The sequence below is a fragment of the Streptomyces sp. NPDC033966 genome, from assembly GCF_055575955.1.
Window position 1 is genome coordinate 1 of the sequence record NZ_JBVIRQ010000004.1, and the last position, 54561, is coordinate 54561.

At 72.0% G+C, this 54561-nt stretch carries 57 protein-coding genes (1 of these 57 only partly in view); 22 read left to right on the forward strand and 35 right to left on the reverse strand.

The window, feature by feature from the left end:
- Nucleotides 1-352: 352 nt before the first annotated feature.
- Nucleotides 353-994 (reverse strand): DNA-3-methyladenine glycosylase, encoded by a 642-nt coding sequence (locus ACZ518_RS12190; protein ID WP_469112965.1) that lies wholly within the window; start codon nucleotides 992-994, stop codon nucleotides 353-355.
- A 101-nt stretch (nucleotides 995-1095) separates the two neighbouring features.
- On the opposite strand from ACZ518_RS12190, the gene ACZ518_RS12195 reads away from it, so the two are divergent.
- From ACZ518_RS12195 to ACZ518_RS12205, 3 genes are all read left to right on the forward strand, one after another.
- The gene (locus ACZ518_RS12195) at nucleotides 1096-1878 is read left to right on the forward strand and encodes a sporulation protein (RefSeq protein WP_385769253.1); all 783 of its coding nucleotides are present in this window, start codon (nucleotides 1096-1098) and stop codon (nucleotides 1876-1878) included.
- Between the two features lie 40 nt (nucleotides 1879-1918).
- Nucleotides 1919-2455 (forward strand): YbhB/YbcL family Raf kinase inhibitor-like protein, encoded by a 537-nt coding sequence (locus ACZ518_RS12200; RefSeq protein WP_469112966.1) that lies wholly within the window; start codon nucleotides 1919-1921, stop codon nucleotides 2453-2455.
- Between the two features lie 149 nt (nucleotides 2456-2604).
- Nucleotides 2605-3108, forward strand: coding sequence for an HNH endonuclease (locus ACZ518_RS12205; RefSeq protein WP_042800736.1), 504 nt, complete (start codon nucleotides 2605-2607; stop codon nucleotides 3106-3108).
- A gap of 48 nt (nucleotides 3109-3156) precedes the next feature.
- Here the strand turns inward: ACZ518_RS12205 and ACZ518_RS12210 are convergent, their stop codons facing one another.
- The 4 genes from ACZ518_RS12210 to ACZ518_RS12225 all read right to left on the reverse strand — a co-directional run bounded on the left by ACZ518_RS12210 (nucleotide 3157) and on the right by ACZ518_RS12225 (nucleotide 6366).
- On the reverse strand, nucleotides 3157-3927 hold the full coding sequence (locus ACZ518_RS12210) for a sulfite exporter TauE/SafE family protein (protein ID WP_469113461.1): 771 nt from the start codon (nucleotides 3925-3927) through the stop codon (nucleotides 3157-3159).
- 97 nt (nucleotides 3928-4024) lie between these two features.
- Nucleotides 4025-4999, reverse strand: a complete 975-nt coding sequence (locus ACZ518_RS12215; protein WP_469112967.1) for an SPFH domain-containing protein — start codon at nucleotides 4997-4999, stop codon at nucleotides 4025-4027.
- An 84-nt stretch (nucleotides 5000-5083) separates the two neighbouring features.
- On the reverse strand, nucleotides 5084-5512 hold the full coding sequence (locus ACZ518_RS12220) for an NfeD family protein (protein ID WP_469112968.1): 429 nt from the start codon (nucleotides 5510-5512) through the stop codon (nucleotides 5084-5086).
- A gap of 53 nt (nucleotides 5513-5565) precedes the next feature.
- Nucleotides 5566-6366, reverse strand: coding sequence for an ABC transporter ATP-binding protein (locus ACZ518_RS12225; RefSeq protein WP_469112969.1), 801 nt, complete (start codon nucleotides 6364-6366; stop codon nucleotides 5566-5568).
- A gap of 135 nt (nucleotides 6367-6501) precedes the next feature.
- On the opposite strand from ACZ518_RS12225, the gene ACZ518_RS12230 reads away from it, so the two are divergent.
- On the forward strand, nucleotides 6502-7275 hold the full coding sequence (locus ACZ518_RS12230; protein WP_469112970.1) for a hypothetical protein: 774 nt from the start codon (nucleotides 6502-6504) through the stop codon (nucleotides 7273-7275).
- Nucleotides 7276-7361: 86 nt separating this feature from the next.
- Here the strand turns inward: ACZ518_RS12230 and ACZ518_RS12235 are convergent, their stop codons facing one another.
- The 3 genes from ACZ518_RS12235 to ACZ518_RS12245 form a co-directional block, all read right to left on the reverse strand.
- Nucleotides 7362-7607: a chaplin gene (locus tag ACZ518_RS12235; RefSeq protein ID WP_042803098.1), complete on the reverse strand. Its 246-nt coding sequence runs from the start codon at nucleotides 7605-7607 to the stop codon at nucleotides 7362-7364.
- A 127-nt stretch (nucleotides 7608-7734) separates the two neighbouring features.
- A complete protein-coding gene (locus ACZ518_RS12240; RefSeq protein WP_469112971.1) occupies nucleotides 7735-8394 on the reverse strand; it encodes a response regulator in 660 nt (219 codons plus the stop codon).
- A complete protein-coding gene (locus tag ACZ518_RS12245) occupies nucleotides 8387-9523 on the reverse strand; it encodes a GAF domain-containing sensor histidine kinase (protein ID WP_469112972.1) in 1137 nt (378 codons plus the stop codon). The genes ACZ518_RS12240 and ACZ518_RS12245 overlap by 8 nt, the downstream gene beginning before the upstream one ends.
- Before the next feature lie 473 nt (nucleotides 9524-9996).
- Between ACZ518_RS12245 and ACZ518_RS12250 the strand changes: the two genes are divergently transcribed.
- Nucleotides 9997-10635, forward strand: coding sequence for a transglycosylase SLT domain-containing protein (locus ACZ518_RS12250; protein WP_469112973.1), 639 nt, complete (start codon nucleotides 9997-9999; stop codon nucleotides 10633-10635).
- A gap of 96 nt (nucleotides 10636-10731) precedes the next feature.
- On the opposite strand, the gene ACZ518_RS12255 is transcribed toward ACZ518_RS12250, so the two are convergent.
- Nucleotides 10732-13227: an ABC transporter ATP-binding protein/permease gene (locus ACZ518_RS12255; protein ID WP_469112974.1), complete on the reverse strand. Its 2496-nt coding sequence runs from the start codon at nucleotides 13225-13227 to the stop codon at nucleotides 10732-10734.
- Nucleotides 13228-13578: 351 nt separating this feature from the next.
- Between ACZ518_RS12255 and serB the strand changes: the two genes are divergently transcribed.
- Complete coding sequence (gene serB, locus ACZ518_RS12260) at nucleotides 13579-14778, forward strand: phosphoserine phosphatase SerB (RefSeq protein ID WP_469112975.1); 1200 nt, start codon at nucleotides 13579-13581, stop codon at nucleotides 14776-14778.
- 60 nt (nucleotides 14779-14838) lie between these two features.
- Here serB and ACZ518_RS12265 read toward each other — a convergent pair whose 3' ends face one another.
- The 4 genes from ACZ518_RS12265 to ACZ518_RS12280 form a co-directional block, all read right to left on the reverse strand.
- Nucleotides 14839-15360 (reverse strand): SixA phosphatase family protein, encoded by a 522-nt coding sequence (locus tag ACZ518_RS12265; protein ID WP_469112976.1) that lies wholly within the window; start codon nucleotides 15358-15360, stop codon nucleotides 14839-14841.
- Between the two features lie 88 nt (nucleotides 15361-15448).
- Nucleotides 15449-15646, reverse strand: a complete 198-nt coding sequence (locus ACZ518_RS12270; protein WP_469112977.1) for a hypothetical protein — start codon at nucleotides 15644-15646, stop codon at nucleotides 15449-15451.
- A gap of 159 nt (nucleotides 15647-15805) precedes the next feature.
- Nucleotides 15806-15925, reverse strand: a complete 120-nt coding sequence (locus ACZ518_RS12275; RefSeq protein WP_260618654.1) for an SGM_5486 family transporter-associated protein — start codon at nucleotides 15923-15925, stop codon at nucleotides 15806-15808.
- Between the two features lie 5 nt (nucleotides 15926-15930).
- Entirely contained in the window at nucleotides 15931-17214 is a 1284-nt protein-coding gene (locus ACZ518_RS12280) for a CynX/NimT family MFS transporter (RefSeq protein ID WP_469112978.1), read from the reverse strand.
- 105 nt (nucleotides 17215-17319) lie between these two features.
- Here ACZ518_RS12280 and ACZ518_RS12285 point away from each other — a divergent pair, with 105 nt between their 5' ends.
- A complete protein-coding gene (locus tag ACZ518_RS12285; RefSeq protein ID WP_469112979.1) occupies nucleotides 17320-17997 on the forward strand; it encodes a FadR/GntR family transcriptional regulator in 678 nt (225 codons plus the stop codon).
- Between the two features lie 15 nt (nucleotides 17998-18012).
- On the opposite strand, the gene ACZ518_RS12290 is transcribed toward ACZ518_RS12285, so the two are convergent.
- The 3 genes from ACZ518_RS12290 to fabG all read right to left on the reverse strand — a co-directional run bounded on the left by ACZ518_RS12290 (nucleotide 18013) and on the right by fabG (nucleotide 20189).
- Nucleotides 18013-18456 (reverse strand): hypothetical protein, encoded by a 444-nt coding sequence (locus tag ACZ518_RS12290; protein ID WP_469112980.1) that lies wholly within the window; start codon nucleotides 18454-18456, stop codon nucleotides 18013-18015.
- Between the two features lie 237 nt (nucleotides 18457-18693).
- Nucleotides 18694-19464: an enoyl-ACP reductase FabI gene (gene fabI / locus ACZ518_RS12295; protein WP_469112981.1), complete on the reverse strand. Its 771-nt coding sequence runs from the start codon at nucleotides 19462-19464 to the stop codon at nucleotides 18694-18696.
- Nucleotides 19465-19469: 5 nt separating this feature from the next.
- On the reverse strand, nucleotides 19470-20189 hold the full coding sequence (gene fabG / locus ACZ518_RS12300; protein ID WP_469112982.1) for a 3-oxoacyl-[acyl-carrier-protein] reductase: 720 nt from the start codon (nucleotides 20187-20189) through the stop codon (nucleotides 19470-19472).
- 145 nt (nucleotides 20190-20334) lie between these two features.
- On the opposite strand from fabG, the gene ACZ518_RS12305 reads away from it, so the two are divergent.
- The 3 genes from ACZ518_RS12305 to tyrS are packed head-to-tail and all read left to right on the forward strand — an operon-like array spanning nucleotide 20335 to nucleotide 24612.
- Nucleotides 20335-21897 carry a TldD/PmbA family protein gene (locus ACZ518_RS12305; RefSeq protein WP_469112983.1) on the forward strand — a complete coding sequence of 521 codons (1563 nt, stop codon included), beginning with the start codon at nucleotides 20335-20337 and terminating at the stop codon, nucleotides 21895-21897.
- Entirely contained in the window at nucleotides 21897-23291 is a 1395-nt protein-coding gene (locus ACZ518_RS12310) for a metallopeptidase TldD-related protein (protein ID WP_469112984.1), read from the forward strand. Before ACZ518_RS12305 ends, ACZ518_RS12310 begins: the two co-directional genes overlap by 1 nt.
- A gap of 52 nt (nucleotides 23292-23343) precedes the next feature.
- Complete coding sequence (tyrS, locus tag ACZ518_RS12315; protein WP_469112985.1) at nucleotides 23344-24612, forward strand: tyrosine--tRNA ligase; 1269 nt, start codon at nucleotides 23344-23346, stop codon at nucleotides 24610-24612.
- Nucleotides 24613-24680: 68 nt separating this feature from the next.
- Here tyrS and ACZ518_RS12320 read toward each other — a convergent pair whose 3' ends face one another.
- Complete coding sequence (locus tag ACZ518_RS12320) at nucleotides 24681-24959, reverse strand: GlsB/YeaQ/YmgE family stress response membrane protein (protein ID WP_469112986.1); 279 nt, start codon at nucleotides 24957-24959, stop codon at nucleotides 24681-24683.
- Between the two features lie 179 nt (nucleotides 24960-25138).
- Between ACZ518_RS12320 and ACZ518_RS12325 the strand changes: the two genes are divergently transcribed.
- Together ACZ518_RS12325 and ACZ518_RS12330 are read left to right on the forward strand one after the other, a co-directional pair.
- A complete protein-coding gene (locus tag ACZ518_RS12325) occupies nucleotides 25139-25471 on the forward strand; it encodes a DUF3099 domain-containing protein (RefSeq protein ID WP_469112987.1) in 333 nt (110 codons plus the stop codon).
- A gap of 138 nt (nucleotides 25472-25609) precedes the next feature.
- Nucleotides 25610-25846: a hypothetical protein gene (locus tag ACZ518_RS12330; protein WP_469112988.1), complete on the forward strand. Its 237-nt coding sequence runs from the start codon at nucleotides 25610-25612 to the stop codon at nucleotides 25844-25846.
- Between the two features lie 46 nt (nucleotides 25847-25892).
- Here ACZ518_RS12330 and moaA read toward each other — a convergent pair whose 3' ends face one another.
- The 3 genes from moaA to ACZ518_RS12345 all read right to left on the reverse strand — a co-directional run bounded on the left by moaA (nucleotide 25893) and on the right by ACZ518_RS12345 (nucleotide 29058).
- The gene (gene moaA, locus ACZ518_RS12335) at nucleotides 25893-26882 is read right to left on the reverse strand and encodes a GTP 3',8-cyclase MoaA (protein WP_469112989.1); all 990 of its coding nucleotides are present in this window, start codon (nucleotides 26880-26882) and stop codon (nucleotides 25893-25895) included.
- Between the two features lie 164 nt (nucleotides 26883-27046).
- Nucleotides 27047-28690: a solute symporter family protein gene (locus ACZ518_RS12340; protein ID WP_469113462.1), complete on the reverse strand. Its 1644-nt coding sequence runs from the start codon at nucleotides 28688-28690 to the stop codon at nucleotides 27047-27049.
- 2 nt (nucleotides 28691-28692) lie between these two features.
- Entirely contained in the window at nucleotides 28693-29058 is a 366-nt protein-coding gene (locus ACZ518_RS12345; RefSeq protein ID WP_469112990.1) for a DUF485 domain-containing protein, read from the reverse strand.
- A gap of 257 nt (nucleotides 29059-29315) precedes the next feature.
- On the opposite strand from ACZ518_RS12345, the gene ACZ518_RS12350 reads away from it, so the two are divergent.
- Nucleotides 29316-30860, forward strand: coding sequence for a S8 family peptidase (locus ACZ518_RS12350; RefSeq protein ID WP_469112991.1), 1545 nt, complete (start codon nucleotides 29316-29318; stop codon nucleotides 30858-30860).
- 78 nt (nucleotides 30861-30938) lie between these two features.
- Here ACZ518_RS12350 and ACZ518_RS12355 read toward each other — a convergent pair whose 3' ends face one another.
- Genes ACZ518_RS12355 through ACZ518_RS12365 form a run of 3 tightly spaced genes read right to left on the reverse strand, consistent with a single transcriptional unit; the run spans nucleotide 30939 to nucleotide 33605 of the window.
- Nucleotides 30939-31982 (reverse strand): zinc-dependent alcohol dehydrogenase family protein, encoded by a 1044-nt coding sequence (locus ACZ518_RS12355; RefSeq protein ID WP_469112992.1) that lies wholly within the window; start codon nucleotides 31980-31982, stop codon nucleotides 30939-30941.
- A 28-nt stretch (nucleotides 31983-32010) separates the two neighbouring features.
- Entirely contained in the window at nucleotides 32011-32718 is a 708-nt protein-coding gene (locus ACZ518_RS12360) for a lysoplasmalogenase (protein WP_469112993.1), read from the reverse strand.
- Entirely contained in the window at nucleotides 32715-33605 is an 891-nt protein-coding gene (locus ACZ518_RS12365) for a sterol desaturase family protein (protein ID WP_469112994.1), read from the reverse strand. Before ACZ518_RS12365 ends, ACZ518_RS12360 begins: the two co-directional genes overlap by 4 nt.
- A 93-nt stretch (nucleotides 33606-33698) precedes the next feature.
- Between ACZ518_RS12365 and ACZ518_RS12370 the strand changes: the two genes are divergently transcribed.
- Nucleotides 33699-36779, forward strand: a complete 3081-nt coding sequence (locus ACZ518_RS12370) for an NACHT domain-containing protein (RefSeq protein ID WP_469112995.1) — start codon at nucleotides 33699-33701, stop codon at nucleotides 36777-36779.
- A 27-nt stretch (nucleotides 36780-36806) separates the two neighbouring features.
- Here ACZ518_RS12370 and ACZ518_RS12375 read toward each other — a convergent pair whose 3' ends face one another.
- Genes ACZ518_RS12375 through ACZ518_RS12390 form a run of 4 tightly spaced genes read right to left on the reverse strand, consistent with a single transcriptional unit; the run spans nucleotide 36807 to nucleotide 41010 of the window.
- Nucleotides 36807-38027 carry an amidohydrolase family protein gene (locus ACZ518_RS12375; protein ID WP_469112996.1) on the reverse strand — a complete coding sequence of 407 codons (1221 nt, stop codon included), beginning with the start codon at nucleotides 38025-38027 and terminating at the stop codon, nucleotides 36807-36809.
- Entirely contained in the window at nucleotides 38024-39316 is a 1293-nt protein-coding gene (locus ACZ518_RS12380; RefSeq protein WP_469112997.1) for an amidohydrolase family protein, read from the reverse strand. The genes ACZ518_RS12375 and ACZ518_RS12380 overlap by 4 nt, the downstream gene beginning before the upstream one ends.
- A 10-nt stretch (nucleotides 39317-39326) precedes the next feature.
- Entirely contained in the window at nucleotides 39327-40211 is an 885-nt protein-coding gene (locus tag ACZ518_RS12385; protein ID WP_469112998.1) for an SDR family NAD(P)-dependent oxidoreductase, read from the reverse strand.
- A 1-nt stretch (nucleotide 40212) separates the two neighbouring features.
- The gene (locus tag ACZ518_RS12390; protein WP_469112999.1) at nucleotides 40213-41010 is read right to left on the reverse strand and encodes an acetoacetate decarboxylase family protein; all 798 of its coding nucleotides are present in this window, start codon (nucleotides 41008-41010) and stop codon (nucleotides 40213-40215) included.
- A 139-nt stretch (nucleotides 41011-41149) separates the two neighbouring features.
- Here ACZ518_RS12390 and ACZ518_RS12395 point away from each other — a divergent pair, with 139 nt between their 5' ends.
- The 6 genes from ACZ518_RS12395 (at nucleotide 41150) to ACZ518_RS12420 (ending at nucleotide 47540) form a co-directional block, all read left to right on the forward strand.
- Complete coding sequence (locus tag ACZ518_RS12395; RefSeq protein WP_469113000.1) at nucleotides 41150-41776, forward strand: TetR/AcrR family transcriptional regulator; 627 nt, start codon at nucleotides 41150-41152, stop codon at nucleotides 41774-41776.
- Nucleotides 41777-41924: 148 nt separating this feature from the next.
- Nucleotides 41925-44537 (forward strand): MXAN_6230/SCO0854 family RING domain-containing protein, encoded by a 2613-nt coding sequence (locus tag ACZ518_RS12400; RefSeq protein ID WP_469113001.1) that lies wholly within the window; start codon nucleotides 41925-41927, stop codon nucleotides 44535-44537.
- A 76-nt stretch (nucleotides 44538-44613) separates the two neighbouring features.
- On the forward strand, nucleotides 44614-45591 hold the full coding sequence (locus tag ACZ518_RS12405) for a DEDDh family exonuclease (protein ID WP_469113002.1): 978 nt from the start codon (nucleotides 44614-44616) through the stop codon (nucleotides 45589-45591).
- Nucleotides 45592-45677: 86 nt separating this feature from the next.
- Complete coding sequence (locus ACZ518_RS12410) at nucleotides 45678-45911, forward strand: hypothetical protein (RefSeq protein ID WP_007263378.1); 234 nt, start codon at nucleotides 45678-45680, stop codon at nucleotides 45909-45911.
- Nucleotides 45912-45988: 77 nt separating this feature from the next.
- Entirely contained in the window at nucleotides 45989-46774 is a 786-nt protein-coding gene (locus ACZ518_RS12415; protein WP_469113003.1) for an SURF1 family cytochrome oxidase biogenesis protein, read from the forward strand.
- A gap of 10 nt (nucleotides 46775-46784) precedes the next feature.
- Nucleotides 46785-47540 carry an SDR family oxidoreductase gene (locus tag ACZ518_RS12420; RefSeq protein ID WP_469113004.1) on the forward strand — a complete coding sequence of 252 codons (756 nt, stop codon included), beginning with the start codon at nucleotides 46785-46787 and terminating at the stop codon, nucleotides 47538-47540.
- Between the two features lie 267 nt (nucleotides 47541-47807).
- Here the strand turns inward: ACZ518_RS12420 and amaP are convergent, their stop codons facing one another.
- The 8 genes from amaP to ACZ518_RS12460 form a co-directional block, all read right to left on the reverse strand.
- Nucleotides 47808-48359, reverse strand: coding sequence for an alkaline shock response membrane anchor protein AmaP (gene amaP, locus ACZ518_RS12425; RefSeq protein WP_469113005.1), 552 nt, complete (start codon nucleotides 48357-48359; stop codon nucleotides 47808-47810).
- Nucleotides 48356-48991: a DUF6286 domain-containing protein gene (locus ACZ518_RS12430; RefSeq protein WP_469113006.1), complete on the reverse strand. Its 636-nt coding sequence runs from the start codon at nucleotides 48989-48991 to the stop codon at nucleotides 48356-48358. Before ACZ518_RS12430 ends, amaP begins: the two co-directional genes overlap by 4 nt.
- Entirely contained in the window at nucleotides 48889-49254 is a 366-nt protein-coding gene (locus tag ACZ518_RS12435; RefSeq protein ID WP_469113007.1) for an Asp23/Gls24 family envelope stress response protein, read from the reverse strand. Before ACZ518_RS12435 ends, ACZ518_RS12430 begins: the two co-directional genes overlap by 103 nt.
- An 8-nt stretch (nucleotides 49255-49262) precedes the next feature.
- Nucleotides 49263-49454, reverse strand: coding sequence for a hypothetical protein (locus ACZ518_RS12440; RefSeq protein WP_469113008.1), 192 nt, complete (start codon nucleotides 49452-49454; stop codon nucleotides 49263-49265).
- A 31-nt stretch (nucleotides 49455-49485) separates the two neighbouring features.
- Nucleotides 49486-49917: an Asp23/Gls24 family envelope stress response protein gene (locus ACZ518_RS12445; protein WP_469113009.1), complete on the reverse strand. Its 432-nt coding sequence runs from the start codon at nucleotides 49915-49917 to the stop codon at nucleotides 49486-49488.
- A 176-nt stretch (nucleotides 49918-50093) separates the two neighbouring features.
- Entirely contained in the window at nucleotides 50094-50873 is a 780-nt protein-coding gene (locus ACZ518_RS12450; protein ID WP_469113010.1) for an enoyl-CoA hydratase/isomerase family protein, read from the reverse strand.
- Between the two features lie 204 nt (nucleotides 50874-51077).
- Nucleotides 51078-51299 carry a helix-turn-helix domain-containing protein gene (locus tag ACZ518_RS12455; RefSeq protein WP_007263382.1) on the reverse strand — a complete coding sequence of 74 codons (222 nt, stop codon included), beginning with the start codon at nucleotides 51297-51299 and terminating at the stop codon, nucleotides 51078-51080.
- Between the two features lie 375 nt (nucleotides 51300-51674).
- Complete coding sequence (locus ACZ518_RS12460) at nucleotides 51675-53273, reverse strand: ABC-F family ATP-binding cassette domain-containing protein (RefSeq protein ID WP_469113011.1); 1599 nt, start codon at nucleotides 53271-53273, stop codon at nucleotides 51675-51677.
- A gap of 256 nt (nucleotides 53274-53529) precedes the next feature.
- Here ACZ518_RS12460 and ypfJ point away from each other — a divergent pair, with 256 nt between their 5' ends.
- Nucleotides 53530-54420, forward strand: a complete 891-nt coding sequence (gene ypfJ / locus ACZ518_RS12465; protein ID WP_469113012.1) for a KPN_02809 family neutral zinc metallopeptidase — start codon at nucleotides 53530-53532, stop codon at nucleotides 54418-54420.
- A gap of 69 nt (nucleotides 54421-54489) precedes the next feature.
- Nucleotides 54490-54561 carry the start of a VOC family protein gene (locus ACZ518_RS12470; RefSeq protein WP_469113013.1) on the forward strand. The gene runs 324 nt beyond the window's last position, so only the first 72 of its 396 coding nucleotides appear in the window; its start codon is at nucleotides 54490-54492; its stop codon lies off the right edge, out of view.

The window sequence follows — 54561 nt, forward strand, 5'->3', positions numbered from 1 at the left end:
ATTTTTGGCACGCTGTTGAGTTCTCAAGGAACGGACGCTTCCTTTGTACTCACCCTCTCGGGCTTTCCTCCGGGCTTTCGTTCTTCGTTCTTGCGATTCAGACTCTATCAGAGTCTTTCTCGCTTGCTTTCCAGGTCCTGCGCTTTCGCGCTTTCCCTTTCGGCGTGGTCACTACGTTAACGCTTTTCCCTGCCGACTCATAATCGAGCCGGTCGGCAGGGAATTCGGGCATGCCGAATAAGACCCCGCCAGGGGTAAGTCGTAGGTAGTGGTTTGGCCGCTCCGGAGGGCTGTTGAAGACAGCGCCCCGTTCAAGCGGCTCGGGCTACGTTAGGCGTCTCCCAAGATCGAGTCAAGTTGAGCGGCGGCGCGGCGCGTGGGCCCGGTAGGGGCTGACGGTGGGGTCGCCGGTGATCCAGTAGCGGTAGGGGTGGGCCGCGCCGGCGCCGCCCACGCCCGTGCGGGGGCCGTTGCCGACCTGGTCGGGCGGGGTGGGGGTGCCGGTGAGGAGGGACAGGGGGGATTCGGGGCCCCCGCAGAGGTCCGCGCCGTCGAGGGAGCGGTCCACGTCCAGGGCCGTGGCCAGGCGGGCCGGCCCCCTGGCCAGTTCACGCGGGTTTCTGGCTGAAAGCCGACGTTTGGCAGCCAGCTCCGCGCCCACCGTCACCTCCCCCGCACGCAGCAGCACCCCGCTCGCGTGGCCCGGCGGGCCGCAGACCAGGTTGAGGCTGAACCACATGCCGTAGATGAAGTAGACGTACGCGTGTCCGGGCGGGCCGAACATCGACGCGTTGCGGGCGGTGCGGCCTCGGTAGGCGTGGGAGCCGGGGTCGGCCTCGCCCTCGTACGCCTCCACCTCCGTGATGCGCAGTTCCATGGGGCCCTCCGGAGTACGGCGGACCAGGATCCTGCCGAGCAGGTCGGGTGCCACGGTGAGGACCGGGCGGTCGAAGAAGGACCGGGACAGGGGCGTACGGTCGGGGCGCGCGCTCATCCGGTCGAGCGTAGTGGAACGCGTGCGGCTGCAACCGGGCCCTATGGTTCCGCAGTGGTAAGGGGTCAGTGGATCCGCATATCTGTGTAGGGGAGATTGAGATGGGCTTCAGGAAGCTGTTCGCGAGCCTGGGTGCCGGCGGTGCTTCGGTGGACACGGTCATCACCGAGCCGAACGTGGTGCCGGGCGGGATCGTCCAGGGCGAGGTGCGGATCCAGGGCGGGTCCGTCGAGCAGCAGATCGAGGGGCTGTCCGTCGGGCTGCAGGCGCGGGTGGAGGTGGAGGGCGGCGACAACGAGTACAAGCAGGACATCGTCTTCACCAAGCAGCGCCTCGGCGGTGCCTTCAAGGTGCAGCCCGGTGCGCTGCACGTGGTGCCCTTCGGGCTGGAGATCCCGGCGGAGACGCCGGTGACCCACTTCGGCGGCCAGCACCTGCACGGGATGAACATCGGGGTCAGCACCGAGCTGGAGATCGCGCGCGCGGTGGACGCGGGCGACCTGGACCCGATCAACGTGCACCCGGTGCCGGCGCAGCAGGCGATCCTGGACGCCTTCCGGCAGCTGGGCTTCACCTTCCGCAGCGCGGACATGGAGCGCGGGCACATCCGCGGGACCCGGCAGACGCTGCCGTTCTACCAGGAGATCGAGTTCCTGCCGCCGTCGCAGTACCGGGGGCTGAACCAGGTCGAGCTGACCTTCGTCTCGGACGGGCACGAGATGGACGTCGTGCTGGAGATGGACAAGAAGCCGGGGCTGTTCAGCGAGGGCAGCGACACCTACCGCTGCTTCCAGGTGGGTCTGCAGTCGTATCAGGGGACCGACTGGGCGGCGTACCTGAACCAGTGGATCGCCTCGGTCGGTTCGCAGCGCAACTGGTTCTAGGCTCGGACGCGTACCCCTCATCCGATCCAGGAGGACAGCAGTGGCCGAACAGAAAAGGGCTCCCCTTCCGCACGACTTCCACCCCGAGGTGGAGTCCTTCACGGTGACCAGCGTGGACGTCGCGCCGGGGGCCGACCTGCACGCGGCCCAGGTCCTGACGGGCAAGAACCTCTCGCCGGAGCTGAGCTGGGAGGGGTTCCCGAAGGAGACGAAGAGTTTCGCGGTGACCTGCTTCGACCCGGACGCGCCGACGGGCAGCGGGTTCTGGCACTGGGTGCTCTTCGACATCCCGGCCTCGGTGACCTCGCTGCCGGCCGGTGCGGGCAGCGGGGACTTCGAGGGGCTGCCGGAGGGTGCGGTGCACGCGCGCAACGACTACGGCACGCGGGACTTCGGCGGGGCGGCTCCGCCGCGCGGGGAGCGGCACCGGTACGTGTTCACCGTGTACGCGGTGGACCGGGAGGAGCTGGGGACGGACGAGGACTCCTCGCCGGCGTCGGTCGGTTTCCACCTCCGGTTCCACTCCATCGGCCGTGCCCAGCTGATCGGTGAGTACGAGTCGCCGGCGGCGCGTTGATCGTTCTCCCGCTGTTTGCCCGGTCCTGGTCTAAAGAAGGCCAGGACCGGGCATTTTTATTGCGTTGTCCCGCGTGGCGCGCGCGGCCAGAGTGGGTGCGGGCCTTGCCGCCAGGGTGGTCGCGGGCCTGCACACGGGAGGTGGGCGAGATGCGGGACACGCTGGTACTGAACGCGAGCTTCGAGCCGCTGTCGACGGTGACGCTGAACCGGGCGGTCGTGCTGGTTCTGCAGGACAAGGCCGTCGTCGAACAGTCGCATCCCGAGCTGCGGGTGCGTGCGGCCACCATGGAGCTTCCGATGCCGCGCGTGATCCGGCTGTGCCGGTACGTACGGGTGCCCTTCCGAAGACATGCTCCCTGGTCACGGCGGGGGGTGCTGGTCAGGGACCAGCACCGGTGCGCGTACTGCGGCAAGCGCGCGACGACCGTGGACCATGTGCTGCCGCGGGCCCAGGGGGGTGGTGACACGTGGCTGAACACGGTGGCCTCCTGCGCCGAGGACAATCACCGCAAGGCGGCCCGGACGCCGGAGGAGGCGGGGATGCCGCTGCTGCGGAAGCCCTTCGTGCCTTCTCCGGCGGACGCGATGCTGCTCGCTCTGGGGGTGGGCGGGGAGGACGCGCTGCCGGAGTGGCTGGCGCGCACCGCGTAGTCCGGCGTCTCCCCGGGCCCGTTGGGCGGCGTATTTCCGCTACGTCGCTCAGCGGAGGAGGAGTTGGACGATGGCCAGGATCCCGACCGTCACGATGACTCCGCGCAGGGCGGTCGGGGGGAGTCGGCGGCCGACCTTGGCGCCGATCTGGCCGCCGATGGTGGAGCCGACGGCGATGAGGAGGACGGCCGTCCAGTCGAAGTCGGCGACGAAGAGGAAGAAGACGGCAGCGATGCCGTTGACGAGCGCGGCGACGACGTTCTTGACGGCGTTGATCCGTTGCATGTCCTCGTGGAGCAGCAGCCCCATCAGGCCCACGTAGAGGACGCCCTGCGCGGCGCCGAAGTAGCCTCCGTACGCGCTGGAGAGCAGCATGCCGGCCAGCAGCGGCGTACCGCCGTCCGCTTTGCCCGGATCGCCTCCTGCGGCTTCCTGGCGGCGGCGCAGGGCCGCGGCGAGCCGGGGCTGGAGGACGACGAGTACGAGGGCCAGGCCGATGAGGACGGGCACGATCGTGTCGAAGGAGTCCGACGGCAGGGTCAGGAGGAGGATGGCGCCCGCGAGGCCGCCGACGAGGGAGACGGCGCCGAGCCGCACGATGCGGGCGCGCTGGCCCTGGAGTTCCTTGCGGTAGCCGATGGCCCCGCTGATGGAACCGGGCACCAGGCCGAGGGTGTTGGAGACGTTGGCGGTGACCGGGGGCAGGCCGGTGGCGAGGAGCACCGGGAAGGTGATCAGGGTGCCGGAGCCGACGATGGTGTTGATGGTGCCGGCGCCGATTCCGGCGCCGAAGACCGCGAGCGATTCCCAGATGGACATGGACATGGACGGAGCCATCCCCTTTGTGTGAGTGAGTCGCCTCCCCGCCATGAAGGTCGAGGGGCCTCACCGATCATGCACGAAGGGGAGGACGCGGTCAGTCGATGGGGGGCTGTTCGCGCCGCTCCGCGGGGGTGTCCTGGGCGGGGGTGCCCTTGCCGGGGTTCTGCGGGTTGAAGCCGGCCGAACCGCCGCCGAGGGGTCCGAAGTTGCCCATGGCGCCCGAGAGTCCCTTGAGTGCGTCCCCGATCTCGCTGGGCACGATCCAGAGCTTGTTGGCGTCGCCCTCGGCGATCTTCGGGAGCATCTGGAGGTACTGGTAGGCGAGGAGCTTCTGGTCGGCGTCGCCGGCGTGGATGGACTCGAAGACGGTGCGGATGGCCTGGGCCTCGCCCTCGGCCCTCAGGGCAGCGGCCTTGGCCTCGCCCTCGGCGCGCAGGATGGAGGACTGCTTCTCGCCCTCGGCGCGCAGGATCTCCGACTGGCGGACGCCCTCGGCCTGGAGGATCGCGGCGCGCTTGTCGCGGTCGGCGCGCATCTGCTTCTCCATCGAGTCCTGGATGGAGGTCGGCGGCTCGATGGCCTTCAGCTCGACGCGGTTGACGCGGATGCCCCACTTGCCGGTGGCCTCGTCGAGGACCCCGCGCAGGGCGGCGTTGATCTCCTCGCGGGAGGTGAGGGTCCGCTCCAGGTCCATGCCGCCGATGATGTTGCGCAGGGTGGTGACGGTGAGCTGCTCGATGGCCTGGATGTAGCTGGCCACTTCGTACGTGGCGGCGCGGGCGTCGGTCACCTGGTAGTAGATAACGGTGTCGATGTTGACGACCAGGTTGTCCTGGGTGATGACCGGCTGCGGCGGGAAGGGGACGACCTGTTCGCGGAGGTCGATCCGGTTGCGGATGGAGTCGATGAACGGGACGACGATGTTGAGGCCCGCGTTGAGGGTGCGGGTGTAGCGGCCGAACCGCTCGACGATGGCTGCGCTGGCCTGCGGGATCACCTGGATCGTCTTGACCAGGGCGATGAAGACCAGTACCACCAGGATGATCAGGACGATGATGATCGGTTGCATGCGGTTCCCCGTGCCCTTCCGGCTGTCTGTGCTGCCCCGTTGATCGGAGTCTCGCAGACCCCGGGGCCGCGGGTGGGCTGCTTGTCACATGACGACCGCGGTCGCTCCGTCGATGTCGACGACGTCTACGGACTGGCCGGGTTCGAAGCTGGTGTCCGAGTCGAGGGTGCGGGCGGACCAGATCTCGCCGGCCAGCTTGATGCGGCCGCCGCTGCCGTCGACCCGTTCGAGGACGACGGCGGATCTGCCCTTCAACGCCTCGATGCCGCTGCGGTGTTGGGGCCGCTGGTCGCGGTGGCGGTTGGCGATCGGCCGTACGACGGCGATCAGCGCGACCGACACGATCACGAAGACCAGGACCTGGGCGACCACTCCCCCGCCGAAGGCCGCGGTGACGGCCGCGGCGACCGCGCCGACGGCGAACATGCCGAACTCCGGCAGGGCGGTCAGGACGAGGGGGATGCCCAGTCCGACCGCGCCGATGAGCCACCACACCCATGCGTCGATGTCCACATGGTCATGGTAGGTCGGGCGGGCGCGGCCGGACAGGGCGCGAACGGCGGTGCCTAGCGCAGGGGCAGGCCCTGGGCGCTCCAGCGCTCGTGCTCGTTGCGCTCGACGATGAGCGGGAGGCCGAAGCAGAGGGAGAGGTTGCGGGAGGTCAGCTCCAGCTCGATGGGACCGGCGGCGACGACCTTGCCCTGCCGGATCATCAGGACGTGCGTGAAGCCGGGGGCGATCTCCTCGACGTGGTGCGTGACCATGACCATGGACGGGGCCAGGGGGTCGCGGGCCAGGCGGCCGAGGCGCCGCACGAGGTCCTCGCGGCCGCCGAGGTCGAGGCCGGCGGCGGGCTCGTCGAGGAGGAGCAGCTCGGGGTCGGTCATCAGGGCGCGGGCGATCAGGGTGCGCTTGCGCTCGCCCTCGGAGAGGGTGCCGAACTTGCGGTCGAGGTAGTCGGTCATGCCGAGGCGGTCGAGGAACGCGCGGGCGCGCTGCTCGTCGATGTCCTCGTACTCCTCCTGCCAGGTCGCGGTCATGCCGTAGGCGGCGGTGAGCACGGTCTGCAGGACGGTCTGCCGCTTCGGGAGCTTGTCGGCGAGCGCGATGCCGGCGACGCCGATGCGCGGGCGCAGCTCGAAGACGTCGCTGCCGGGCTTGCCGAGGGTGCTGCCGAGGATGGTGGCCGTGCCCTTGGTGGGGAAGAGGTAGCTGGAGGCGAGGTTCAGCAGCGTGGTCTTGCCGGCGCCGTTGGGGCCGAGGATGACCCAGCGCTCCCCCTCCTTGACCGACCAGGAGACCTGGTCCACCAGAGCCCGGCCCTCGCGGACCACGGATACGTCCACCAGCTCCAGAACATCGCTCATGAGCGTGTTGTCACCCCTTGCAGTCACGGTTCTCTGTGCGCGCCTGTAGGCGCGGCCCCAGGGGAAAACCTACGCCACTCGGAGAGGGCTCCGGGCGCCAGGCCGGGTCGGGGGGCCGATCCGTAGAGTGGGGGGATGCTTTTCGAACCACGTTCAGGGCGGCTGGCCGCCTGGGGGAACGCTCTGCTGGCCGGTCTGGTCTCGCCCGACGAGGCGGCGCTGTCGATCGTGGGCGAGGACGCCGTGCACCGGGTCGCCGGGCTGCCGGGTGAGGCGGGGCCGGTGGGGCTCACGCTGGCGCTGGGGCGGCTGCGGACTCTGGGGGTGACCGGGCTGCGGGTGGCGCTGCCGGTCGCGGGCCATCCGCTGGGGCTGAGCGGGCCGCCGGAGTTCAACGCGCGGGCGCTGGAGGCCGAGGAGGCGGTGGTGTGCGCGGGGGCCGCCCTGGGGCTGGTGCCGGAGGTCACGGAGGCGGGCCCGGCCGGTGACGTGCACGTCTCGGTGGTGTGGCACTGCCTGCCGGTACGGGAGGCCCCGCCGGCGGACGTGCCGTCGCTGGGTGAGGCGGAGCGGGAGCTGGCCGAGGCGCTGCGCGAGGCGACGGTGGTGCTGACCCGGCTGGACGTGGCGGCGTCGGGGCCGGTGGCCGAGGCGGCGCTGTCGGCGTACCGGGCGCGGGCGGAGGCGGGGCGGGACGTGCTGGCGCCCGGGTATCCGGCGCGGGCGGTACGGGTGCTGGCGCTGGCGCAGCGGGTGGACCTGATGGTGTCGCTGGCGTACGAGCGCGGGCACGGGGGCGCGGTGGCGGCCTCGGAGATGGCGGCGCGGGCGGAGGCGCTGCGGCCGGTGGAGCGGGTGGCGCGGCGGGCGCTGGTGGCGGCGTACAACGCGGCGGTGGAGGGGAAGTAGCCTCCGGCGGCCGGCCGGGGCCGCACGGCCGCGGCCCCGCTTCCCGGGGAGAAGGGGGGAAGCGGGGCCGCAGGGCGGGGCGGGGGTCAGGCGTTGACGCCGGTGTTGCCCCAGGCGCCGTTGAGCAGGCCGATCACGCTGACGGTGTTGCCGACCACGTTCACGGGGACGTGCACGGGGACCTGGAGCAGGTTCCCGGAGGCCACGCCGGGCGAGTTCAGGGCCTCGCCCTCCGCGGACGCACCGCCGTGCGCCGAGGAGACACCGGCGCCGGCGGCGACGAGGCCGCCCGCGATCATGGTGACGGCTGCGGCCTTCTTGAAGTTCTTCACGTTCTCGTCCTCCAGTACGTCTGCCGCGACCAGCCGTCGCGGCACGCCATGGAGAACGGCGGCCGCCCGGCCGGGATACGCCATGTGGGCGACATACACCCGACCGTATGAATCTCAGTTCAGCCCATTACTCCGCGATGCCGTGCCTGACGGCCCACAGCGCGGCCTGCGTGCGGTCGGAGAGGTCCAGTTTCATCAGGATGTTCGAGACGTGCGTCTTGACCGTCTTCTCGGACAGTACGAGCGCCCTGGCGATCTCCCGGTTCGAGCGGCCGTCGGCGATCAGGCCCAGGACCTCCCGCTCGCGGTCGGTCAGCGACCCCGGCCGGCCCCCGGGGCCGCTCTGGTCGTCCTGGGCGGCCAGCAGGGCCTCGGCTACCTCCGGCTGCAGCAGTACGTGTCCCGCGTGCACGGAGCGGATGGCTCCGGCCAGGGCGTCGGGGTCGATGTCCTTGTAGAGGTATCCGGCGGCGCCGGCCCGCAGCGCGGGGACCACGGTCCGCTGTTCCGTGAAGCTGGTGACGATCAGGACCCGGGCCGGGTTCTCCAGGTCCCGCAGCCGCCGCAGGGCCTCGATGCCGTCGGTGCCGGGCATCTTGACGTCCATGAGGATCACGTCGGGCCGCAGCTCCTCGGCGCGGGCGGTGCCCTCCGCCCCGTCGGCGGCCTCTCCGACCACCTCGATGTCCTCCTGTACCTCCAGGAAGGTGCGCAGGCCGCGCCGGACCACCTGGTGGTCGTCGACGAGCAGGACGCGGATCCGGCCGCGGCCGGGGGTGTCAGCCACCGGGGACCTCCATTTCGATCGTGGTGCCCTCACCGGGCTCCGAGCGGACCTCCAGCCGGCCTCCGGCGCCGCTCGCCCGGTCCCGCATGGAGACGAGCCCCAGGTGCCGGCCGGCCTTGCGGACCGTGGACGGGGAGAAGCCCCGGCCCCAGTCCCGTACGCGCAGGACGGCGCCGCCCGCGGGGGTGCGGGCCAGGGTGACCTCGACGCGGTCCGCGCCGGAGTGCCGCAGGGCGTTGTGCAGGGCCTCCTGGGCGACCCGCAGCAGGGCCTCCTCCTGGGAGGCGGGCAGGGCCCGTACGCCGTCACAGGTGAAGGTGACGCGCGCGGTGTGGGCGCGGTCCAGTACCCGGACGTGGTCGCGCAGCGTGTGGACGAGGCCGTCCTCGTCCAGCGCGGCGGGCCGCAGCTCGGTCACTGCGGCGCGGAGCTCGTCGGCGGCCTCCGCGGCGAGCACGGCGACCTGCTGGAGCTCCCCCTTGGCGCGGGCCGGGTCGCGGTCCACGAGGGCGGCGGCGGCCTGGGCGGTCAGGCGCAGGGAGAACAGCTTCTGGCTGACGGCGTCGTGCAGCTCGTGGGCGAGCCGGGAGCGCTCCTCGGCGATCGTCAGCTCACGGCTGCGCTCGTAGAGGCGCGCGTTGGTGAGGGCTATGGCGGCGTGCTGGGCGAGGAGGGAGAGGAGCGCCTCGTCCTCGTCGGTGAAGCCGCCGGGGCCGTTCTTGTTGGCGAGGAAGAGGGCGCCCAGGTTCTCCTCCCCGTCCCTGATGGGCAGGCCCAGGAAGCCGGACATCTCGGGGTGGGCGGCGGGCCAGCCCCCGAAGCGCGGGTCCTCGCGTACGTCCGCGAGCCGCTCGGGGGTCTCCTCGTGGAGCATCGCGGCGAGGATGCCGTGCTGGCGGGGCAGCGGGCCGATGCGGCGCCACTGCTCCTCGCTGATGCCGTCCACGACGAACTGGGCGAAGCCCCCGTGGTCGTCCGGGACGCCGAGGGCGGCGTACTCGGCGTCCAGCAGTTCGCGGGCGGAGGCGACGATCGTGCGCAGGACGTCGTGGACCTCCAGCCGCCGGCTCATGGCGAGCAGCGCGGTGCTGACGGCCGCCAGTCCTCCCGTAGCGGGTCCGTTGTGCATGGGGTCACCGTACCGGCGGCCCTGACCTGCGGGATCGGGCCTTGGGCGTAGGTCCTGGGCCTGAGGGCGTACGGCCTGGGGAGGGGGGTGCGGGGGCGGGGTCTCTGCCCTGGGGATGAGGCCCGGGGGCGGTCGGCTCGTCCGGAAGGCTGAGGTCGGTCACGTATTGAATTGCGGTCGCAACTCTGGGTGAGACCGGTGCGGGCCCGATGTGAGCCCCGGCATAGGACGCACATCACTTACGAAGCCGCGTAGTGGACGCATAAAGACGCCGTCAGTGCGGCCGCCCCTAGCGACAGGGGCGGCAATGCCGCTCCGGCGGGGGGCCCTGATCCACTAACCGGGATCGTACGTCACACCTTTGCCAGGCCATTTTGCCGCCGCTAAGAATGGCTGCCGTCGCACAGCGCCGCGGATCCCGGATCCGAGCGGCGCTTTCCTGCGGCCCCCGCTATTCGAAGAGGTTGCCCCGCATGTCTGCTTCCAGCACGCCCGGTCACTATCGTCTGACGAAGGCACACAAGCTGTCGATCGCCGGTGTGGCCACCCTCGGTGCCGCCGCCCTCGCCTTCTCCCTCGTCCCCGCCGGTACCGAGACCGCTCAGGCTCAGACGTTCGATGCCGCCCCGGTCGCCTGGACCCAGTCCGTGCAGAAGCACGTCGGCGCCCAGCAGGCCGTCGCCGACCAGAAGGCCAAGGACGCGGCGAAGGCCGAGGCCGCCGCGCAGGCGAAGAAGGAGCGCGAGGCCAAGGAAGCCGCCAGCCGTTCCGCGGCCCGCACGCCGGTCTTCGCGAACAACCTCGACGGCTGGATCAAGGAAGCCCTCTCCATCATGAAGCGCGAGGGCATCCCCGGCAGCTACGCCGGCATCCACCGCAACATCATGCGCGAGTCGAGCGGCAACCCCCGCGCGATCAACCTGTGGGACATCAACGCGCAGAACGGCATCCCGTCGAAGGGCCTGCTCCAGGTCATCCAGCCGACCTTCAACACGTACCACGTCAAGGGCACGAAGTTCGACCTGTACGACCCGGTCGCGAACATCGTCGCCGCGTGCAACTACGCCGCCGACCGCTACGGCTCGATGGACAACGTGAACAGCGCCTACTAGGCACCGCACGCCCCCATGCGCCTCAGGGCGGCCCCCGGAGTTCCGGGGGCCGCCCTGAGGCGTTCCACGCGTACGCGGCCCTGGCGGACCCGTCCGCTACTTGCGCATGACCTCGGGCTCGTGGCGGCGCAGCAGGCGCGCCACGGCGAAGCCGCAGATCACACCGAGCGCCAGCAGGACGAAGACGTCCATGAACCACTGGCCGGCGGTGTGGTCCCACAGCGGGTCGGTGTTGGTGGGGTTCTGCGGGTCCCACGGCGCCATGAGCCTGCCCAGGTTCAGGGTGGTGCCGGCGGCGCCGATGGCCCAGCGGGACGGCATCAGGTAGGCGAACTGCTCCAGGCCGATCTTGTCGTACAGCTGGAACAGGATGCCGGTGAAGACGACCTGGACGATGGCGAACATGACGAGCAGCGGCATGGTCTTCTCGGCGGTCTTCACCAGCGAGGAGATCACGAGGCCGAACATCATCGCGGTGAAGCCGAGCGAGGTGACCGCGATGCAGAGCTCGACGGCCGGGTTCATGAACAGGCCCTCGGCGGGCAGCTTGCGCGGGGTGAAGGCGATGGCGCAGATGATCACGCCCTGGAGGGCGGTGATCGCGCCGAGGACGATCACCTTCGACATGAGGTACGCGGACCGGGACAGGCCGGTCGCGCGCTCACGCTCGTAGATGACGCGTTCCTTGATCAGCTCACGGACCGAGTTGGCCGCGCCCGAGAAGCACATGCCGACCGCGAGGATCAGCATGATCGTGCCCGCGTCGCCGTTGAAGCGCGACGGCGGGGTCGGCGGGGCGAGGCCGAACTTCGCGGGGATCACGATGGAGACGACGCCGAGGACGGCGGGCATCAGCACCATCAGGGCGAGGAAGCCCACGTCGGAGGCGATCACCGAGACGTAGCGGCGCATCAGCGTCCACAGCTGCGAGCCCCAGCCCTGCGGCTTCGGCGGGATCATCTGCTGCGGCGCCATCGCGACCTGCTGCGGGGCGACCGCGTCGAGGTCGGCGGCGTACAGCTGGTAGTGCTGCGAGCCCTTCCAGCGGCCGGCCCAGTCGTAGTCGCGGTAGTTCTCGAAGGCGGAGAACACGTCGGCCCAGGTGGTGTAGCCGAAGAAGTTCAGCGCCTCGTCCGGCGGGCCGAAGTAGGCGACGGACCCGCCCGGGGCCATGACGAGCAGCTTGTCGCACAGCCCCAGCTCGGCCACGGAGTGGGTGACGACGAGGACCGTGCGGCCGTCGTCGGCGAGGCCGCGCAGCAGCTGCATGACGTCGCGGTCCATGCCCGGGTCGAGGCCGGAGGTCGGCTCGTCCAGGAAGATCAGCGACGGCTTGGTGAGCAGCTCCAGGGCCACGGACACGCGCTTGCGCTGACCACCGGAGAGCGAGGTGATCTTCTTGTCCTTGTGGATGTCGAGCTTGAGCTCGCGCAGCACCTCGTCGATGCGGGCGGCGCGCTCGGACTCGGCGGTGTCGCCCGGGAAGCGGAGCTTGGCCGCGTACTTCAGCGCGGTCGAGACCTTCAGCTCCTTGTGCAGGATGTCGTCCTGCGGGACCAGGCCGATGCGCTGGCGGAGCTCCGCGAACTGCTTGTACAGGTTGCGGTTGTCGTAGAGGACGTCACCCTGGTCGGCGGGCCGGTAGCCGGTGAGCGCCTTCAGGAGCGTCGACTTGCCGGAGCCGGAGGGGCCGATGACGCCGATGAGCGACTTCTCCGGGACGCCGAAGGTGACGTCCTTGAGGATCTGCTTGCCGCCGTCGACCGTGACCGTGAGGTGGCGGGCCGAGAAGGAGACGTCACCGGTGTCGACGAACTCCTCGAGCCGGTCGCCGACGATCTTGAACGTCGAGTGGCCGACGCCCACGATGTCGTTCGGGCCGAGCAGCGCGGTGCCGGACTTGGGCAGCGGCTGACCGTTGACGTAGGTGCCGTTGTGGCTGCCGAGGTCGTGGATCTCGAAGCGGCCGCCGGTGGAGCGGAACTCCGCGTGGTGGCGCGAGACCTGGAGGTCGGAGACGACGAGCTCGTTCTCCAGGGCACGGCCGATGCGCATGACCCGGCCGACGGCGATCTGGTGGAACGTCGTCGGGCTGCGGTGGTCGCTGCTGTACCCGGGGGCCGCGGCGGCCTGCTGCGCGGGGATGCCGCCCCCGGCTCCGCCGCCCTGCTGCTGCGGCACGTACGGCTGCTGCTGCTCCCAGGCGGGCTGCTGCGGCTGCTGCTGTGCCGGGGCCTGGTAGGCCTGCTGCTGTGCCTGCGCCTGCGCCGCCGGAGCCTGGTAGGCCGGCTGCTGTGCCTGCGCGGCGCTCGGATTCAGCCGCGGGCCGTCCGTGGCGTTGCCCAGGTGGACCGGCGTGCCCGGCACGAGCTCCGTCTGCTGGACCCGCGCGCCGTGCACGTAGGTGCCGTTGGTGCTGCCGTGGTCCTCGATGGCCCAACCCCGGCCGTTCCAGCTGATGGTGGCGTGCCGCCACGACACCCTGGCGTCATCGATCACGACGTCTCCCTGGGGGTCGCGCCCCAGCGAGTACGACCTGGACGGATCGAGCGTCCAGGTCCTTCCGTTCAATTCCAGTACGAGTTCCGGCACTCCAGCCCCACTTAAGGTCCCCCGAGAATCCCCCTGGCGTCCAGGGAGAACGACGTCAGGGAGTCTAGGGATGGCGAACATCCGGTGGAACTATTTCAGGCCTGCGGCCACATGTGGAATCGGGGCCTTCCGCGGGGGGCCGCGGGCGGCATTTGACGGGGGCGAAAGACACCCGGAGAGTGCGATACGGGACTTCTCGGCCCCCGGTGCGGCGCTCGCCTTCTTCACGTACCCCTCACGTTCTTCACGCCGCGCCCGCACCGGCGCGGCGGCCGGGCGGTGCGCGGCGCGCGTCTGAAGGGTGGGACGGGGGTCCGGCGGGAGGGGGCGGGAAGATACGGTGTGGGCACCATGAGCGCTTCGCAGACCTCCGACGTCCCCACCCTCCTCGTCAAGATCTTCGGCAAGGACCGTCCCGGGATCACCGCCGGGCTGTTCGACACCCTCGCCGCCTACTCCGTCGACGTCGTCGACATCGAGCAGGTCGTCACCCGAGACCGCATCGTCCTGTGCGTCCTCGTCACCAAGCCCGCCGCCGGCTCCGAGGGCGAGCTGCGCGCCACCGTGCACAGCTGGGCCGAGTCGCTCAAGCTGCAGGCGGAGATCCTCTCCGGTACCGGTGACAACCGGCCGCGCGGCAGCGGCCGCTCCCACGTCACCGTCCTCGGGCACCCGCTCACCGCCGAGTCCACCGCCACCATCGCCGCCCGGATCACCGCGGCCGGCGGCAACATCGACCGTATCTTCCGGCTCGCCAAGTACCCGGTGACGGCGGTCGAGTTCGCCGTCTCCGGCGTCGAGACCGAGCCGCTGCGCACCGCCCTGGCCACCACCGCCGCGCAGATCGGCGTGGACGTGGCCGTGGTGTCGGCCGGGCTGCACCGCCGGGCGCAGCGGCTGGTGGTCATGGACGTGGACTCGACCCTGATCCAGGACGAGGTCATCGAGCTCTTCGCCGCGCACGCCGGCTGCGAGGCGGAGGTCGCCGAGGTGACCGAGCGGGCCATGCGCGGCGAGCTGGACTTCGAGCAGTCCCTGCACGCCCGCGTCGCACTGCTGGCGGGGCTGGACGCGTCGGTGGTGGACAAGGTCCGCTCCGAGGTGCGGCTGACGCCCGGCGCGCGGACCCTGATCCGGACGCTGAAGATGCTGGGCTACCAGGTGGGCGTGGTCTCCGGCGGGTTCACGCAGGTCACGGACGACCTGCGGGAGCGGCTGGGGCTGGACTTCGCCTCGGCGAACACCTTGGAGATCGTCGACGGGAAGCTGACCGGCAAGGTCACCGGGGAGATCGTGGACCGGGCGGGCAAGGCCCGGCTGCTGCGCCGCTTCGCCGCGGAGGCCGGGGTGCCGCTGTCGCAGACGGTGGCGATCGGTGACGGCGCCAACGACCTGGACATGCTGAACGCGGCCGGGCTGGGTGTCGCCTTCAACGCCAAGCCGGTGGTCCGCGAGGCCGCGCACACCGCCGTGAACGTCCCCTTCCTGGATGCCGTGCTGTACCTGCTCGGCGTCACCCGCGAGGAAGTGGAAGCGGCCGACCTGGCCTGACCCCGTACGTGCGTGCGCGCCCGGCCGGAGCCCTCCGGCCGGGCGCGCGTCGTCGCGGGCTCAGTGCTCCTTGGGCGTCCAGTAGTCCAGCAGGGTGCACACGCCGGGTTCGAGGGACTTCCACGAGCCGGTGAAGGAGACGATGGCCAGCGCGGCGGTCGGGAAGCCCGTACGGGTCATCCGGGCCAGGGTGTCGCCCTCGGAGCGTCCGCAGAGGACGTCGGCGAGGGCGTGCATGCCGGGGTTGTGGCCGATGACGATGAGGTCGGACACCTCGTCGGGGGTCTCGTTCAGCAGGGCGATGAGCTCGCCGGGCGACGCTTCGTAGATCCGCTCCTCGTACGAGGTCTTCGGCCGGGACGGGAGTTCCTGGACGGCGAGCTTCCAGGTCTCCCGGGTGCGCGCGGCGGTGGAGCAGAGGGCCAGGTCGAAGGTGATGCCGGTCTCGGCGAGCTTCAGTCCGACGGCGGGCGCGTCCTTGCGGCCGCGTTCCGCCAGCGGGCGGTCGTGGTCGGACACCTGCGGCCAGTCGGCCTTGGCGTGCCGGAGGAGGGCGATCCTGCGGGGTGTGTCGGCGCTCATGGCCACCAGCTTCGCACGAAACGAGCCACCGGGCGCAGGGTGTTGGGGGGCCTTGCCCCGTCGGTGGGGCGTGCCCGGCGCACGCGGGTCAGCCGACGGCGCGCAGCAGCTGGTGGGTGACCTGGACGAGGGCGGAGCCCTCTTCGGTGGCGGCGTGCGCCTGGCCGGAGCCGGCGAGGAGGAGCAGGAGGAGACCGAAGGCGAGCGCGGGCAGGGCCAGCGTCCACCAGTGCAGCCGGGTGTCGGGGGCGGTGCGGGGGGCGGGAAGGTGTGCGGGGGCCGACATGGCCGCCTCCGTGGGTGTGCGGGTGGGACGGGCTCGCTCTCCTTCGAATCTATGGATCCGAAGGGGCGGTTCCCATCCGGGGCGCACCCCAGGCAACCCTGAACCTGGCCCCCCAGGGGATGGTGGGGATATCCCCACCATCCCCTGGGGCCCCTCGTGTCAGGGGGAGGCGATGGTCGCGATGACGGCGATGACCACGGTCACGAGCAGCATCGCGCCGAGCACGAGACCGAGCTTCTTGTGGCCGTTCTGGGGGTTGGGTTCGAGTACGGGCGACATGCCGTTCAGTCTCCCATGCCGCATTCGGCCTCGATCGTGCGGTCCCGGCCGGCGAGGACGCCGAGGGCGATCTGGGGGACGAGGAGGGCCGCCATCAGGGCGAGCGGGAGGTCCCAGCCGCCGCTGTGCTGGTAGAGGGTGCCGATGACCAGGGGCCCGGGGATGGAGATGAGGTAGCCGGTGCTCTGGGCGAAGGCGGAGAGCTTGACGACCCCGGCCGGGGACTTGGCGCGCAGCCCGATCATCGTGATGACGAGGGGGAAGGCGCAGTTGGAGATGCCGAGCAGCAGGGCCCAGGCCCAGGCTCCGGCGGCGGGGGCGAGCCAGAGCCCGAGGTAGCCGGCGAGGCCGAAGAGGCCGAGGACGGCGGCGATGGGGCCCTGGTGGCGCATCCGTCCGGCGAGGCCGGGGATGACGAAGGCCAGGGGGACGCCCATGACCATGGTGACGGCGAGCAGGACTCCGGCGGTGGAGGCGGAGACGCCCGCGTCGCGGAAGATCTGCGGGAGCCAGCCCATGGTGACGTAGGCGCCGGTGGCCTGGAGGCCGAAGTAGCAGGCCAGGGCCCAGGCGGTGCGGCTGCGGACCACGGAGGGGCCGGTCGCCCCGGTCGCGGCGGCGGGGGCCGCGGCCTTCTCGCGGCGGCCGGCGGCGGCGATGGGCAGCCAGGGCATGACGGCGGCGGCGGCGAGGACGGCCCAGATCAGCAGGCCGGTGCGCCAGCTGCCGCCGAGGGCCCCGGTGAGGGGGACGGTCGCGGCGGCGGCGAGGGAGGTGCCGGCGGCCAGGGCCATGGAGTAGAGGCCGGTCATGGTGCCGACCCGGTCCGGGAAGTAGCGCTTGACGATCACCGGGAGCAGCACGTTGGTCAGGGCTATGCCGGCCAGGGACAGGGCGCTGGCGGCGAGGAATCCGGCGGCGTTGTCGGTGAAGGGGCGGATCAGCAGGCCCGCGGCGACGGCGGCCATGCCGGCGCAGACGACGGTGGCCGGGCCGAAGCGGCGGGAGAGCCGGGGGGCGGTGACGCCGAAGACGGCGAAGCAGAGGGCGGGGACCGAGGTGATGAGCCCGGCGACGGTGCCGCTCATGTGGAGGCCGGTGCGGGCCTCTTCGAAGAGGGCTCCGAGGCTGGTGATGGCGGGCCGCAGGTTGAGGGCGGCCAGCACGATTCCGACGACGAGTACCGGGCCCAGCCACGTGGGGGCGGCGGGTGCGGGTGCGGGCAGGGCGGCGGAGCCGCCGCTCGCGACCGCCGGGCGGTTCATGGTCTGGATGTCTTCGTCGCGCATCCAGCCATCATAGAATCATGGGATGATTGGTTGTCCAGTCGTGGACCGTCCTGCACGGTCCCGTCCGTAGCCGCTCCGGCCGACCCCGAGGGGGTTCCACCCGCCATGCCGCTGACCTCGCCCCGGCGATCCGCGCTCGTCGACCAGGTGATCGCCCAGCTGCGGAACCAGATCACGTCCGGCGAGTGGCCGGTCGGGAGCCGGATCCCCACCGAGCCCGAGCTGGTGGAGCTGCTGGGCGTCGCCCGCAACACCGTGCGGGAGGCGGTCCGGGCCCTGGCGCACAACGGGCTGCTGGACATCCGCCAGGGTTCGGGTACGTACGTGCTCGCCACCAGCGAGCTGGCCGGGGTGATGCACCGGCGCTTCGCGGGGGCCGACCCCCGGCACATCGCGGAGCTGCGCTCGACGCTGGAGTCCTCGGCGGCCCGGCTGGCGGCGGAGCGGCGGACGGCGCGGGACCTCGTACAGCTGGACGCGCTGCTGGCGCGGCGCGAGGAGGCGTGGGCGAGCGGGGACGCGGAGCTGTTCGTGGCGGCGGACGTGGGCCTGCACATGGCGGTGGTGGCGGCCTCGCACAACGACGTGCTGATCGAGCTGTACGCGGACCTCGGCGACCTGGTCGCGGACTGGCTGCGGACGGACGTCGGCGCCGAGCTGAACCCGGCGGACCATCTGGACCACGCCCGGCTGATCGAGGCGATCCGGCGCGGGGACGCGGACACCGCCGCGGCGGAGGCGGCGGGCTACCCCTTCGTCTGCCTGGGCAAGGCCCCGGCCTGACCGGCAGGACACCTCTCAGGGGCCTTCCGGGGTGCGCTGGTGGCTCACCCAGGCGGTGCGGACCTCCTTCCAGCAGCGGCCGGTGAGCCGGGTGCGGCCGGCCGGGTCCAGGGGGACGAGGGCGGCGTCCCCGTCCACGTCCCACCAGCGCTCGCACTCGACGTGGAGGCGGAGCAGGTCGGTCTCGGGGTAGCCGTTGTGGCAGGACGCGACCACCGTGGAGCCGGTGATCCGTGTGTCGCAGTCGGCGCCGAAGAGTTCCCGGACGGGTGGCCGCGCGGGCCGTACGGGTGGCTCGGCGGGGATGTCGTCGAGGTCCACGACGGCCCGGCCGGCCGCTCCGGGGCCGGGCGCGGGTTCCCGTACACCGGGCTGGGCGAGGGCTCCGGGGCCCAGGAGGCCGGTCAGGAACACTGAGGTGACCAGCAGCGATACGGCTCGGCTCGGCCTCGCGCGCACACCCGCACCTCCTCCCCGAACACACCGGGAAGATCCCGGCATGGTCATTTTGCAGGTATCTGTCCCGGTTTTCGACTCGGGAAGATCCACCCCGGGCTCGGACATCCGATCGAACCGGGCCGCGCGGCACCCCCCTGAGGACCCCTCACCCACCGCCGCCGCACACGGAAACGGCGATGGCCGCGCCTTCCGGGAGGAAGGCGCGGCCATCGCCGCGGTACGGGGACGGGCCCGGGATCAGGCACCCATCGCGTGCAGGCCGCCGTCCACGTGGACGATCTCGCCGGTGGTCTTCGGGAACCAGTCCGACAGCAGCGCGACGACACCGCGGCCCGTGGGCTCCGGGTCGCTCATGTCCCACTCCAGCATGGAGCGGTGGTTCCAGGTGTCCGCCAGGTCGGAGAAGCCCGGGATGGACTTGGCGGCCATGGAGCCGAGCGGGCCGGCCGAGACCAGGTTGCAGCGGATGTTCTCCTTGCCCAGGTCGCGGGCCAGGTAGCGGCTGGTGGCCTCCAGGGCGGCCTTGGCCGGGCCCATCCAGTCGTACTGCGGCCAGGCGAACTGCGCGTCGAAGGTGAGGCCGACGACGGCCGCGCCCTCCGCCGGGAAGAGCGGCTTGCAGGCCATCGTCAGCGACTTCAGCGAGAACGCCGAGACGTGCATGGCGGTGGCGACCGACTCGAACGGCGTGTTCAGGAAGTTGCCGCCGAGGGCGTCCTGCGGGGCGAAGCCGATGGAGTGCACGACGCCGTCGAGGCCGCCGAGCTCGTCGCGGACGAGGCCCTCCAGGCGGGCGAGGTGCTCGTCGTTGGTGACGTCGAGCTCGATCACCTTGACCGGCTTGGGGAGCTTCCTGGCGATGCGCTCGGTCAGCGACGGCCGCGGCCACGCGGTGAGGATGACCTCGGCGCCCTGCTCCTGGGCCAGCCTGGCGGTGTGGAAAGCGATGGAGGACTCCATCAGCACACCCGTGATGAGGATGCGCTTGCCCTCGAGAATTCCGCTCATGGTGATCAGTGACCCATGCCCAATCCGCCGTCAACGGGAATGACGGCTCCGGTGATGTACGCGGCGTCGTCAGACGCCAGGAAGCTGACGGCTGCCGCGATCTCCTCGGGCTGCGCGTAGCGGGCGAGCGGCACGTTCGCCACGATGCCCGCACGCTGCTCGTCCGTGAGCACCTTCGTCATGTCGGTGTCCACGAAGCCGGGGGCGACCACGTTGAAGGTGATGTTGCGGGAGCCCAGCTCTCGGGCGAGCGAGCGGGCGAAGCCCACCAGCGCGGCCTTGGAGGCGGCGTAGTTGGCCTGGCCGGCCGAGCCCAGCAGGCCGACGACCGAGGAGATCAGGACGACGCGGCCCTTCTTGGCCCGGAGCATGCCGCGGTTCGCGCGCTTGACCACGCGGAAGGTGCCGGTGAGGTTGGTGTCGACGACGGACGCGAAGTCCTCCTCCGACATCCGCATCAGCAGCGTGTCCTTGGTGATGCCGGCGTTGGCCACCAGCACCTCGACGTTGCCGTGCTTCTCCTCGATCTCCTTGTAGGCCTGCTCCACCTGCTCGGAGTCGGTGATGTCGCAGCGCACCGCCAGCACACCGAGCGAGGTGAGCTCCTCCGGGGGCTCGCCCGAACGGTACGTGACGGCGACCTTGTCGCCGGCCTCTGCGAAGGCTCGGGCGATGGCGAGGCCGATGCCCCGGTTTCCTCCGGTGACGAGAACCGAGCGGCTCAACGGATCACCCTTTCGCTAGCGGTCTGATTAGCAAAAACCTATAGGCCGCGCCGGGCATCCGGAGAATCGGGCTCCGACAGGGCCTCGCGATCCGCTCTGTCGAGTCCCTACAGAAAAATGTAGGCACAGCCGCCCCGGCCGCGAAATGATCGGGGCGACCGGCCCCGACCTCGGGAGGACTTCCGTGGCCCATTCCATCGACGCGGCTTTCACCGCGCTGCCCCTGCGGGCGCTCGCCGACGCGGCACTCGCCCGGGCCCGCGCGCTGGGCGCCGACCACGCCGACTTCCGGCTGGAGCGGATCCGCAGCGCCTCCTGGCGACTGCGCGACGCCAAACCCTCCGGCGGCTCCGACACCACCGACCTCGGTTACGCGGTCCGGGTGGTGCACGGCGGCAGCTGGGGCTTCGCCTCCGGCGTGGACCTGACCATGGACGGCGCCGCCAAGGTGGCCTCGCAGGCCGTGGCCATGGCGAAGCTGTCCGCCCAGGTGATCAAGGCCGCCGGTTCGGACGAGCGGGTGGAGCTGGCCGAGGAGCCGGTGCACGCCGACAAGACCTGGATCTCCGCCTACGACGTGAACCCCTTCGAGGTGCCGGACGCCGAGAAGTCGGCGCTGCTCGCCGACTGGAGCGCGCGGCTGCTGGCGGCCGAGGGCGTGGCGCACGTGGACGCCTCGCTGCTCGCCGTCCACGAGAACAAGTTCTACGCCGACACCGCGGGCACCTCGACCACCCAGCAGCGGGTGCGCCTCCACCCGCAGCTCACCGCGGTCGCCGTCGACGGCACCACCGGCGAGTTCGACTCGATGCGCACGATCGCCCCGCCGGCCGGGCGCGGCTGGGAGTACCTGACCGGCACCGGCTGGGACTGGAACGCCGAGCTGGAGCAGATCCCGGCGCTCCTCGCCGAGAAGATGCGGGCCCCCAGCGTGCAGGCCGGGCGCTACGACCTGGTCGTGGACCCGTCCAACCTGTGGCTCACCATCCACGAGTCCATCGGCCACGCCACCGAGCTCGACCGGGCCCTGGGCTACGAGGCGGCGTACGCGGGGACCTCCTTCGCCACCTTCGACCAGCTGGGCAAGCTCAAGTACGGCTCCCCGATCATGAACGTGACCGGTGACCGCACCGCCGAGCACGGTCTGGCCACCATCGGCTACGACGACGAGGGCGTCGAGGCGCAGAGCTGGGACCTGGTCAAGGACGGCACCCTGGCCGGCTACCAGACCGACCGGCGGATCGCCCGGCTGACCGGGCTCGGCCGCTCCAACGGCTGCGCGTACGCCGACTCCCCCGGGCACGTGCCCGTGCAGCGGATGGCGAACGTCTCGCTCCAGCCGGATCCGGGCGGGCTCTCCACGGAGGACCTGATCGGCGGGGTGGAGCGCGGGATCTACGTGGTCGGCGACCGCTCCTGGTCGATCGACATGCAGCGCTACAACTTCCAGTTCACCGGGCAGCGCTTCTTCCGGATCGAGAACGGCAGGCTGGCCGGGCAGCTGCGCGACGTCGCGTACCAGGCCACGACCACCGACTTCTGGGGCTCCATGGAGAAGGTCGGCGGTCCGCAGACCTACGTCCTGGGCGGCGCCTTCAACTGCGGAAAGGCCCAGCCGGGGCAGGTCGCGGCGGTGTCGCACGGCTGCCCGTCGGCCCTGTTCCGCGACGTGAACATCTTGAACACCACCCAGGAGGCCGGACGCTGATGTCGCCGAACCGCACGAAGCCCCACGAGATCGTCGAGCGGGCCCTGGAGCTGTCCACCGCCGACGGCTGCGTCGTCATCGCGGACGAGGAGTCCAGCGCCAACCTGCGCTGGGCCGGCAACGCGCTCACCACCAACGGCGTCACCCGCGGCCGGACCCTGACGGTCATCGCCACCGTCGGCGGCAAGGAGGGCACGGCCTCGGGGGTCGTCTCGCGCTCCGCCGTCACAGCCTCCGACCTGGAGCCGCTGGTACGGGCCGCCGAGGCGGCCGCGCGGGCGGGCGGTCCCGCCGAGGACGCCCAGCCGCTGGTGACGGGCACCCCCGCCTCGCCGGACTTCACCGACGCGCCGGACGAGACCTCCTCGGCCGTGTTCGCGGACTTCGCCCCGGCCCTCGGCGAGGCCTTCGCCCGGGCCCGGGCGGGCGGCCGCGAGCTGTACGGCTTCGCCAACCACGAGCTGACCTCCACGTACGTGGGCACCTCGACCGGGCTGCGGCTGCGCCACGACCAGCCGAACGGCACCCTGGAGCTCAACGCCAAGTCACCCGACCGGCTGCGTTCCGCCTGGGCCGGCCGGGCCACCCGCGACTTCAAGGACGTGGACCCTACGGCCCTGGACGCGGAGCTCGCCGTGCGCCTGGGCTGGGCCGAGCGGAAGGTCGAGCTGCCGGCGGGCCGGTACGAGACCCTGCTGCCGCCGACCGCGGTGGCCGACCTGCTGATCTACCAGATGTGGTCGGCGACGGCCCGGGACGCGACGGAGGGACGGACGGTCTTCTCCAAGCCCGGCGGCGGCACCCGGATCGGGGAGCGGCTGTCACGGCTGCCGCTGACCCTGCGCAGCGACCCGAACGCGCCGGGCCTGGAGTCCACGCCGTTCGTGATCGCGCACAGCTCGGGCGACGACGCGTCGGTCTTCGACAACGGCCTGCCGGTCCCGGCGACGGAGTGGATCAAGGAGGGCGAGCTGGCCCGGCTGACCACCACCCGGCACAGCGCGGCGCTGACCGGGCTGCCGCTGTCCCCGTCGTTCGGGAACCTGATCCTGGACGGGGGCGGCGAGAAGTCCCTGGAGGAGATGGTGGCGGACACCGAGCGGGGTCTGCTGCTGACCTGCCTCTGGTACATCCGCGAGGTCGATCCGGCCACGCTCCTGCTCACGGGCCTGACCCGGGACGGGGTGTACCTGGTGGAGAACGGCCAGGTCACGGGCGAGGTGAACAACTTCCGGTTCAACGAGTCGCCGGTGGACCTGCTGTCGCGGGCCTCGGAGGCCGGGCGTACCGAGAAGACCCTTCCGCGCGAGTGGGGCGACTGGTTCACCCGGGCAGCGATGCCGCCTGTCCGCATCCCGGACTTCAACATGAGTTCGGTCAGCAAGGGCGTCTGATCCACCTAGACTGAACTCGGCATTTCCACAATTCGTAAGGAGTCGAGAGACCGTGACGGACATCGTCGACGAACTGAAGTGGCGCGGGCTGTTCGCCCAGTCCACGGACGAAGAAGCGCTGCGCAAGGCCTTCGCGGACGGTCCCGTCACGTTCTATTGCGGCTTCGACCCGACCGCGGCCTCACTGCACGTGGGGCACCTGGTGCAGGTGCTCACCGTGCGCCGGCTCCAGCAGGCCGGCCACCGGCCGCTGGCGCTGGTCGGCGGGGCCACCGGTCAGATCGGTGACCCGCGTCCGACGGCGGAGCGCACCCTGAACGACCCGGAGACGGTCGCGAACTGGGTGAACCGGCTGCGCACGCAGATCGAGCCGTTCCTGTCCTTCGAGGGCGAGAACGCGGCGGTCATGGTGAACAACCTGGACTGGACGGCGGGCCTGTCCGCCATCGAGTTCCTGCGGGACATCGGCAAGCACTTCCGCGTGAACAAGATGCTGACGAAGGACTCGGTCGCCAAGCGGCTGGACTCCGAACAGGGCATCAGCTACACGGAGTTCAGCTACCAGCTGCTCCAGGGCATGGACTTCCTGGAGCTGTACCGCCGCTACGGCTGCACCCTCCAGCAGGGCGGCTCCGACCAGTGGGGCAACCTGACGGCGGGCCTCGACCTGATCCACCGGGTCGAGCCGGCCGCGCACGTCCACGCGATGGCGACCCCGCTGATGGTCAAGGCGGACGGCACCAAGTTCGGCAAGTCCGAGAGCGGGGCCGTCTGGCTGGACCCGGAGATGACCACCCCGTACGCGTTCTACCAGTTCTGGCTGAACGTGGACGACCGGGACATCTCCACCTACATGCGGATCCTGTCCTTCAGGTCCCGTGAGGAGCTGGAGGCGCTGGAGGCGCAGACTGCGGAGCGTCCGCAGATGCGGGCCGCCCAGCGGGCGCTGGCGGAGGAGCTGACCACGCTGGTGCACGGCGCGGACCAGTGCGCCGCCGTGATCGCCGCGTCGAAGGCGCTGTTCGGCCAGGGCGAGCTGGCGGAGCTGGACGAGGCCACGCTGGCCGCGGCCCTCTCCGAGCTGCCGCACGCCCGCGTCGCCGAGCTGGCGCAGGTCGTGGACCTGTTCGCGGAGACCGGCCTGGTCGCCAGCAAGTCCGCGGGCCGCCGGACCGTGAAGGAGGGCGGCGCCTACGTGAACAACGTGAAGATCACCGCCGAGGACGCGGTCCCCGCGCAGGAGGACCTGCTGCACGGGCGCTGGCTGGTGCTGCGCCGCGGCAAGAAGAACCTGGCCGCGGTGGAGGTCACCGGCGCCTGACGCGCACGGGGCACGGCGAAGGGGCCGGCGCGGACACCATCGTCCGCGCCGGCCCCTTCGCCGTGCCGTCACACCGTGTGGCGTCTGCCGCCCCGCAGGGCCATGTAGACCATGTCGCCGAGGCCGACGACGACCACGGCTCCGGCGAGTTGCAGCAGGTGCCGGAGCCAGTCGACGCCCTTGGTGTCCTCGACGCCGATCCAGCGCGAGACGGCGTTGCCGAGGATGGCGCCGACGATGCCGAAGAGGGTGGTCAGCCACAGGGGCTGGTGCTGCTTGCCCGGCAGGATGGCGCGGGCTATGAGGCCCAGCACGAAACCGACGATGATCGCCCACAACCATTGCATGTCGAGCCTCCTCGTGGCGCGTTGTGCGCATGTGGGCCCAGTTTCGGCCCATCCGGCGTACGGCGCATTTCGGACACTCCCGTTCGGGGGACACCCCCTCTCCTCCCCCGGGCACCCGCGGCGTACCGTGGAGTGGTCCGGACCGGGGAGCGTCCGGCGGGCGGATCGGGCGGTGGAGCATGCAGCGGACGAAGCGGAACGGACCCGAGGTCTTCCGGATCACGGGGGCCCGGATGGGCCTCGCCGAGGACGTACGGGGGCGCCAGCGCCGGTACGTCATCTCGATGGGCATCCGGACCCTGTCGGTGGTCGCCACGGTGGTCCTGTGGAACGTGGAGCGCCATGTGGCCGTCGTGACGCTGGCCGCCGGTCTGCTGCTGCCGTACATCGCCGTCGTCATCGCCAACGCGGGGCGCGAGTCGACGCCCAATCTGCCCTCGAACTTCATCCCCTCCCCTGTGCGCCCGGCACTGGACTCGGGAAACCTCAATAAAAGCTCAGATCAATCATGAAGTTCCGGTGCACCCCACGGGGTCGTGCGTGACATACTGCCTACGCGCTCCGCATCCCCCGTCGGAGCGACGGACCGACGCCGGGCAGCTCCCCCCGTGGCTGCCCGGCGTCGCCCTTCCGTTTGTAGGCTTGGGGCCGTGACTTCTCCCGAAACCCCCACCTGCTCCGCCAAGGGCTGCCGCGACGCGGCCGTCTGGGTCCTGGCGTGGAACAACCCGAAACTGCACACGCCGGAGCGGCGCAAGACCTGGCTGGCGTGCGCGGAACACCGCGAACACCTCTCCCAGTTCCTGGGGGTCCGCGGTTTCCTGAAGGACGTCGTGAAGCTGGACGAGTGGGTCCAGCCCGAGGACTCCGGGCGCGAGCGCCCGTAGGCCCGGGCGGCCGCGCCCGTGGCAAGGCCGGGGCGCGGCCCGGGCGTCAGCCGCCGATCGCCGACATGGGGCGGTCGGGCTGCAGGAAGGACGGGTCGTCGAGTCCGGACCCGGCCTTCTTGCCCCACATCGCCACCTTCCACAGGCGGGCGATCTCCTCGTCCGGGGCGCCCGAGCGCAGCGCGGAGCGCAGGTCCGACTCCTCGGTGGCGAACAGGCACGTACGGACCTGGCCGTCGGCCGTGAGCCGGGTGCGGTCGCACGCTCCGCAGAAGGGGCGGGTGACGGAGGCGATGACGCCGACGGTGGCCGGGCCGCCGTCGACCAGCCAGCGCTCGGCCGGGGCCGAGCCGCGCTCCCCGGCGCCTTCCTCGGTGAGGGTGAAGCGGGTGCGCAGGGAGGCCAGGATGTCGCCGGCGGTGATCATGCCGTCGCGCTTCCAGCCGTGCTGGGCGTCCAGGGGCATCTGCTCGATGAAGCGGAGCTCGTATGCGTTCTCCACGGCCCAGGCGAGCAGGTCGGGCGCCTCGTCGTCGTTGAGCCCCGGCATCAGGACGGCGTTGACCTTGACCGGGGTGAGGCCGGCCTCGCGGGCGGCGGCCATGCCGTCGATCACGTCGTGGTGGCGGTCGCGGCGGGTGAGGGTCTTGAAGACCTCGGGCCGCAGGGTGTCGAGGGAAACGTTCACCCTGTCCAGGCCGGCGGCCTTGAGGGCCTGGGCGGTGCGCTTGAGGCCGATGCCGTTGGTGGTCAGCGACATCTTGGGGCGGGGCTCCAGGGCCGCGCACTGCTCCACGATGCCGACGAGGCCGGGCCGCAGCAGCGGCTCCCCGCCGGTGAAGCGGACCTCGGTGATGCCGAGGCTGGTCACGGCGATGCGGATCAGCCGGACGATCTCGTCGTCACTCAGCAGATCGGACTTTCCCAGCCACTGCAGGCCCTCCTCGGGCATGCAGTAGGTACACCGCAGGTTGCACCGGTCGGTGAGTGAGACGCGCAGGTCAGTGGCCACGCGGCCGTACGTGTCGAGAAGCACTGTGGGCCCCCTCCCTGTCCGGATCTAGAGGTTTCTTCAGTTCGAGCGTACGCGACCCGTGTGTCGTGGAGGGGTGCCCGAATGAACGATACGTAACGTGGCCGCGTCGTAGGGAAGTACGACGCGGCCACGCACGGTGTTCGTGCGGTTTCGGGGAGCCCCTGTCAGTGGGCCCCGGTGCCGGTGAGGGAGCGTACCTCCAGCTCGGCGAACTTCTGCGGGTCGGCCTCTTCCTTCGACAGGACCGTTCCCAGCCACCCCAGAAGGAAGCCGAGGGGGATGGAGATGATCCCCGGGTTCTCCAGCGGGAACCAGTAGAAGTCGGCCTCCTTGAACATCGAGGTGGGCTTGCCGGAGACGACGGGCGAGAAGAGGACCAGCCCGACCGCCGAGATCAGCCCGCCGTAGATCGACCACAGCGCGCCCTGGGTGGTGAAGCGCTTCCAGAAGAGGCTGTAGAGGATCGTCGGGAGGTTCGCGGAGGCGGCGACCGCGAAGGCGAGGGCGACCAGGCCGGCCACGTTCATGTCGCGGGCGAGGGCTCCCAGGAAGATGGCGACGGCGCCGATGACCACGGTGGACCAGCGGGCGGCACGCACCTCCTCCTTCTCGGTGGCCTGTCCCTTGCGGATGACGTTGACGTAGATGTCGTGCGCGAAGGAAGAGGAGGAGGCCAGGGTCAGGCCCGCGACCACGGCGAGGATGGTGGCGAAGGCCACCGCGGAGATGACCGCGAGCAGGACGGCGCCGCCGGTGGAGTCCGGGCCGCCGCCGATCTCCTGGGCGAGGAGCGGTGCGGCGGTGTTGCCGGCCTTGTTGGAGGCGAGGATGTCGGCCCGCTTGAGCAGGGCCGCGGCGCCGAAACCGAGGGCGATCGTCATCAGGTAGAAGGCGCCGATGATGCCGATGGCCCAGTTCACGGACTTGCGGGCGGCCTTGGCCGTGGGGACGGTGTAGAAGCGGATCAGGATGTGCGGCAGGCCCGCGGTGCCGAGGACCAGGGCGAGGCCGAGGGAGATGAAGTCGAGCTTGGTGAGCCCGTCCTTGCCGTACTTGAGTCCGGGCTCCAGGAACTTGGAGCCCTGGCCGCTGTTCTCGGCGGCCTGGCCCAGCAGGGCCGAGATGTTGAAGTCGAACTTCAGCAGCACCAGGAAGGTGATCAGCAGGGCGCCCGCGATCAGCAGGACCGCCTTGACCATCTGGACCCAGGTGGTGCCCTTCATCCCGCCGATCGTGACGTAGACGATCATCAGCAGGCCGACGAGCGCGACGACGGCGACCTTGCCGCCGTCGCTGGTGATGCCGAGGAGCAGCGAGACGAGCACGCCGGCGCCGGCCATCTGGGCGAGCAGGTAGAAGATCGAGACCACGATGGTGGAGGTGCCCGCGGCGGTGCGGACGGGCCGCTGGCGCATCCGGTACGCGAGGACGTCGCCCATCGTGTAGCGGCCGGAGTTGCGCAGCGGCTCGGCGACCAGCAGCAGGGCCACCAGCCAGGCGACGAGGAAGCCGATGGAGTAGAGGAAGCCGTCGTAGCCGAAGAGGGCGATGGCTCCGGCGATGCCGAGGAAGGACGCGGCGGACATGTAGTCGCCGGAGATGGCCAGGCCGTTCTGGAACCCGGTGAACTGCCGGCCGCCCGCGTAGAAGTCGGCGGCGTCCTTGGTCTGGCGGCCGGCCCAGACGGTGATGATGAGGGTGGCGACGACGAACAGCCCGAAGAGGGTGATGATCAGCGGGCGGTGCTCGCTCGCCCCGGCGGCGGCCGTCAGCCCGGGGACCGTGCTCGCGCTCGTGGTCATGCTCATGGTCATGCTCCGGCCTCCATGCGCTTCTTGATGGCCTCGGCCTTGGGGTCGAGCTTGGTCGCGGCGTGCCGCGAGTACAGCCAGGCGATCAGGAAGGTCGTCAGGAACTGGGCGACGCCGAGGACCAGGGCGACGTTGATGTTGCCGAAGAGCTTGGTCCCCATGAAACCGCCCGCGTAGTTGGACAGCAGGACGTAGAGCAGGTACCAGGCGATGAAGGCCACGGTGAGGGGGAAGGCGAAGGACCGGTAGGAGCCGCGCAGTTCGGCGAATTCGGGGCTCTGCTGGACGCGCGTGAACTCTTCGGCCGACGGGAGTGCCGGGGCCGGTCCCGCGCCGCCCGGCGGCGGCGCTGCTTCGGTGGTCACGGGGGGTTCTCCTTGTGACGCGGGTGCGGTGGGGACGACGGACAAAACAACCTCCGTGTGGGGGGACGGCGGTGCTGATCCCCCCTGTCAACGGCACGGCCAGCGTGTCGGGACGGTTCAACACCCGCTGATTCTTGGAGAACTTCTTTCTCGAACTCATGGCGCAAACAGGAACGTCAGCGCTAGGTTCGCGTGTCATGAACCCGTCCGCCGCGACCGCGCGCGGACGGCTTTTTCACGGATGATGTGGAGAACCCATGGCTCATCTGGGACACGGCCGCCGGCGGACTCTCGCCGTACCGGTCGGCCTGGCGCTCACTGCCTCGCTCGCCTTCCTGCCCTCGGTGGCCGCCTCGGCCGCCCCGCTGGGCAACACGGCGGACTCGGTGACGGCCGCGCAGCCCGCCGCCACCGGTCCGAAGCTGTCCTACGTGGCGAACCTGAACGTGTACGCCACGGCGACGGCGGCGAAGAAGGCCATCGAGCGGGCCGGTGGGACGGTGGTGACCGCCCATGAGCAGATCGGGGTCATCGTCGCGCACTCCGAGAACCCGGACTTCGCCAAGCAGCTGCGGGCGCAGCGCGGCCTCTTCACCTCGGTCGGCGCCACCCGTACGACGCCCCTGAAGGCGGTGCAGACCACCGAGGAGGGCACGACCCAGACGCTGAGCGCGGCCGACGCCGCGAAGGCGGCGGCGCAGGCCGAGCCGGGCCAGGAGCCCCTGGAGTCCAACCAGTGGGACCTGCGGGCTATCAAGGCCGACGCGGCGCACAAGATCAACGATGGCAGCCCCGACGTCACCGTGGGCGTCATCGACACGGGTGTGGACGACACTCACCCCGACTTGGCCCCCAACTTCTCCAAGGGCCAGTCCGCCAACTGTGTCGGCGGTGTCGCCGACACCACCGAGGGCGCGTGGCGCCCGTACACGAACGGCAGCGACCACGGCACCCACGTGGCCGGCACCATAGCCGCCGCCCGCAACGGGATCGGCATCGCCGGTGTCGCGCCGGGCGCGAAGGTCGCCGGCATCAAGGTGAGCGAGCCCGGGTCCAGCCTCTTCTACACCGAGGCGGTCGTCTGCGGCTTCATGTTCGCCGCCGAGAAGGGGATCGAGGTGACCAACAACAGCTACTACGTCGACCCGTGGAACTACACCTGCAAGAACGACGACGACCAGAAGGCGCTGGTGGAGGCCCTCTCCCGGGCCACCAAGTACGCCGAGCGCAAGGGCGTCCTCAGCGTGGCCTCGGCCGGCAACTCCAACCACGACCTGGCGGCGGACTCGATCGAGGACACCACCAGCCCGAACGACAGCACCCCGCTGCCGCGCACCATCGACCCGAAGGTCTGCCTGGACCTGCCCACCCAGCTGCCGGGTGTGGTCACGGTGAGCGCGACGGGCGACCAGGGCCTCAAGTCGTACTACTCCAGCTACGGCCTGGGTGTCGTCGACGTCGCGGCCCCCGGCGGCGACAAGTGGCAGGTCCCGGCCACCCCGGACGCCAACGGCCGTGTGCTGTCGACCGTCCTGGGCGGCGGCTACGGCTACAAGCAGGGCACCTCGATGGCCAGCCCGCACGTCGCGGGCGTCGCGGCGCTGCTCAAGAGCGCCCACCCGACGGCAACGCCCTCGCAGCTCCAGGCCATGCTGAAGGCCCAGGCCACCAAGGTCGCCTGCCCGGAGAAGATCTACGACGCCACCGGCAACCTGGTCAACGCCACCACCTGCACCGCCAAGTGGGGCCAGACGGCGTACTACGGCTCGGGCGTGGTGGACGCGCTCAAGGCCGTCCAGTAGCACCGGACGCGTGAACGCGTGCGGGCCGGGCGGGGTTCTCCCCGCCCGGCCCGTCCGCGTCGGTACCGCCCGCCCGGGTCAGGGCTTGATCAGGACCTTCAGCGCGCTGCGGTCGTCCATCGCGCGGTAGCCGTCCGGGACCTCGTCCAGGGAGACGGCCCGGTCGAAGACGGGGGCCGGGTCGATCGTGCCGCTCAGCACGTCCTCCAGCAGCTCCGGGATGTAGGCCCGGACCGGGGCCACGCCGCCGCGCAGGGTGATGTTCCGGTCGAACATCACGCCGAGGTCGAGGCCGGTGCCGCTGCCGTGCGGGACGCCGACGTAGCCGATGGCCCCGCCGTCGCGGGTGATGTTGACGGCGGTCCGCATGGACTGCTCGGTGCCGACCGCCTCGATGACGGCGTGCGCGCCCTGGCCGCCGGTCAGCTCGCGGACGGCGGCCTCGGCGGCCTCCCCGCGCTCGGCGACCACGTCGGTGGCCCCGAAGAGCTTGGCGATGTCCGTACGGGCGCTGTGCCGGCCCAGCGCGATGATCCGCTCGGCACCGAGCCGCTTGGCCGCGAGGACGCCGCACAGCCCGACCGCGCCGTCACCGACGACGGCGACGGTGGAGCCCGACCGGACGCCCGCGCCCAGGGCGGCGTGGTGGCCGGTGCCCATGACGTCGGACAGCGCGAGCAGCCCGGTCAGCAGGTGGTCGTCGGAGACGGCCGCGGCGGGCAGCTTCACGAGGGTGCCGTCGGCGTGCGGGACCCGGACGGCCTCGCCCTGGCCGCCGTCGAAACCGACCGAGCCCCAGAAGCCGCCGTGCACGCAGGAGGTGTACAGGCCCTCGGAGCAGTAGTCGCAGGTGCCGTCGGACCACATGAAGGGGGCGACGACCAGGTCCCCGGCCTTCAGGCCGGAGACGGCGGAGCCGGTCTCCTCGACGACGCCGAGGAACTCGTGCCCGATCCGCTGGCCGGGCTGCCGCGCGGCCTCACCGCGGTAGGCCCACAGGTCGCTGCCGCAGATGCAGGCGCGCAGGACGCGGACGACGGCGTCCTCGGGGCGCTGGATCGCAGCGTCGGGCACCTCCTCCACGCGGATGTCGTGCGGGGCGTGGATGACGGTGGCGCGCATGGTGGTGCAGCCCTCCGGAGCAAGTAGTTCAGTCTTGTATGACTTCCCTACCGTACGCCTGCTCGCGGGTGATCGCGCCCGTGGCCAGCAGGTACTGGGCCGCGAGGTAGGTGGCCATGATCCAGAAGTCGGGGCGCGGCAGCTGCGGCCACTCGGCGACCCCGGTCGCGATGAGGGTGTCGGAGAGCAGGAACAGCGCCCCGCCGGCCCCCGCCGCGCGCCCGAGGGCACTGGAGCGGTAGGCCATGGCGGTGAGCAGCAGGCTGTACCCGGCGACGGGGATCCGCAGGTCCGCCGGCAGGTCGGGCCACAGCAGCGCGACGGTCCCGACGAGCGCGAGGGCGTACGCGCCCCCGAGCGCGGGGCTGGTCCCGCCCCGGCCGAAGGGACCGCGCTTGTTGAAGAGCATGAGGTAGCAGACGTGCCCGAGGGCGAAGGAGCCCATCCCGACGAGGAAGGCGGGCTCGGCGTCGAAGAGCAGCGCGAGGTCCCCGCCCCACCCGAAGAGCAGGGCGGCGACCAGCAGCCGGGGGGCGCGCCGGGTGAGTACGTACGCCACCAGCAGCGGCATCAGCAGCGGCTTGGCGAGGACGTGCCCGAGGTGCCAGCCGGCCAGCAGCGAGCCGAGGTCCGCGGCGGCGGCCGCGGCGAAGCCGGCGAGCAGCACGCGTCCGGCGCGCCCGGCGGCCGCGGGCCGGACCGCCCAGGAGGGTGTACGGGTCCCGGCGGCGCTCACGCGGCGGGCTCCGGCGCCGTCGCGGCCCCGGCGGTCGGGACGGCCTCCGCCCGCTTGGCGGCCGGCTGCCAGCCCGGCCCCCGGAACACCCGCCCCGCGCGCTCGCGCCAGCTGTCGGCGGCGCGGACGTCGCGGGCGATGGCGGCGTACTCGTGGGTGGCGACGCGCAGCGGGTTGTGGGTGCCGATGTTCTTGGTGAGCCCGTAGACGGGCCGCTCCGTCTCCCCCACCCAGGACCCGAACATCCGGTCCCAGACGATCAGGATCCCGCCGAAGTTGCGGTCCAGGTAGCCGCCCTGGGAGGCGTGGTGGACGCGGTGGTGGGAGGGGGTGTTGAAGACGTACTCGTACGGCCTGGGCAGCTTCCCGATGCGCTCGGTGTGCACCCAGAACTGGTAGAGCAGGTTGATGCCGTAGCAGAAGGGGATCGCGGCCGGGTGCACGCCGAGGGCGACCATCGGGAGGTAGAACCACCAGGTGGTCGCGCTGGTCCAGGGCTGGCGCAGGGCGGTGGTGAGGTTGAACCTGCGGCTGCTGTGGTGGACGACGTGGCAGGCCCACAGGATGCGGATGACGTGGTGGAGCCGGTGCTGCCAGTAGTAGAGGAAGTCCTGGGCGAGCAGCATCAGCAGGGCGGTCCACCACAGGAACGGCACCCGCAGCGGGGTCAGTTCGTAGACGGCGGTGAACACCGCGACGACCGGGATCTTCCAGAGCAGGTCGAAGCCGATGCTGCCGATCCCCATGGTGACGCTGGTGACCGCGTCCTTGGCGTCGTAGCCGGCGGCGTCCTCGTCGGGATGGAGCCGGTAGCTGACCACCTCGATGACGGTGAGCAGCACGAAGGCGGGTATGGACCACAGCACGACATCGGGCAGATTTGGCATGGGCGCACCTTAGGGCGGGTTCCGGGGTGCCGCTAGGGGTTGTTACCGATCAGTATCCGACGGGGTTACCCGGGGTACAAGGGGGGAGGGCGCATGGCAGGACTCGAAACGGCCGCGTTAAGGGCGGCGAGCACCGTGCTGGGGTCGCTGTACCGGTCACGGCTGGGGCAGGTGCCGGGCGCGGGCCTCGCCGACCGCCCGGTACGGCCGGCGCAGCGCCGGCGCCGGCCGGCGGAGCTCGGCACACCGGAACTGCGCCGGCTCGCCGGGGAGCTGGCGCCCCGGCTGGGCGCGGCCGCCGCCCGGCTGCCGGAGCACGAACGGCTGGCGGCGCTCGACGCGGTCGCCGACGCCTTCGCGGCCGGGCCGGGACCCCTGGACGCCGGGGCCCTCTTCGCGGCGCACCTGGACCCGGCCGGGCTGGCGGCGAAGGTGCCCCTGCCACCGGCGGCGGGCCTGAGCCCGGAGGCCGAGGCCCTGGCCCGCGACCTGATCCGGCTGGCCTGCGTGCACTCCCTGGAGTACCTGACGACCCTGCCGTCGTTCGGGGCGCGGGCCGACGTGGAACTCGTACGCCGCACCGGCGCGCTGCAGCGGTCGGTGGACCGGCTGGCGGACCGCGCCGAAGGGGCGGCGCACGCCTTCGAGGAGCGGTACGCGCGCTGGGTGGCAGACACGCACGGGCGGCTCCAGCTCTTCGGCCTGACGACCGGCCGCGCCCGGGAGGAATGGCCGCTGGACCTCGCGTACATCAGCCTTTCGGTCAGTGGCGGGGAGCCTCAGCTGCTGCCGGGCGAGCCCGGGTCGCACCAGACCACCGTCAAGGCGGAACAGGCCCTCGGAACGGCCGACCGGGCACTGCTGCGCGGTCCGGCCGGCTCGGGCAAGAGCTCCCTCCTCCAGTGGCTCGCCGTCAACGCGGCCCGGCAGACGGGCGGTCCGTGGTGGAGCATGTGCGTCCCGTTCGTGCTGCGCCTGCGGTCGTTCACCACGGCGGAGTCCCTGCCGCTGCCGGAGGACTTCCTCAAGGCCTCCGGGGTGCCGCTGTCGTCCCCGCCCGGCTGGGTCGAGGAGCTGATGCTCAACGGCCGGGCACTGGTCCTGGTGGACGGGGTGGACGAGGTCCCGCAGCGACTGCGTGCGCGAACCGAGGCCTGGCTGCGCTCCCTCGTCTCGGCCTTCCCCCGGGCGCGGTACGTGGTGACCACGCGCCCGTCGGCGGTGCCGGAGGACTGGCTCGCCCGGGAGGGCTTCGTACCGCACGCGCTGCTGCCGATGGAGCGGGCGGACGTCGGGGCGTTCATCGGGCACTGGCACCGGGCCGCGCGGGCGGAATGTCCGGGCGAGGACCTCGACGCGTACGAGGCCTCGCTGCGGGAGGCCGTCTCCGCCCGCCGGGACCTGGCCCGGCTCGCGACGAACCCGCTGATGTGCGCGCTGCTCTGCGCCCTGAACCGGGACCGGCGGATGCGGCTGCCACGCGCCCGCAAGGAGCTGTACGACGCGGCGCTGGACATGCTGCTGGTACGGCGGGACACGGAGCGGGAGATCAGCGGGGTCGAGGGGGTCTTCCTGAGCCGGGACGAACAGATCCTGCTGCTCCAGCGGTTCGCGTACTGGCTGATCCGCAACGGCCAGGTGGAGGCGGGCCGGGACGAGGCCGTCGAGCTGGTGGCGGAGTGGATCGACGCGATGCCGCAGGTCCGCGAGCAGGGTGATGCGGAGCGGGTCTTCTCCCACCTGCTGATCCGCAGCGGGCTGCTGCGGGAGCCGGTGGCGGGCTCGGTGGACTTCGTCCACCGCACCTTCCAGGACTACCTGGGCGCCAAGGCGGCGGTGGAATCGCGGGACTTCGGCGTGCTGGTGAAGAACGCGCAGGACGACACCTGGGACGACGTGGTCCGGATGGCGGTGGGCCACGCCCGCCCGGACGAACGCACCCGCATCCTGCGGGGCCTGCTGAAGCGCGCGGACAAGGTCAAGGGCGTGAGGAGCCGGCTGGTGCTCCTGGCCGCGGCCTGCCTCGAACACGCCCCGGAACTGGACCCGGCCCTGCGGAGCGAGATCCAGTCCCGCACGACGGAACTGCTCCCGCCGCGCACGCCGGAGCAGGCGGAGGAACTGGCGAAGGCCGGGGAGCTCGTACTGGAGCTGCTGCCGGGGCCGGCCGACGGCCTGGGCGAATGGGAGGCCGCGGCCACGATCCGTACGGCGGCCCTGGTGGGCGGGGAGCGGGCGCTGGCGGTCATCCGCCGGTTCCGCGAGGACGTCCGCCCCAGGGTCACCGCGCAACTCGACGACGCCTGGGGCCAGTTCGATGCCGGCGAGTACGCCGAGGCCGTGCTCGCCGGCGCGTCGCTGGGCCAGGGGGCACTGACCCTGCGGACACGGCCACAGCTGGACCGCCTGTCGGCCCTCCCGCAGTTCGACCGCCTGCGGGTCTACGAGGTGGATCGGATTCCGCCCGAGGTCGCCTCCCGCCAGGGCCTGCGAGTCCTGTACGTGATCAACTCACCGGCCTTCTCCGATCTGGGGCCGCTGGCCGGACGCCGGGAACTGGAGCACATCGGCCTGACCAACTGCACGGCGCTGACGGACCTGGGGCCGCTGGCCGAGCTGCCGCTGAAGAACCTGTTCACGTTCGGCAGCCACCGTGTCGGGCTGGGCGTCCTGGAGAAGCTGTCGGAGCTCCGCTACCTGGGCCTGGCCAATACGGGCGGCCACCGGTCGGTGGGCGAGCTGCCGGGACGGCAGCAACTCACCAGTCTGTGGCTGTACGAGGGGGCCGAGGACCTCTCCCTGGACGGCCTGGAGCGCTGGCCCGGCCTCTCGTACCTGAGCCTTGTGGGGACCCGTCAGGCCGACGAGCTGCGTGCGATGGTCCGCCCGCCGGACCTCACCACGCTCCAGCTCCTCCACCACCACGCCCACGAACCCGAGGACCTGCTGCGGTTCCCCCGGCTGGACACCCTCTTCTTCTCCGACTGCCGGTTCGCCACGGGCCTGGGGGCCCTGAAGGAGCTGGAGGGCCTGACCACCCTCTCGTTCAGCGCGTGCGGCACGGTCGACCTCACCCCCCTCGCCGGGTTGCCGCAGCTGACCGTCGAGGTGCACCGGGACACGGTCGTGCGGGGCGCCGAGCTGTTCCCGCCGGAGCGGCTCCGGTTCCTGTAGGAGCCGCTCCGGCGGGAGGCGAGAGCGCTACCAGACCCGGACCGACGCCCCCCGGGCGAAGGCCGGGCTGGTGGCCTCGGGCGGGATCCGCGTCAGCGGTTCGGCGATCTCCGAGACCAGCGGGCCGTGCTTGGCCGCCAGCGCGTCCAGCAGGGCCAGGTCGAAGCCGTACACGCGGGCGGCGTTGCCGCCGGCCATCGCCGCGACCTCCTCCCTCGGCAGGCCCGCGTACGCGATCCGCAGGCCCTCGCGGGAGAAGGGCGTGGTGCCCTCGTCGTGGGGGAAGTCGCTGCCCCACATGATCTTGTCCAGGCCGATCCGTTCCCGCAGCGGGACCTCGTGGGGGCGCATGAAGCTGGCGCCCACGAAGCAGTTGTCGCGCCAGACCTCGCTCGGGCCCCGGCCCATGGACTCGGCCAGGCCGGCGCCGAACTTGGCCTCGGCGGTGGAGGACGCCGCGACCAGGCGGCCGTGGTAGTAGTCCAGCATCTCCAGCACTCCCGGGATCCAGCCGGAGCCCTGCTCCGTCAGGACCAGCTTGAGACCCGGGTGGCGGCGGAAGGCGCCGCCGAAGATCAGGTGCCAGAGGGCGCGGTGCGAGAACCAGGTGGTCTCCACCATGAAGACGGCCCGCGCGGCCGGTTCGTCGCCGAGCGGCGGCGACGCCGAGCCGCCGTGGTGGTTGACCGGGACGTCCAGCTCCGCGCAGACCGCCCAGATCGGGTCGTACGCGGCCGAGTACAGCTCCGGCACCGGGGAGCCCGGCGGGACGCCGGGGAGGAGGATGCCGCCGGTCAGGCCCGCCTCGCGGGCGCGGCGGATCTCCGCCACCGCCGCGTCCACGTCGTTGAGGAGGATCTGCGCGACCCCCGCCCGCCGCCCCGGCGCGTCGGCGCAGAAGTCGGCCAGCCACCGGTTGTGGGCCTGGAGCCCGGCCCACCTCAGCTCGTACTCCTCGGCCGTCGGCGGCTGGGCCATCAGCGAGGCCTTGGGGAAGAAGGGCGGGATGGTGTTCGGGAAGATCACCTCCGCCACGATCCCGTCTGCTTCGAGTTCGGCCAGCCGCCGGGCCGAGTTCCAGTTGAGGTCGGCCGAGTCGGCGAGGAGGTCCTCGTACGGGTTGACGTACGTGGCGGCCCAGGCGTCGAAGGCCTCGTGGTGGCGCTTGGCCAGGTACGGCCTGTAGTCGAGCAGGTCGGCGCCGGCGTGGCAGTCGGCCGAGATGACCGTGTAGCGGTCCTCCGTCATGACGAGACCCCCGTGACCGGGAAGTCCGCGCCGGTGAGCCAGTGCCGGCCGGTCTCGCGGGAGCGGGCCCAGGAGGCCTCCACCGCCGCCTGGTCGGGGCTCTGGCCCAGGTCGGCCGGGGTGGGGCCGATGCGGCGGGCGATCGGGGCGAGTGCCTCCGTGTCGAAGCCGAAGACCTCGGCGGCGGCCAGGCCCAGCATCCGCCGGGTCTCGGAGACCGGGATGTCGTGGAAGGTGTTCCCCAGCCAGTTGCGGGTGTCGGGCCAGGTGCCCTCGGGGTGCGGGAAGTCCGAGCCCCACAGGATGTTGTCCACGCCGATCTCGTAGCGCTGGGCGAGTTCCCGGCGCTTGGTGTTGGTCGCGCAGACGAACACCTGCCGGTCCAGGTACTCGCTCGGCGGGCGCTTCAGCTCCGAGAACGGCGAGAGCTTCTTGCCGCCGTGGGCGCCGAGGTAGAGGCGGTCCATGAACCACAGGAGGTTCGGCAGCCACCAGCAGCCCGACTCGGCCACGCCGAACTTCAGGCCGGGGTGGCGCTCGAAGACCCCGGACCAGAGCAGGAACCACAGCGGGCGGGCCGGCCACCAGGTGACCTCGGAGACGTAGATGCCCAGGTGGTCGCCGTACTCGTGGCGGGGGGCGGCGCCCGAGTGGGTGACGATCGGCATCGCCGTCTCGGCGGCGGCGGCCCACACGGGGTCGTAGCGGCGGTCGTGGTAGGGCGCCTGGTCCACCCACATGGAGGGGATCATCAGGGCGCCGAGGCCGGATTCCTTGGCCCGGTGGATCTCCGCGACCACCTTGGCCGGCTCGCCGGTGACGGGCAGCAGGGCGACCCCGCAGTGCCGCTCGGGATTCCGCCCGACGAACTCCGCCAGCCAGCGGTTGTGCGCCTGCGCGCCCCCCATGCCGAGCTCGGGGTCCTGGTCGCCGGAGAGGCCCAGGCCCACCCCGAAGGGGGCGGCGGTCTGGCTGTCGACGGCGTCCGCGTCGGGGAAGACGACCTCGGCGGCCACGCCGTCGCCGTCGAGTTCCTTGAGCCGCTGGGTGCTGTCCCAGCCGCCCTTGAGGCCTTCCTCGTGGTCGTGGAACCACTTCTCGGCGAAGGCCTCGTTGCGCACGCCGAGCCGGGTGGCCTCCTCGCGGCGGGCGTCGCGCTGGCCGAGGAACTCGTCGAACCGGCGGTGGAAGCGGGAGTCGAGGTAGGGGCGGTACTGCTCGGTGGGCAGCCCCGCGTGGCAGTCGGAGGAGATGATCAGGTACGGGTCTTCGTACGTCTCGTCAGGCACGTCGGTCCCCTCAGTCGAGGATGAAGCTCTCCAGGTAGGCGGGGTTGGCGCGGTCGAGCATGGACTGCGACCGGGCGCGGATCTGCCGGTCGCTGTGCTCGCTCGCGGGCAGCATCCAGAAGCGGTCGGCGCGGATCCCGTCGACGACGTGCTCGGCGACCTCCTCGACCGGGGTGAAGCGCACCTCGTGCCCGGCCCGTTTCATCGCGGCCTCGTACTGGTCGAGGCTGCGGTACGGGGACCTGCGCGGCCGCTCCTTCGCGAAGCGCTCGGGCCGGTTGCGGTGGGACTCCCACAGGCCGGTGCGCAGCATGTGCGGTCCGGGGAAGAGGACGGAGGCGCCGACGGCCGCGCCCTCGGCCTTGAGGTGGGCGTAGAGGGACTCGGTCATGGTGACCACGGCCGCCTTGGTGACGGCGTACACGGAGGCGGTGGGCAGGGGGGCGATGCCGCCGTCGCCGGAGGAGGTGTTGACCACGTGGCCGGGGGTGCCGGAGGCGATCATGCGGGGGACGAAGGCCTGGATGCCGTGGAAGACGCCCCAGACGTTGACGGAGAAGGCCCACTTCCAGTCGTTGGGCTCGTGCTCCCACATGCGGCCCTCGGCGCCGGATCCGACACCCGCGTTGTTGCAGAGGACGTGTACGGCGCCGAAGGTCTCGTAGGCGGCGTCGGCAAGGGACAGGACGGAGTCGCGGTCGCTGACGTCGACGGTCCGGGCGAGCACCTCGGCGCCGTCGGCGGCAAGTTCGTCGGCGGCCTTGCGCAGGGCGGCCTCCTCCACGTCGGCGAGGACGACCTTGAGGCCTTCGGCGGCGAAGCGGCGGGCCATGGCGAGGCCGATGCCGCTCGCGGCGCCGGTGACGACGGCCACCTGCCCGGGTTCGAGCCTCATGTCACACGCTCCCCTCGGGCGGGCCGTCGAGGATCTGGAGGGGGTCGTCGTAGCGCTGGTGGAGGTACGGGAGCAGGGCCTGGGCGCTGACCCGTTCGACGACCCGGCCCTTCTGGTCGGTGGTCTTCTCGCCGATGGTGAGTTCCACGAGGCGGCGTACGGGGAGGTCGGCGACGGGGTCGTACATCGACTCGCGCAGGACGACGTCACCGGTGAGGTGCTCCAGTTTGCGGACCTTCTCGTTGCGCGTGCAGTGGACGAGGACCGGGTCGCCGTCCAGGCCGGAGCCGTCGACCGCCGGGAGGAACTTGAAGTAGAAGTCGGTCTTCACGGTCGGCTCGGGCAGCGGCAGCTCGCGGTCCACGGCCGCGCGTACCTCGACGAAGGCGATCCCGTGCCGGGCGAGGGCGGCCCGTACGACGAGCCCCTCGCGCTCGACGGTGACCTCGCCCAGCTTCTTCGGCTCGCCGAACACCTCGCGGCCGCCGGTCAGGGCACGCTCGTGGGTCATCGGCATGACGAGCGGGTACCAGCCCTCGACCCCGCCGTGCCGGGCGGCCACGGCCACCGAGCCGGCGCCGAGGGGGTAGCCGGGCAGGTCGACCTTGCTGATGTTGGCCCGTACGAGGGGCCGTTCGGCGGGCTTGAGCGGCGGCGGCAGGACCGCCGCCACCACGTCGGGATCGGTCTCCCAGACGGCCACCACGCCGGTGGACCAGATGTCGGGGAGCTTGGCGCTCTTCTCGCGCGACGCCGCGATCTCGGCCTCGGTCCGCGCTCCGTACCGTATGCGTGCCATGTCTCGCACCACCCTTCCGAGGGTCCCCCCGGCGGGGGCCGGGGGTGGTTCTGTAACACAGTTACACCGCTGCCGATGAAGGGTAAAGACCCCTGCACGGACCGGAATTGACGTTGCGACAGATTGGCGGACCGGGCCCATGGCGAGAAACGCACTGACCCGCGAGGAGGTACTGGAGGCCGCCGCGTCCCTGGTCAGGCAGCACGGTCCGGCGGGCCTGACCATGCGGGGGCTCGCCGCCGAACTGGGCACGGCGGTGACCTCGATCTACTGGCACGTCGGCAACCGCGAGCGGCTGCTCGACGCCCTCGTGGAGCGGACCGTCCAGGAGATGGGCGCGCTCCGTCCGGCGGGCCGGACGCCGGCCGAGCGGATCGTGTCGGTGGCCCGGACCCTGCGGCGCGAGATCCGCGCCCGCCCGCACCTGATCGCCATGGTCCACGAGCGAGGGCTCACCGAGCGGATGTTCCTGCCAGCCCAGCGGGCGCTGGTCGACGAGGTGCACGCCGCCGGACTGCGCGGGGCACGGGCCGCCGACGCGGTGCGCGCCGTGCAGTTCCAGATCGTCGGCTTCCTGCTCGTCGAGCGCAACCGCGAGCGCTCCCCCGCCCAGTCGCCGGGCGAGGGCGAGCTGTGGGACCCGGAGGCCGCCCCCGGCGACCCGGCGCTCGCCCGCGCCCTGGCCCGCCCGGCGGACCCGGAACGGCTGTTCCTGCTGTCCGTACGGGCGCTGACGCAGGCACTGCTCACCGAACCCGGCAGATAATCCGATTGCCCTGGTCCGCGCTCCCGTGATCAGATCGGTCCTGCGGGGGCGGCTCCCCGGCGCGCATCCTTCTCCACTCCTTTTGCAAAGAATCCCGCGCGCCCACTCTCCGCCCCCGCTTTGCCGTTTCCGAGGGGGAGTTCCACCCGTGTCTGCCATCGAGTCCGTCCTGCTGCGCCGGCTCCGGACCGTCTACGTCGACCAGCCGCCGGCCGCCGCGACGCCCGGCCGCGAAGGGGTGCGGCCACTGGAGGCCGAGCTCCTCGAACGCGGCCATGCGCTGAGCCCGGAGCTGCACGCGGCGCTCTCGGAACTCGCGCCGACCGACCTCGCCGAGGAGCGGCTGCGGCTGCTCGCGCTGGTGGACGCCCTGATGGGCGCCGACCGGGTGCACAAGCCGCTCTTCCGCCGCTTCCCCTTCTCCATCCCGCACGACACCGAGCACTGGTACGTCAGCCGGGTCTTCGCCCTGCTGCTCCAGGAGCCCGCGCAGCCGTGCGTACTGTGCGGCGAGGCCGGCACGGTCCACCCCGTCGCCCCCTGCGCCCACCTGGTCTGCCGCACCTGCTGGGACGGCGCCGACTACACCGGCTGCCCCGTCTGCCACCGGCGCGTCGACCCCACCGATCCCTTCCTGCGCCCGGACCGCGACGAGGTGTCCGCGTCCGCCGCCCGCAAGGGCAAGGGCCTGCCGGCGGGCCCGCTGCGGGTGCTGCGGCTCGGCACCGACCGGGCGGCCGACTGCGCCCGCGCGGTCGCCTCGCTGCTCGCCCGGCAGACCCCGCTGTCCCCCGAGGACCGCGACGACCTCAACCTGCTGCTCCCCGCCGTCCCGGCGGACCTCGGCTGGCTCCCCCAGGAGATCCCGGTCCGCGAGACCAAGGCGCAGGTCCTCGGCAGGCTGCTCGGCGACTGGCGGACCTCCGACGCGGCGCGGCCGCTGCTCGCCACCCGGCTCACCACCGCCACCGACGTACTGCGGCTGCTCGCCGTGCTGTCCGGCGGGGACGCGGGTCTGCTTCCGCTGCCCCGGTTCGCGAACCCCGGACGGCCGCTGCGCCGGGAACTCCTCGCGGTGCTCGACTCGTTCAACCCGCAGTACCTGGTCGAGGACCTGCTGAGGCACCCGGTGGCCTGGAAGCGGGCCGCCGAGACCCTGCACCCCTTCGAGCGGCACGCCCGGCACCCGCGCGCAGCCCTCGCCTTCGCCGTGCTGCGCGGCACCACCGTGTCCGCCGCCACCCCGCTCGGCGCGGCGCTGCTGGAGAGCGCCGCCGCGCACCCGGACGCCGTCCGCGTGGACGGTGACCGGATCCGGCCCGCCACCTGGGCCGGCCGGCTGGAACAGGCCCTCGCCGCGGGGGACGCGGCGGCCGCCGCCGCGCTCGCCGGGGAGCGCCCGGGGGAGGTCGTACGCCGCCTCGACCACCTGCTGCGCCTGCACCCGGGCGCCGGACTCCTGCCCGAGCTGGAGCGGGCGCTCGACCGGGGCCTGCCCAAGGTGGGCGCGGGCCCGCTGCTGTCCGCGCTCGGCGCGCTGCGCACCCGCGCCGAGGACCGCCTCGGCGGGCGCCGGGTGTTCTTCCCGCGCGGCCGGGTGGCGCGCGCCCAGGTGGTGTGGGAGGAGCGGCTCCCGCTGCCCGCGCCCCTCGTCGCGGCGGTCGTCGCCCGGCTGGAGGCGGAGGTGCTGCGCCGGTTCGCCGCCGCCGGAGAGGAGGCGTACGACCTGGCGCTCCTGGACTCAGGGCTCGCGGACCTGACCGTGCCCTTCGGCGAGCGGAACGCCGCCAGGTCGCTGGTCGCCGTGCCGCGCGGCAGTACGCAGACCCTGCCCGGGGGCGAGGTGCTGCGGCTGTTCCTGCACTGGACGGAGCCGGCGGGCAACCGCACCGACCTGGACCTGTCCGTCGCCTTCTTCGACGCCGACTGGAAGATCAAGGGGCTCTGCGACTACACCCGCCTGCGGTACGCGCGTGCGGCCGCCGTGCACTCGGGCGACCTCACCTCGGCGCCCGCCCCGGACGGTGCCACCGAGTACGTGGACCTGGACCTGGCGGCCCTCGCGGAGCACGGAGCCGTGTACGCGGTCCCGCTGATCTTCAGCTACAACAATGTGCCCTTCGACGAACTGCCGGACGCCTTCGCGGGCTTCATGGCCCTGCCGGCGGACGGCCCGCGCGGCTCCTCGTACGACGCGCGGACCGTGCGCCAGCGCTTCGACCTGGCGGGCGAGTCCCGGGTCTGCATGCCGATGGTCGTGGACCTGGCCGCCCGCCGGGCCCTGTGGGCGGACGTCCACCTGCCGCCCTCGGGCGGCTTCCAGAGCATCGCCTCGCACGGGGAGCGGCTGGCGTCCGTCGCCCGCGACGTGTGGGAGCACTTCGGCTCCGGCACCCGCACCACCCTGTGGGACCTGGCGGTGTGGCGGGCCGCGGCCCGCTCCCGCGAGGTGGTCGTCCTCCGGTCCGGGGAACTGTGGAAGTACCGGGCCGGAGCGGCCGAGACGGTGGCCGGATTCGCCGCCCGCGTCGCCGCTCTGGGCAAGCCCGAGGCGTGGCGCATGCCCGTGGACACCGGTACGGCCGTGGCCGAAGAGACCGCGGGCCGCAAGGTGTTCCTGGCCACGGTGCACGCCACCGCCGCCGGGGCGGGCGCCTCGGGGACGGCGTACCGGCTCTTCCCCGGCCCGGCCGAAGTGGCCGGATCCTTCGCCTCGGTGGGCGCCTCGGACCTGGTGGCGGAGCTGGCGGCGGGGTCCTGACCCGGCTGGGGGCCGGACAGGCCCTAAGGGGGCATCGGGCCACGGGTGTCAGTGCGTGCCGATATCCTCTGTGACCATGCTCTACGACCGTACGACCGCAGAGGCGGAATGGCCGACCGCGTACCCACAGGGGTACGCGGTCGTCGACGTGGAGACCACCGGGCTCGCTCGCGATGACCGGATAGTCTCCGCGGCCGTCTACCGGCTCGACGCCCGGGGCAACGTGGAGGACCACTGGTACACCCTGGTCAACCCGCGCCGCGACCCCGGACCCACCTGGATCCACGGCCTGACCAGTGCGATGCTCCAGGACGCCCCGCTCTTCGAGGACATCGCCGAGGAGTTCGCGGGCCGGCTCGCCGACCGGGTGCTCGTCGCGCACAACGCCATCTTCGACTGGCAGATGATCGCCCGCGAGTACGCGCGGGCCTCCGCGACCGCGCCCGTACGGCAGCGGCTGTGCACCATCGCCCTGTCGAAGGAGCTGAACCTCCCGCTGCCCAACCACAAGCTGGAGTCCCTCGCCGCGCACTACGGAGTGGTCCAGCAGCGCGCCCACCACGCGCTCGACGACGCCCGGGTGCTGGCGGAGGCGTTCCGTCCGTCGCTGCACGCGGCCGCGCGGGACGGCGTACGGCTGCCCCTGCTGGAGTGCCGCCCGCTGACGGAGTGGTCGGACTCCCCCGCCACGCCGCGGGTCGGCTACCAGTCCTCGTACGGGAACGGCGGCAGCTGGCGGGCCTCGCGCAAGCGGCCGCCGTGCCCCTACCCGAACCCGGGGCGCTTCGAGGACGGCAAGCCGCTCAAGCAGGGCATGCGGATCGCCTTCTCCGGGGACACCTCCGTGGACCGGGAGCTGCTGGAGGACCGGGCGGTGGAGGCGGGACTGCACATCGCGACGAGCGTGTCCCGGCTCACCAGCCTGCTGGTGACCAACGACCCCGACTCCTCGACCTCGAAGACGGTCAAGGCGAAGTCCTACGGCACTCCGATCGTGGACGAGGCGGCCTTCACCCAGTTGCTGCGTGACGTGGCGGCCGCCGGGGAGAAGTAGCGGGCGTTGCTCCGGCCGGGTGCAGGCGCGGCGACTCACCCCGGTGGATCTTGTTCCGTCCGGCCGCCCCGCACAGCATGCGGCGCATGGCACGTTGCGAGGTCTGCGGAAACGACTACGGCATGTCCTTCGAGGTGCACGCGCAGGGCGCGGTGCACGTCTTCGACTGCTTCTCCTGCGCCATCCACCGCATGGCGCCCATCTGCGAACACTGCCGGGTCCAGATCATCGGGCAGGGCGTCGAGGTCGAGGGCCAGTGGTACTGCGGCGGGCACTGCGCCCGCGCGGAGGGGAAGGTGGGCATCGTCGACCACGTCTGACCGCCGTCTCCGCCCCCCGGACCCCGGAAGGCCACCCGGCCGCCGGGGTCCTCGTCGCTGGGGGTACCGTCGTGGGCGTGTACCGCTTTGTGCTGACCCGGCAGTGGGTGTCCCTCACCCTCGTCGCCCTCGTCCTCATCCCCGTGATGATCAAGCTGGGGTTCTGGCAGTTCCACCGCCACGAGCACCGGGTCGCCCAGAACGAGCTGATCGCGAAGAACCTGTACGGGAAGCCGGAACCGGTGACCGGCGTCACCTCGCCCGGGCACACCGTCCCGAGGGCCGACTACTGGCGTGCCGTCACCGCCACCGGCACGTACGACCCCGCGCACGAGGTCGTCGTACGGATGCGCACCTCGAACGACGACAAGGTCGGCTTCCACGTGGTGACGCCGCTGGTGCTGGGCGACGGCCGGGTGGTCCTGGTCAACCGGGGCTGGGTGGCCGGCGGCGACGACCCGCGCGCCTATCCGCCGGTGCCGGCCGCGCCCCCGGGCGAGGTCACGGTGACCGGGCGGCTCAAGGCCGACGAGACCAGCGGCCGCAGCGGGATCAAGGACCGCAAGGGCCTGCCCGACCGCCAGGTGATGCTGATCAACAGCGAGCAGCAGGCGGCCGCCCTGGGCAGGCCGGTGCTCGGCGGCTACCTCGAACTGACCGGCCCCGAACCGGCGGGGGGAAGCCCCGAGCCGGTGGCGGAGCCCGACCACGACTCGATCGGCCCGCACATGGCGTACGCCGTGCAGTGGTGGCTGTTCGCGTCGGCGGTGCCGGTGGGGTGGCTGGTGCTGGTGCGGCGCGAGAAGCGCGACCGCGAGGAGGCGGCGGCCAAGGCCGTGTCGCCGGAGCCCGCTTCGGCGTAGGTTGTCCGGCATGGATCTTGGACTGAAGGACCGCGTCTACGTCGTCACCGGTGCCACACGGGGACTCGGCTTCGCCTCCGCGCGCGAGCTCACCGCCGACGGGGCGAAGGTCGTGCTGACGGGCAGGGACGAGAAGCGGGTGGCGGACGCCGCCGCCGAACTCGGCCCGAGCGCGGTGGGCGTGGCCGCCGACAATTCCGACCCGGCCGCGGCCGCACGGCTGGTGGCCACCGCGCGGGAGCGCTTCGGCCGCTTCGACGGCATCCTCATCAGCGTCGGCGGCCCCCCGGTGGGCCTGGCGGCGGACAACACCGACGAGCAGTGGGCGGCGGCGTTCGACACCGTCTTCCTGGGTGCGGTCCGCCTCGCCCGGACGGCCGCGGCCGAACTGGGCGAGGGCGGGGTCATCGGCTTCGTGCTGTCGGGTTCGGTGCACGAGCCGATCCCCGGTCTGACCATCTCGAACGGCCTGCGGCCGGGGCTGGCGGGCTTCGCCAAGTCCCTCTCGGTGGACCTGGGGCCGCGCGGGATCCGCGTGATCGGGCTGCTGCCGGCGCGGATCGACACGGACCGGGTGCGGGAGCTGGACGCGCTGTCCGGCGACCCGGACGCGGCCCGTGCGGGCAACGAGTCCCGCATCCCGCTGCGGCGCTACGGCACCCCGGAGGAGTTCGGCCGCACGGCGGCGTTCCTCCTCTCCCCGGCGGCGTCGTACCTCACGGGCCTGATGCTCCCGGTGGACGGCGGAGCCCGCCACGGCTTCTGATTCTCGACGCGCCGCTCGCGCGGTGCGGCGCCGGGGCGCCTTACCGGCTTCGCGCCGCCGTGCCGGACTCCGTCCGGGGGGGGACCCCCAGCCCTCAGTCGCCGGGCGCGGCTCACTGCACGGCGCTACCGCGCCCGTCGCCTCAAACGCCGGCGGGGCTGGGGGCACCTCCCAGCGGTAGCTGGGGGAGGGTCTGGGGGCAGGAGCCCCCGGGGAACGGGCGAAGGGTGGGGCGGGGAGCAGCCCGCGCAGCGGGACCTGCCGGGCTCAGGTGACCCGTTGCGCCGCGTGCGGGGTGACCTTCAGGCGGGCTTCGGCCGGGAGGGCGGGGAGGCCCGTCGCGGTGCGGGCGTGGGTGAGGACCGGGCCGGCCAGGGCGGCGAGGGCGTCCGCCGGGACGGCGTGGGGTTCCAGTTCCAGCGCCACCCGCAGGGTCGGGGCACCGCGCCGCCCCCGCAGCGCGACCCGGCAGCCGGCGACGCCGTCCACCGCCGCCACCTCGGCCGCCACCGCCTCCTCCAGCGCGCGGCCCCGCAGCAGCGCGAAGCCCCCGTCGCCGGTGTCCACCGCCAGCGCCGCGAGCCGCGAGCGCCGCAGCTGCGCCGCCAGCCACCACAGCGCCAGCAGCACGCACACCGCCAGGGCGGCGAACACCGCCCACCACCACCCGCCGTCCAGGCTCCGGCGCCACCGCAGCAGCGGGGCGTGCCGCCCGTCGAGGGGCCAGGACCCGGTGAGGAGCGCCAGGCCGGCCGCCAGGAGGACCAGGCCGCCGAGCGCCAGCACCGCCCGGTTGACGGCCCCCAGCGCGCCGCTCACCGCCTGACCCTGATCCGGGCCCGCGGCGGGTGCGCCAGGCCCAGTTCCCCGATGCCGACGGCGAGCACCTCGTCCAGGTCGGCCCGTACGTCGTCCAGTTCGCGGAAGTGGGAGGTGGCCCGGACCCCGACCCGGGTGCGGCCCACTCTGACCCGGACCGAGCGGACTCCGGCGACCTCCATGGCCCGGTCCCGCAGGACCAGCGCGGCGGCCCGGCGCCCGATGCCCGCCCGCACCCCCGGCTCCGTCCGCATCGGCAGCACCCCCCGCAGCCCCGGGGCCAGCGCCAGCAGCAACAGCACCGCTCCGGCCAGGGCCAGCAGCGCCCCGGCCGCCGACACCCCCGCGTCGGCCGGGGTGTGCCGCTCCAGCAGGCCGCCGAGTTCGCGCCGCCAGCGCATCCCGGGCCGGTGTGCCCGTACCGCGGCCAGGTCGTAGAGGAAGAGCCCCGCCACCGCGAGCACCACCAGCGCGGTGATCCCCGACGGGACCCGCCTGGGCGAGCGGAAGCGGTGGGGCGGCGGCGCGTTCACCGCAGCCGCCGGTCCCGCCCGGGGGCGCCCGGCCGGGAGTGGGTGGAGTGCAGGTGCTCGATGTCGATGTCCACCTCGGGCACCGCCATGGCCGCGCACTGCTCGATGCGCCGGACGACCTGCCCGCGTACGGCGGCGCACTGGGCGGCGAGGTCGGAGGGGTAGCCGAGCTCCAGGCTCACCCGGACCCGCGCGATGTCGTGGTGGACGGTGACGGTGGCGTGCGGGACGGCTCCGGACAGGACGTCGAGCGCCTCCCGGGCCGCCTGTGCCGCGATCTTGGCGACGACCCGGTCGGCGATCCGCAGGGCTCCCCGCTCGGCGGGCGGGACCTTCGCCGGCAGGGGGCGCGGAGTGCTCATCGGCGGCCTCACCCGCGCCGGTCGTCGCGGCCGCGGGGCCGGAACAGGTCGCCCGGGTCGAGGTCCCCGTCGAGGTAGCGGCCGACGAGGAAGCCGATGGCGCCGAGCGCCCCCACCAGCAGGAAGGCCCCGAAGCCGCCGAAGTACCCGGCGAACGCCAGGGCGATGCCGGCGAACAGGCCGGCGAACGCCATGCTCATGGCCTGGCTCCTCTCCGCTGCCGCGCGCCCGCTACTGGAGCCGGGAATCCGGTTCCTCGTCGGGCTCGTCGGGCAGTTTGACGTCGCTGACGGCGATGTTGACCTCGACGACCTCCAGGCCGGTCATCCGCTCGACCGCCGCGATGACGTTCTCCCGTACCGACCGGGCGACCTCGCGGATCTCGACGCCGTAGTCGACGACGATCTCCAGGTCGAGGGCGGTCTGGACCTCCCCGACCTCTGCCTTGACCCCTCTGGCGGCCGCGGACTTCGCCCCGCCGGGGACCCGGTCGCGGACGGCCCCGAAGGTACGGGAGAGCCCGCTGCCGCTGCCCATGGCGTGGACGCCGAGGACTTCCCGGGCGGCCAGCCCGGCGATCTTCTCCACCACTCCGTCGGCGATGGTGGTGCGGCCGCGGTCTGCGGGGTCCCTGGCGGAGCCCCCCGGTGCGGATTCGGTCATCGGACGTCCTTAGGAAGGGGAAGTCTCCCGACCACGGTAAGCGCGTACGGGCTCCGGCGCGCCGGAGACTACGCCGGACGGCCGGAAAGGCCGGAAGGCCGGGGCGGTGCGCCAAGGGCCGGAAGGCCGGGGCGGTGCTCCCGTTCCGGCCTTCCGGGCGTGCGCGCGTACGGGCCTCAGTCGGACAGGCCCGCCAGGTCGCGCAGTCGGCGGGCCTGGGCGGCGCGCTCTGCGGTGCGCTGGTCGTCGTACGTGCGCGACGGGGCCTCGCGCAGCAGCGCCTTGGTCTCGATGACGGCGTCGCGGGGCGGGGCCAGCAGGGCGGTGGTGAGGTCCTGGACGGCGGCCTCCAGTTCGGCGGCCGGGACGACCAGGTTGGCCAGGCCGACCCGCTCGGCCTCCTCGGCGTGCACGAAGCGGCCCGTCGCGCAGATTTCGAGCGCGCGGGCGTAGCCGACCAGGGTGGTCAGCGGCTGGGTGCCGGCCAGGTCGGGGACCAGGCCCAGGCTGGTCTCGCGCATGGCGAACTGCACGTCGTCCGCGACGACGCGCAGGTCGCAGGCGAGCGCGAGCTGGAAGCCGGCGCCGATCGCGTGCCCCTGTACGGCGGCGATGGAGACGATGTCATTGCGTCGCCACCAGGTGAAGGCCTCCTGGTACTCGGCGATGGTGGAGTCGAGCAGTTCGTCGGAACCGCGCGCCAGATCGAGGAAGGACGGCTCGCCCTCGAAACCCTCGGGGGTGAACGCCTGCCGGTCGAGCCCTGCGGAGAAGGACTTGCCCTCGCCGCGCAGCACGACGACCCGGACGGTGCCGGGCAGCGACCGTCCGGCCTCCGCCAACGCCCGCCAGAGCGCGGGGGATTGGGCGTTTCGCTTGGCCGGATTGGTCAGTGTCACCGTGGCGACCGTGTCGTCGATGGTGAGCCGTACGCCATCCTTGTCGAGCAGAGCCATCTGATGCCTCCGGTGTGCAGTCGCGGCCGCGTGCTCGGCCTAAGTGACTGCACAGTAACCACCCAGTCGACCGCGGGGCCGACCGGGGGTCACCGAAGGTACCGTGCGTGGAACGGGACGAACCGACAGCATGGATCAGACAGCGTGAAAGAGAACGGAGCTGTCGGGCGGTCTTCGGTACCGGCCCCGGCCTGACGGCCAGGGTCAGGCCGCAGCCGCCTTCTTGCCGCGCGTCGCGCCACCGCGACCACGCAGCGTGACTCCGGACTCGCTGAGCATCCGGTGGACGAATCCGTAGGACCGGCCGGTCTCTTCGGCCAGCGCCCGGATACTCGCACCGGAGTCGTACTTCTTCTTCAGGTCTGCCGCGAGCTTGTCGCGCGCGGCGCCGGTAACCCGGCTGCCCTTCTTCAGAGTCTCGGCCACCCGTGCCTCCTCGTGGGAAGTGCGCTCTGGACTTCTCATGATCACCCCTCCCCGGCTTCCTGGCCACCCATTCAGCAAGGTCGGTGCGAGGGCATTTCCCGGCCCGTGGACGCCGGAGCAGAACGGAATCTTCTCTTCCGCCGCATGACCTCCGTCACATTCCTCCACCGCCGGAGGGAATCACCAGGTCAGGGGCCGGAAGCGGAAAACGGCCGGCCCCGGACGCGCGTCCGGGGGGACGCGGCCGGGGCCGCTGTACAGGGCGCGGGGGTACGAGACCGTCTCACTCAGATGATGGATCACGTCTGAGCCGAATGATCCATAAGGAACTGGATCAACGCCGCGGGGGCCGTCGGGCGGGGCGCCCGGCGCCGGTCAGGCGAGGGCGACCAGGTCCCGGTAGTCCGGGCCCCACAGGTCCTCGACCCCGTCCGGGAGCAGGATGATCCGCTCCGGCTCCAGGGCCTCCACGGCGCCCTCGTCGTGCGTGACGAGGATGACCGCGCCCTTGTAGGTGCGCAGCGCGCCCAGGATCTCCTCGCGGCTGGCCGGGTCGAGGTTGTTGGTGGGCTCGTCGAGGAGCAGCACGTTGGCCGAGGAGACGACCAGGGTGGCCAGGGCCAGACGGGTCTTCTCGCCGCCGGAGAGCACGCCCGCGGGCTTGTCCACGTCGTCGCCGGAGAACAGGAAGGAGCCGAGCGTCTTGCGCACTTCGACGAGGTCCAGGTCGGGCGCGGAGGAGCGCATGTTCTCCAGGACCGTGCGGTCCGGGTCGAGCGTCTCGTGCTCCTGGGCGTAGTAGCCGAGCTTGAGGCCGTGACCGGGCACGACCGTGCCGGTGTCGGGCTTCTCGGTGCCCGACAGCAGGCGCAGCAGGGTGGTCTTGCCGGCGCCGTTGAGGCCGAGGATGACCACGCGGGAGCCCTTGTCGATGGCCAGGTCGACGTCGGTGAAGATCTCCAGCGAGCCGTAGGACTTCGACAGGCCCTCGGCGGTCAGCGGGGTCTTGCCGCAGGGCGCCGGTTCCGGGAAGCGGAGCTTGGCGACCTTGTCGGAGGCGCGGACGGCCTCCAGGCCGGAGAGCAGCCGCTCGGCGCGCTTGGCCATGTTCTGCGCGGCGACCGTCTTGGTGGCCTTGGCGCGCATCTTGTCGGCCTGCGAGTTCAGGGCCGCGGCCTTCTTCTCGGCGTTCTGGCGCTCGCGCTTGCGGCGCTTCTCGTCGGCCTCGCGCTGCTGCTGGTACAGCTTCCAGCCCATGTTGTAGACGTCGATCTGGGAGCGGTTGGCGTCGAGGTAGAAGACCTTGTTGACCACGGTCTCGACGAGGTCGACGTCGTGGGAGATCACGATGAAGCCGCCGCGGTAGCTCTTGAGGTAGTCGCGCAGCCAGACGATCGAGTCGGCGTCGAGGTGGTTGGTGGGCTCGTCGAGGAGCAGGGTGTCGGCGTCCGAGAAGAGGATCCGGGCGAGCTCGACGCGACGGCGCTGGCCGCCGGAGAGGGTGTGCAGCGGCTGGCCGAGGACCCGGTCGGGGAGGCTGAGGGCGGCCGAGATGGTCGCGGCCTCGGACTCGGCGGCGTAGCCGCCCTTGGTCAGGAACTCGGTCTCCTGGCGCTCGTACTGCTTCAGGGCCTTGTCGCGGGTGGCGCCGGAGCCGGTGGCGATGCGCTCCTCGTTGGCGCGCATCTTCTTGATCAGTACGTCGAGCCCGCGCGCGGAGAGGATCCGGTCGCGGGCGAGTACGTCGAGGTCGCCGGTGCGCGGGTCCTGCGGGAGGTAGCCGACCTCACCGGACCGGGTGATGGTGCCGCCGGCGGGCTGACCCTCGCCCGCGAGGCACTTGGTGAGGGTGGTCTTGCCCGCTCCGTTGCGGCCGACGAGTCCGATGCGGTCGCCCTTGGCGACACGGAAGGACGCGTTCTCGATGAGGATGCGGGCGCCGGCGCGCAGCTCGATGCCGGTGGCGGTGATCACGGAAATACTCCAGGGCGGTGGGGACGGCGGAAGTGGGGGCAGGACGCGCGTTGCTTCGACGCCGCTAATCCGCGAGGAGATTTGCCATGGGATTCATTCTACCGGGGGTGCGCAACCACTTTTCTGGGCCTCCCGTCGCCCGTTCGGCGCACGGGCCACGCGGGGCCGCCCGGGCGCGTATCAGGATGAAGGGGTTGATACTCGCCGCAGGGGCGGCAGGCGGCCCCTCCGGTCTCACCGATATGGGCGGTGCGGGATGCAGTTCGACGACAACGCCAATCTGGACACGTCCGAGGTCAAGGACGTGCGCGGCAGCCGCGTCCCGGGCGGGAGGGCCACGATCGGCGGTGGCCTCGTCGGCCTGATCGCGCTGGTACTGGGGCTGCTCTTCGGGGTGGGCCCGGAGCAGCTGGGCCTGTCGGACGGCAGTCCGGAGCCGGTCGCGACCTCCTCCTCGGCCGCGCAGGTGCAGCAGGCCTGCAAGACCGGGCAGGACGCGAACACGCGCGAGGACTGCCGGCTGGTCGCGGTGGTCAACAGCACCCAGGACTTCTGGAAGCAGGAGTTCCAGAAGCGCGGCGGCGCCTACCGCCCGGCGTCGACGGTCTTCTTCACCGGCCGGGTGAACACCGCCTGCGGGGCGGCCACCGCGGCCGTCGGACCCTTCTACTGCCCCGGCGACCGGCAGGTCTACCTGGACCTGGGCTTCTTCGACGAGCTGCGGACGAAGTTCGGGGCGGGCGGCGGCCCCTTCGCCCAGGCCTACGTGGTCGCCCACGAGTACGGGCACCACATCCAGAACCTGACCGGGACGCTCCAGCGGGCCCAGGACGGGCGGCAGGGCGCGAACAGCAACGCGGTGAAGGTCGAGCTCCAGGCCGACTGCTACGCGGGGGTGTGGGCGCACAACGCGACGAGGACCCCGGACGAGTCCACGGGGCGGCCGCTGATCACCAGCCTCACCGACCAGGACATCCGGGACGGGCTGGACGCGGCGGCGGCGGTCGGCGACGACCGGATCCAGGAGAAGTTCCAGGGCCGGGTCACCCCGGAGTCCTGGACCCACGGCTCGGCCGAGCAGCGCCAGCAGTGGTTCTACCAGGGCTACCGCACGGGCGACATGGCCCAGTGCAACACCTTCCGCTGACTGCCGGCACAGCCTGCCATGCTGTGACGTGGGTCACCTGGACCACCGTCACGAGAGGGAGTGATCGTCATGGCAGGCGTTCCGTCCATCTACCCCACGCTGCTCTACCGCGACGCGAAGGCGGCGATCCAGCAGCTCACC

Bases quoted from the DNA above. Each gene is read 5' to 3' on its own strand.
- ACZ518_RS12190 (WP_469112965.1), bottom strand. From the start codon at position 994: ATGAGCGCGCGCCCCGACCGTACGCCCCTGTCCCGGTCCTTCTTCGAC.
- ACZ518_RS12195 (WP_385769253.1), top strand. From the start codon at position 1,096: ATGGGCTTCAGGAAGCTGTTCGCGAGCCTGGGTGCCGGCGGTGCTTCG.
- ACZ518_RS12205 (WP_042800736.1), top strand. From the start codon at position 2,605: ATGCGGGACACGCTGGTACTGAACGCGAGCTTCGAGCCGCTGTCGACG.
- ACZ518_RS12210 (WP_469113461.1), bottom strand. From the start codon at position 3,927: ATGTCCATCTGGGAATCGCTCGCGGTCTTCGGCGCCGGAATCGGCGCC.
- ACZ518_RS12215 (WP_469112967.1), bottom strand. From the start codon at position 4,999: ATGCAACCGATCATCATCGTCCTGATCATCCTGGTGGTACTGGTCTTC.
- ACZ518_RS12225 (WP_469112969.1), bottom strand. From the start codon at position 6,366: ATGAGCGATGTTCTGGAGCTGGTGGACGTATCCGTGGTCCGCGAGGGC.
- ACZ518_RS12230 (WP_469112970.1), top strand. From the start codon at position 6,502: ATGCTTTTCGAACCACGTTCAGGGCGGCTGGCCGCCTGGGGGAACGCT.
- ACZ518_RS12245 (WP_469112972.1), bottom strand. From the start codon at position 9,523: ATGCACAACGGACCCGCTACGGGAGGACTGGCGGCCGTCAGCACCGCG.
- ACZ518_RS12250 (WP_469112973.1), top strand. From the start codon at position 9,997: ATGTCTGCTTCCAGCACGCCCGGTCACTATCGTCTGACGAAGGCACAC.
- serB (WP_469112975.1), top strand. From the start codon at position 13,579: ATGAGCGCTTCGCAGACCTCCGACGTCCCCACCCTCCTCGTCAAGATC.
- ACZ518_RS12265 (WP_469112976.1), bottom strand. From the start codon at position 15,360: ATGAGCGCCGACACACCCCGCAGGATCGCCCTCCTCCGGCACGCCAAG.
- ACZ518_RS12270 (WP_469112977.1), bottom strand. From the start codon at position 15,646: ATGTCGGCCCCCGCACACCTTCCCGCCCCCCGCACCGCCCCCGACACC.
- ACZ518_RS12275 (WP_260618654.1), bottom strand. From the start codon at position 15,925: ATGTCGCCCGTACTCGAACCCAACCCCCAGAACGGCCACAAGAAGCTC.
- ACZ518_RS12280 (WP_469112978.1), bottom strand. From the start codon at position 17,214: ATGCGCGACGAAGACATCCAGACCATGAACCGCCCGGCGGTCGCGAGC.
- ACZ518_RS12285 (WP_469112979.1), top strand. From the start codon at position 17,320: ATGCCGCTGACCTCGCCCCGGCGATCCGCGCTCGTCGACCAGGTGATC.
- fabI (WP_469112981.1), bottom strand. From the start codon at position 19,464: ATGAGCGGAATTCTCGAGGGCAAGCGCATCCTCATCACGGGTGTGCTG.
- ACZ518_RS12305 (WP_469112983.1), top strand. From the start codon at position 20,335: ATGATCGGGGCGACCGGCCCCGACCTCGGGAGGACTTCCGTGGCCCAT.
- ACZ518_RS12310 (WP_469112984.1), top strand. From the start codon at position 21,897: ATGTCGCCGAACCGCACGAAGCCCCACGAGATCGTCGAGCGGGCCCTG.
- ACZ518_RS12320 (WP_469112986.1), bottom strand. From the start codon at position 24,959: ATGCAATGGTTGTGGGCGATCATCGTCGGTTTCGTGCTGGGCCTCATA.
- ACZ518_RS12325 (WP_469112987.1), top strand. From the start codon at position 25,139: ATGCAGCGGACGAAGCGGAACGGACCCGAGGTCTTCCGGATCACGGGG.
- ACZ518_RS12340 (WP_469113462.1), bottom strand. From the start codon at position 28,690: ATGAGCATGACCACGAGCGCGAGCACGGTCCCCGGGCTGACGGCCGCC.
- ACZ518_RS12350 (WP_469112991.1), top strand. From the start codon at position 29,316: ATGGCTCATCTGGGACACGGCCGCCGGCGGACTCTCGCCGTACCGGTC.
- ACZ518_RS12355 (WP_469112992.1), bottom strand. From the start codon at position 31,982: ATGCGCGCCACCGTCATCCACGCCCCGCACGACATCCGCGTGGAGGAG.
- ACZ518_RS12365 (WP_469112994.1), bottom strand. From the start codon at position 33,605: ATGCCAAATCTGCCCGATGTCGTGCTGTGGTCCATACCCGCCTTCGTG.
- ACZ518_RS12370 (WP_469112995.1), top strand. From the start codon at position 33,699: ATGGCAGGACTCGAAACGGCCGCGTTAAGGGCGGCGAGCACCGTGCTG.
- ACZ518_RS12375 (WP_469112996.1), bottom strand. From the start codon at position 38,027: ATGACGGAGGACCGCTACACGGTCATCTCGGCCGACTGCCACGCCGGC.
- ACZ518_RS12385 (WP_469112998.1), bottom strand. From the start codon at position 40,211: ATGAGGCTCGAACCCGGGCAGGTGGCCGTCGTCACCGGCGCCGCGAGC.
- ACZ518_RS12390 (WP_469112999.1), bottom strand. From the start codon at position 41,010: ATGGCACGCATACGGTACGGAGCGCGGACCGAGGCCGAGATCGCGGCG.
- ACZ518_RS12395 (WP_469113000.1), top strand. From the start codon at position 41,150: ATGGCGAGAAACGCACTGACCCGCGAGGAGGTACTGGAGGCCGCCGCG.
- ACZ518_RS12405 (WP_469113002.1), top strand. From the start codon at position 44,614: ATGCTCTACGACCGTACGACCGCAGAGGCGGAATGGCCGACCGCGTAC.
- ACZ518_RS12410 (WP_007263378.1), top strand. From the start codon at position 45,678: ATGGCACGTTGCGAGGTCTGCGGAAACGACTACGGCATGTCCTTCGAG.
- ACZ518_RS12420 (WP_469113004.1), top strand. From the start codon at position 46,785: ATGGATCTTGGACTGAAGGACCGCGTCTACGTCGTCACCGGTGCCACA.
- ACZ518_RS12435 (WP_469113007.1), bottom strand. From the start codon at position 49,254: ATGAGCACTCCGCGCCCCCTGCCGGCGAAGGTCCCGCCCGCCGAGCGG.
- ACZ518_RS12440 (WP_469113008.1), bottom strand. From the start codon at position 49,454: ATGAGCATGGCGTTCGCCGGCCTGTTCGCCGGCATCGCCCTGGCGTTC.
- ACZ518_RS12445 (WP_469113009.1), bottom strand. From the start codon at position 49,917: ATGACCGAATCCGCACCGGGGGGCTCCGCCAGGGACCCCGCAGACCGC.
- ACZ518_RS12450 (WP_469113010.1), bottom strand. From the start codon at position 50,873: ATGGCTCTGCTCGACAAGGATGGCGTACGGCTCACCATCGACGACACG.
- ypfJ (WP_469113012.1), top strand. From the start codon at position 53,530: ATGCAGTTCGACGACAACGCCAATCTGGACACGTCCGAGGTCAAGGAC.